Annotated in this window: 54 protein-coding genes and 1 pseudogene (2 of these 55 cut by a window edge); 36 read left to right on the top strand and 19 right to left on the bottom strand. The window is 67.5% G+C overall.

The features are described 5' to 3' along the window. Together AC1DCU_RS04410 and AC1DCU_RS04405 are read left to right on the top strand one after the other, a co-directional pair. Positions 1-741, top strand: the 3' portion of a protein-coding gene (locus AC1DCU_RS04410; RefSeq protein WP_032974658.1) for a membrane protein. 609 nt of this gene lie to the left of the window's left edge; only the last 741 of its 1,350 coding nucleotides appear in the window; its start codon lies off the left edge, out of view; the stop codon is at positions 739-741. Further along, positions 738-998 (top strand): hypothetical protein, encoded by a 261-nt coding sequence (locus AC1DCU_RS04405; RefSeq protein ID WP_025874461.1) that lies wholly within the window; start codon positions 738-740, stop codon positions 996-998. The genes AC1DCU_RS04410 and AC1DCU_RS04405 overlap by 4 nt, the downstream gene beginning before the upstream one ends. Before the next feature lie 91 nt (positions 999-1,089). Here the strand turns inward: AC1DCU_RS04405 and AC1DCU_RS04400 are convergent, their stop codons facing one another. Further along, positions 1,090-1,872: a CHAD domain-containing protein gene (locus AC1DCU_RS04400; RefSeq protein ID WP_442251070.1), complete on the bottom strand. Its 783-nt coding sequence runs from the start codon at positions 1,870-1,872 to the stop codon at positions 1,090-1,092. 158 nt (positions 1,873-2,030) lie between these two features. Here AC1DCU_RS04400 and AC1DCU_RS04395 point away from each other — a divergent pair, with 158 nt between their 5' ends. The 10 genes from AC1DCU_RS04395 to AC1DCU_RS04350 all read left to right on the top strand — a co-directional run bounded on the left by AC1DCU_RS04395 (position 2,031) and on the right by AC1DCU_RS04350 (position 14,102). Further along, positions 2,031-4,826 (top strand): PAS domain-containing hybrid sensor histidine kinase/response regulator, encoded by a 2,796-nt coding sequence (locus AC1DCU_RS04395; protein ID WP_442251069.1) that lies wholly within the window; start codon positions 2,031-2,033, stop codon positions 4,824-4,826. 144 nt (positions 4,827-4,970) lie between these two features. Next, positions 4,971-5,615, top strand: a complete 645-nt coding sequence (gene paoA, locus AC1DCU_RS04390; protein ID WP_442251068.1) for an aldehyde dehydrogenase iron-sulfur subunit PaoA — start codon at positions 4,971-4,973, stop codon at positions 5,613-5,615. Beyond that, positions 5,612-6,568 (top strand): FAD binding domain-containing protein, encoded by a 957-nt coding sequence (locus AC1DCU_RS04385; RefSeq protein WP_442251067.1) that lies wholly within the window; start codon positions 5,612-5,614, stop codon positions 6,566-6,568. Before paoA ends, AC1DCU_RS04385 begins: the two co-directional genes overlap by 4 nt. Next, positions 6,565-8,766 (top strand): aldehyde oxidoreductase molybdenum-binding subunit PaoC, encoded by a 2,202-nt coding sequence (paoC, locus tag AC1DCU_RS04380; protein WP_442251066.1) that lies wholly within the window; start codon positions 6,565-6,567, stop codon positions 8,764-8,766. The genes AC1DCU_RS04385 and paoC overlap by 4 nt, the downstream gene beginning before the upstream one ends. After that, the gene (locus AC1DCU_RS04375) at positions 8,763-9,755 is read left to right on the top strand and encodes an XdhC family protein (RefSeq protein ID WP_442251065.1); all 993 of its coding nucleotides are present in this window, start codon (positions 8,763-8,765) and stop codon (positions 9,753-9,755) included. The genes paoC and AC1DCU_RS04375 overlap by 4 nt, the downstream gene beginning before the upstream one ends. Further along, on the top strand, positions 9,752-10,348 hold the full coding sequence (locus tag AC1DCU_RS04370; protein WP_442251064.1) for a nucleotidyltransferase family protein: 597 nt from the start codon (positions 9,752-9,754) through the stop codon (positions 10,346-10,348). Before AC1DCU_RS04375 ends, AC1DCU_RS04370 begins: the two co-directional genes overlap by 4 nt. Positions 10,349-10,465: 117 nt before the next feature. Then, positions 10,466-11,416 (top strand): cation diffusion facilitator family transporter, encoded by a 951-nt coding sequence (locus AC1DCU_RS04365; RefSeq protein WP_025874453.1) that lies wholly within the window; start codon positions 10,466-10,468, stop codon positions 11,414-11,416. Positions 11,417-11,486: 70 nt separating this feature from the next. Then, positions 11,487-12,122: a DNA-3-methyladenine glycosylase gene (locus AC1DCU_RS04360; protein WP_033831185.1), complete on the top strand. Its 636-nt coding sequence runs from the start codon at positions 11,487-11,489 to the stop codon at positions 12,120-12,122. Beyond that, positions 12,119-12,313, top strand: coding sequence for a hypothetical protein (locus AC1DCU_RS04355; protein ID WP_025874451.1), 195 nt, complete (start codon positions 12,119-12,121; stop codon positions 12,311-12,313). Before AC1DCU_RS04360 ends, AC1DCU_RS04355 begins: the two co-directional genes overlap by 4 nt. A 70-nt stretch (positions 12,314-12,383) precedes the next feature. Further along, positions 12,384-14,102 carry a sensor domain-containing diguanylate cyclase gene (locus AC1DCU_RS04350; RefSeq protein WP_442251063.1) on the top strand — a complete coding sequence of 573 codons (1,719 nt, stop codon included), beginning with the start codon at positions 12,384-12,386 and terminating at the stop codon, positions 14,100-14,102. On the opposite strand, the gene xth is transcribed toward AC1DCU_RS04350, so the two are convergent. Continuing rightward, positions 14,099-14,890 (bottom strand): exodeoxyribonuclease III, encoded by a 792-nt coding sequence (xth, locus tag AC1DCU_RS04345; RefSeq protein ID WP_442251062.1) that lies wholly within the window; start codon positions 14,888-14,890, stop codon positions 14,099-14,101. The genes AC1DCU_RS04350 and xth overlap by 4 nt on opposite strands. A gap of 78 nt (positions 14,891-14,968) precedes the next feature. Continuing rightward, positions 14,969-16,081 (bottom strand): DNA glycosylase AlkZ-like family protein, encoded by a 1,113-nt coding sequence (locus tag AC1DCU_RS04340; RefSeq protein ID WP_282279813.1) that lies wholly within the window; start codon positions 16,079-16,081, stop codon positions 14,969-14,971. Positions 16,082-16,198: 117 nt separating this feature from the next. Here AC1DCU_RS04340 and AC1DCU_RS04335 point away from each other — a divergent pair, with 117 nt between their 5' ends. The 5 genes from AC1DCU_RS04335 to AC1DCU_RS04315 all read left to right on the top strand — a co-directional run bounded on the left by AC1DCU_RS04335 (position 16,199) and on the right by AC1DCU_RS04315 (position 22,567). Then, a complete protein-coding gene (locus AC1DCU_RS04335) occupies positions 16,199-17,779 on the top strand; it encodes an AAA family ATPase (protein WP_025874445.1) in 1,581 nt (526 codons plus the stop codon). A gap of 2 nt (positions 17,780-17,781) precedes the next feature. Next, entirely contained in the window at positions 17,782-18,759 is a 978-nt protein-coding gene (locus AC1DCU_RS04330) for a hypothetical protein (RefSeq protein WP_282279811.1), read from the top strand. Further along, the gene (locus AC1DCU_RS04325; protein ID WP_442251061.1) at positions 18,756-20,555 is read left to right on the top strand and encodes a hypothetical protein; all 1,800 of its coding nucleotides are present in this window, start codon (positions 18,756-18,758) and stop codon (positions 20,553-20,555) included. The genes AC1DCU_RS04330 and AC1DCU_RS04325 overlap by 4 nt, the downstream gene beginning before the upstream one ends. A gap of 78 nt (positions 20,556-20,633) precedes the next feature. Next, a complete protein-coding gene (locus tag AC1DCU_RS04320) occupies positions 20,634-21,215 on the top strand; it encodes a hypothetical protein (protein WP_442251060.1) in 582 nt (193 codons plus the stop codon). After that, positions 21,212-22,567, top strand: coding sequence for an AMP-binding protein (locus tag AC1DCU_RS04315; RefSeq protein WP_478013500.1), 1,356 nt, complete (start codon positions 21,212-21,214; stop codon positions 22,565-22,567). Before AC1DCU_RS04320 ends, AC1DCU_RS04315 begins: the two co-directional genes overlap by 4 nt. Positions 22,568-22,577: 10 nt before the next feature. Here AC1DCU_RS04315 and AC1DCU_RS04310 read toward each other — a convergent pair whose 3' ends face one another. Then, entirely contained in the window at positions 22,578-23,249 is a 672-nt protein-coding gene (locus tag AC1DCU_RS04310) for a TraX family protein (RefSeq protein ID WP_223495199.1), read from the bottom strand. A 147-nt stretch (positions 23,250-23,396) separates the two neighbouring features. Here AC1DCU_RS04310 and pip point away from each other — a divergent pair, with 147 nt between their 5' ends. The 7 genes and pseudogenes from pip to AC1DCU_RS04275 all read left to right on the top strand — a co-directional run bounded on the left by pip (position 23,397) and on the right by AC1DCU_RS04275 (position 30,830). Next, a complete protein-coding gene (gene pip, locus AC1DCU_RS04305) occupies positions 23,397-24,344 on the top strand; it encodes a prolyl aminopeptidase (protein ID WP_032974631.1) in 948 nt (315 codons plus the stop codon). 265 nt (positions 24,345-24,609) lie between these two features. Then, positions 24,610-24,909 (top strand): hypothetical protein, encoded by a 300-nt coding sequence (locus tag AC1DCU_RS04300; RefSeq protein WP_025874438.1) that lies wholly within the window; start codon positions 24,610-24,612, stop codon positions 24,907-24,909. A 60-nt stretch (positions 24,910-24,969) separates the two neighbouring features. Beyond that, positions 24,970-27,729, top strand: coding sequence for a magnesium-translocating P-type ATPase (mgtA, locus tag AC1DCU_RS04295; protein ID WP_313443892.1), 2,760 nt, complete (start codon positions 24,970-24,972; stop codon positions 27,727-27,729). Positions 27,730-27,754: 25 nt separating this feature from the next. After that, positions 27,755-28,483: pseudogene (locus AC1DCU_RS04290) on the top strand (MgtC/SapB family protein); the annotation flags it as partial. Positions 28,484-28,625: 142 nt separating this feature from the next. Beyond that, positions 28,626-29,684, top strand: a complete 1,059-nt coding sequence (locus AC1DCU_RS04285) for a sensor histidine kinase (RefSeq protein WP_442251796.1) — start codon at positions 28,626-28,628, stop codon at positions 29,682-29,684. Further along, the gene (locus tag AC1DCU_RS04280; RefSeq protein ID WP_282279800.1) at positions 29,677-30,318 is read left to right on the top strand and encodes a response regulator transcription factor; all 642 of its coding nucleotides are present in this window, start codon (positions 29,677-29,679) and stop codon (positions 30,316-30,318) included. The genes AC1DCU_RS04285 and AC1DCU_RS04280 overlap by 8 nt, the downstream gene beginning before the upstream one ends. Next, on the top strand, positions 30,315-30,830 hold the full coding sequence (locus tag AC1DCU_RS04275) for a DUF1697 domain-containing protein (protein WP_282279799.1): 516 nt from the start codon (positions 30,315-30,317) through the stop codon (positions 30,828-30,830). The genes AC1DCU_RS04280 and AC1DCU_RS04275 overlap by 4 nt, the downstream gene beginning before the upstream one ends. Positions 30,831-30,853: 23 nt before the next feature. Here the strand turns inward: AC1DCU_RS04275 and AC1DCU_RS04270 are convergent, their stop codons facing one another. Beyond that, positions 30,854-32,032 carry a low temperature requirement protein A gene (locus tag AC1DCU_RS04270; RefSeq protein ID WP_282279798.1) on the bottom strand — a complete coding sequence of 393 codons (1,179 nt, stop codon included), beginning with the start codon at positions 32,030-32,032 and terminating at the stop codon, positions 30,854-30,856. Between the two features lie 14 nt (positions 32,033-32,046). After that, positions 32,047-32,313: a hypothetical protein gene (locus AC1DCU_RS04265; protein ID WP_282279797.1), complete on the bottom strand. Its 267-nt coding sequence runs from the start codon at positions 32,311-32,313 to the stop codon at positions 32,047-32,049. A gap of 206 nt (positions 32,314-32,519) precedes the next feature. On the opposite strand from AC1DCU_RS04265, the gene AC1DCU_RS04260 reads away from it, so the two are divergent. The 4 genes from AC1DCU_RS04260 to blaL1 all read left to right on the top strand — a co-directional run bounded on the left by AC1DCU_RS04260 (position 32,520) and on the right by blaL1 (position 37,376). After that, entirely contained in the window at positions 32,520-33,053 is a 534-nt protein-coding gene (locus tag AC1DCU_RS04260) for an RNA polymerase sigma factor (protein ID WP_180831086.1), read from the top strand. After that, a complete protein-coding gene (locus AC1DCU_RS04255; RefSeq protein WP_282279796.1) occupies positions 33,050-33,916 on the top strand; it encodes a FecR family protein in 867 nt (288 codons plus the stop codon). Before AC1DCU_RS04260 ends, AC1DCU_RS04255 begins: the two co-directional genes overlap by 4 nt. Positions 33,917-33,986: 70 nt before the next feature. Next, a complete protein-coding gene (locus tag AC1DCU_RS04250; RefSeq protein ID WP_313115095.1) occupies positions 33,987-36,413 on the top strand; it encodes a TonB-dependent receptor in 2,427 nt (808 codons plus the stop codon). A 93-nt stretch (positions 36,414-36,506) separates the two neighbouring features. Next, positions 36,507-37,376 (top strand): L1 family subclass B3 metallo-beta-lactamase, encoded by an 870-nt coding sequence (gene blaL1, locus AC1DCU_RS04245; RefSeq protein WP_442251795.1) that lies wholly within the window; start codon positions 36,507-36,509, stop codon positions 37,374-37,376. A gap of 42 nt (positions 37,377-37,418) precedes the next feature. On the opposite strand, the gene AC1DCU_RS04240 is transcribed toward blaL1, so the two are convergent. Then, the gene (locus tag AC1DCU_RS04240; protein WP_442251794.1) at positions 37,419-37,961 is read right to left on the bottom strand and encodes a DUF411 domain-containing protein; all 543 of its coding nucleotides are present in this window, start codon (positions 37,959-37,961) and stop codon (positions 37,419-37,421) included. A 117-nt stretch (positions 37,962-38,078) separates the two neighbouring features. Then, complete coding sequence (locus AC1DCU_RS04235) at positions 38,079-38,402, bottom strand: hypothetical protein (protein WP_144435761.1); 324 nt, start codon at positions 38,400-38,402, stop codon at positions 38,079-38,081. A 110-nt stretch (positions 38,403-38,512) separates the two neighbouring features. Between AC1DCU_RS04235 and AC1DCU_RS04230 the strand changes: the two genes are divergently transcribed. Then, the gene (locus AC1DCU_RS04230) at positions 38,513-38,947 is read left to right on the top strand and encodes a hypothetical protein (protein ID WP_442251793.1); all 435 of its coding nucleotides are present in this window, start codon (positions 38,513-38,515) and stop codon (positions 38,945-38,947) included. A 9-nt stretch (positions 38,948-38,956) separates the two neighbouring features. Here the strand turns inward: AC1DCU_RS04230 and AC1DCU_RS04225 are convergent, their stop codons facing one another. Next, complete coding sequence (locus AC1DCU_RS04225) at positions 38,957-41,242, bottom strand: FdhF/YdeP family oxidoreductase (RefSeq protein ID WP_478013499.1); 2,286 nt, start codon at positions 41,240-41,242, stop codon at positions 38,957-38,959. A 212-nt stretch (positions 41,243-41,454) separates the two neighbouring features. Between AC1DCU_RS04225 and fdhD the strand changes: the two genes are divergently transcribed. Further along, a complete protein-coding gene (fdhD, locus tag AC1DCU_RS04220) occupies positions 41,455-42,312 on the top strand; it encodes a formate dehydrogenase accessory sulfurtransferase FdhD (protein WP_312965027.1) in 858 nt (285 codons plus the stop codon). 28 nt (positions 42,313-42,340) lie between these two features. Here fdhD and AC1DCU_RS04215 read toward each other — a convergent pair whose 3' ends face one another. The 8 genes from AC1DCU_RS04215 to AC1DCU_RS04180 form a co-directional block, all read right to left on the bottom strand. Next, positions 42,341-42,901, bottom strand: a complete 561-nt coding sequence (locus tag AC1DCU_RS04215) for a TetR/AcrR family transcriptional regulator (RefSeq protein ID WP_025874422.1) — start codon at positions 42,899-42,901, stop codon at positions 42,341-42,343. A gap of 4 nt (positions 42,902-42,905) precedes the next feature. After that, a complete protein-coding gene (locus AC1DCU_RS04210; RefSeq protein ID WP_080148668.1) occupies positions 42,906-44,438 on the bottom strand; it encodes an MFS transporter in 1,533 nt (510 codons plus the stop codon). Between the two features lie 125 nt (positions 44,439-44,563). Further along, positions 44,564-45,322, bottom strand: a complete 759-nt coding sequence (locus AC1DCU_RS04205) for a hypothetical protein (RefSeq protein ID WP_442251791.1) — start codon at positions 45,320-45,322, stop codon at positions 44,564-44,566. Positions 45,323-45,332: 10 nt separating this feature from the next. Further along, positions 45,333-45,962, bottom strand: a complete 630-nt coding sequence (locus tag AC1DCU_RS04200; RefSeq protein ID WP_442251790.1) for a DUF3299 domain-containing protein — start codon at positions 45,960-45,962, stop codon at positions 45,333-45,335. Next, positions 45,952-46,467, bottom strand: a complete 516-nt coding sequence (locus tag AC1DCU_RS04195) for a DUF3299 domain-containing protein (protein WP_425602701.1) — start codon at positions 46,465-46,467, stop codon at positions 45,952-45,954. The genes AC1DCU_RS04200 and AC1DCU_RS04195 overlap by 11 nt, the downstream gene beginning before the upstream one ends. 35 nt (positions 46,468-46,502) lie before the next feature. Then, the gene (locus AC1DCU_RS04190) at positions 46,503-47,756 is read right to left on the bottom strand and encodes an ABC transporter permease (RefSeq protein ID WP_478013498.1); all 1,254 of its coding nucleotides are present in this window, start codon (positions 47,754-47,756) and stop codon (positions 46,503-46,505) included. Next, a complete protein-coding gene (locus tag AC1DCU_RS04185) occupies positions 47,749-48,444 on the bottom strand; it encodes an ATP-binding cassette domain-containing protein (RefSeq protein WP_025874416.1) in 696 nt (231 codons plus the stop codon). Before AC1DCU_RS04185 ends, AC1DCU_RS04190 begins: the two co-directional genes overlap by 8 nt. Beyond that, entirely contained in the window at positions 48,441-48,974 is a 534-nt protein-coding gene (locus tag AC1DCU_RS04180) for a ZrgA family zinc uptake protein (RefSeq protein ID WP_025874415.1), read from the bottom strand. The genes AC1DCU_RS04185 and AC1DCU_RS04180 overlap by 4 nt, the downstream gene beginning before the upstream one ends. Positions 48,975-49,006: 32 nt before the next feature. On the opposite strand from AC1DCU_RS04180, the gene AC1DCU_RS04175 reads away from it, so the two are divergent. Beyond that, positions 49,007-49,483 carry a MerC domain-containing protein gene (locus AC1DCU_RS04175; protein ID WP_105164158.1) on the top strand — a complete coding sequence of 159 codons (477 nt, stop codon included), beginning with the start codon at positions 49,007-49,009 and terminating at the stop codon, positions 49,481-49,483. 53 nt (positions 49,484-49,536) lie between these two features. On the opposite strand, the gene AC1DCU_RS04170 is transcribed toward AC1DCU_RS04175, so the two are convergent. Further along, the gene (locus tag AC1DCU_RS04170) at positions 49,537-50,439 is read right to left on the bottom strand and encodes a LysR substrate-binding domain-containing protein (RefSeq protein WP_032974599.1); all 903 of its coding nucleotides are present in this window, start codon (positions 50,437-50,439) and stop codon (positions 49,537-49,539) included. 112 nt (positions 50,440-50,551) lie between these two features. On the opposite strand from AC1DCU_RS04170, the gene dkgB reads away from it, so the two are divergent. Genes dkgB through AC1DCU_RS04145 form a run of 5 tightly spaced genes read left to right on the top strand, consistent with a single transcriptional unit; the run spans position 50,552 to position 54,608 of the window. Beyond that, positions 50,552-51,355 carry a 2,5-didehydrogluconate reductase DkgB gene (dkgB, locus tag AC1DCU_RS04165; protein ID WP_442251788.1) on the top strand — a complete coding sequence of 268 codons (804 nt, stop codon included), beginning with the start codon at positions 50,552-50,554 and terminating at the stop codon, positions 51,353-51,355. Positions 51,356-51,368: 13 nt separating this feature from the next. Then, a complete protein-coding gene (locus tag AC1DCU_RS04160; RefSeq protein ID WP_442251787.1) occupies positions 51,369-52,298 on the top strand; it encodes a TIGR03571 family LLM class oxidoreductase in 930 nt (309 codons plus the stop codon). A gap of 19 nt (positions 52,299-52,317) precedes the next feature. Next, positions 52,318-53,256 carry a cyclase family protein gene (locus AC1DCU_RS04155; protein WP_312963627.1) on the top strand — a complete coding sequence of 313 codons (939 nt, stop codon included), beginning with the start codon at positions 52,318-52,320 and terminating at the stop codon, positions 53,254-53,256. After that, positions 53,253-53,582, top strand: coding sequence for a MoaF-related domain-containing protein (locus tag AC1DCU_RS04150; RefSeq protein WP_248150006.1), 330 nt, complete (start codon positions 53,253-53,255; stop codon positions 53,580-53,582). Before AC1DCU_RS04155 ends, AC1DCU_RS04150 begins: the two co-directional genes overlap by 4 nt. 24 nt (positions 53,583-53,606) lie before the next feature. Further along, entirely contained in the window at positions 53,607-54,608 is a 1,002-nt protein-coding gene (locus tag AC1DCU_RS04145) for an aldo/keto reductase (protein ID WP_442251786.1), read from the top strand. Between the two features lie 14 nt (positions 54,609-54,622). On the opposite strand, the gene AC1DCU_RS04140 is transcribed toward AC1DCU_RS04145, so the two are convergent. Next, positions 54,623-55,327, bottom strand: partial view of a LysR family transcriptional regulator gene (locus tag AC1DCU_RS04140; RefSeq protein ID WP_312963620.1) — the 3' portion only. It continues 189 nt past the right edge of the window; the window shows 705 of its 894 coding nt (coding positions 190-894); the start codon falls outside the window, past its right edge; its stop codon occupies positions 54,623-54,625.

Below are 55,327 nucleotides of genomic sequence, written 5' to 3'. Positions count from 1 at the left end.
CAGTTCGTCGACAAGCGCCGGATGTTCGCGCTCAAGGCGTTCAAGGAACAGTTCACCCCGGAAAACGTGGTGGGCGTGTACCTGCCCTACATGATCGTCGACGGCAATGTCAGCGCAGCGGTGGCTGGCAAGGGTGAGATCAAGACCCGCGAGTACACCCGTGGCACCGAGAAGAACAAGCAGACCTACTACGACGCGGATATCTACCAGGTGGAACGCCAGGTCGATTTCACCGTGGACGACCTGCCGCTGGAATCCTCTGCCGAGCGCGGCAACCTGGACACGCGCGCCAACACCAACAACATCATCAACACGATTCTGCCGTTCGACACCAAGAACGCGGTGAAGTGGAACGCCTCGTACCTGGCCGGGTTCACTTCGGAAAAGCGCAACCTGGACGTCGAAAAGCTGCGGCCGCGCCTGGAAGACCAGCTGCTGTCGATCGCCCGCGCGCAGGTGGAAGGCACGGTGCGCCGTTACGACCGTGGCGTGCGCTGGGAACAGGAGCAACTGGAAGTGCACGGCACCCGCTGGGTGGCCATGTACCTGCCGGTGTGGCTGTATTCGTACCACCAGCCCGGCAGGAACGGCGGCATGCTGCACTACATCGCGGTGAACGGCCGGACCGGTGAAACCATGGGCAGCGTGCCGGTGCAGCAGTGGAAGATGCTGCTGGCGGCGCTGACCGCAGGTACGATCATCGAAGCCCTCGCAATTGCCTTCCTGGTGGCCAGCACATGAGTGATGACAGTGGTCTTTGGTTGTTGGCCGCAGGCCCGGCCGGCGCAACTGCGCTGTACTGGGCGCTGTACCGCTTCTACCGCAATACCGACAAATCGCATTCGTTCGAGCACGAGACCGAGATCGATGCCAAGCCGGTGACCGGCTCGGATCGCCGGGTCGATTCGATCTCGGGCACGCAGGAAAAGCGGATCCGCGGCGACAACGTGTATGAGTATCGAAAGCGGGTGGCGCGGGTGAGCAGCGGAGACGATTGAACGCTCCGCCAGCGCTTCGGGGGCTGGGGCCATCCCAGCCTTCGAAGCAAGCCGGAACGTCAGGTGGCCGTACGTCCCGATGCCCCTCGATTCAGTCCGGCGCCACCTCTCCGTTGATCTGCTGCATCACTGAGCGCTTGCCGTCACTGGCAGGCATCGCCCGCACCAGGTTGCGCAGCAGCCGCAGGTCCTGCTGCCGGCCAAGCTCGTCGCTGAGCCGATGCAGCGCCTTGTAACGATGCCCCGAGGCGTGCAGCGGCCTGCTGTGCGGCACGTGCAGCTGCAGGTCGCAGGCGATATCCAGCTGCATGCGCAGCCTGCGCACGCGTCGTCGCCAGCGGTGGTCCGCCGCGGCACCGCCGTCGCGTTTCGCCCGTGCGGCAGCCTTGTCCACGCGGCGCCGGCTACGCTCAAGATTCTGGCGCAGCGGGCCACGCCGCAGCTGATGCCAGGGTTGGACCGCCAACTGCTGCTGCACCGCTGCCAGGACACGCAGGCGGCGTGCAAACCCCGGGTCACGCTGCAGGGTCGCCTGCAGCAGGCCCTCACGACGCAGGACCAGCATCCGGATGACGCCTTTCCATCGCGGATCGGCAACCCGCTCCTGCAGTTGCCGGGCGACCTCGACCACCACATGCGCATCACGGAGGCGGGACAGGCCATCACCCAGGCGCTTCAATCTCAGGTCGGCAGCCTCGACGTCCAGCGCTGCGTGCTCCAGCAGCGCCAACAGGGACCGCAATCGGCGGATGGCCTTGCGCGCGGAATGGATGGCCGGGTGCGGGTCGGATGCCGACGACAACGCCGCAGCGATCGCGGCACACTCATGCAGCGCTCTCTGGCGAAAGGCCTCGCCGGCTTCTGCTGCGGACATCGATGTTCCCTGCCGGGATGGGAGCCGCAGTGTAGCCTGCTCCCCGTCGGGCACCGGCACCACGCAGCCGTGACGCGGCGCTGCCTAGACTTGCGCCCCTTCGCCCGTGCTGATCCCGCCACGCTGGCGCAGCACCCCTCCTCCCGCTCGAGATCAACGTGACGTCCCTGCCCTCATTTGCCACCCGCGACAGCCGGGCCACCGACAGCGTCAACATGGCACTGGCCGCCGGGGCCATCGTCGGCACCTGGTTCTGGGACGTCCAGGCCGACCAGCTCACGGTCGATGAAGCCCTGGCCCGCGCCTTCGGCCTGGACCCGGCAATGGCGCAGCGGAAACTGCACCTGCAGGACGTACTGGGCGCCGTGCATCCCGATGACCTGCCCGCACTGTCGGCGGCGATTGAGCAGACCGTGCAGACGGGCGGGCGCTTTGCCCACCAGTACCGCGCGCGCGCCACCGATGGCAGCTATCACTGGCTGGAAAGCATCGGCAGGGTCGATATGGACGCCCAGGGCCGCGCGCTGGGTTTCCCGGGCGTGCTGATCGACATCGATGAGCGCCTGCGCGTCGAGGCCGAGCGCGACCAGGCGCAGGCGCTGCTGCGCTCGTTCGTGGAGGCTGCACCGGGCGTGATGTATGCCAAGGATCGGCAAGGCCGGCTGCTGATCGGCAACCACGGCACCACCGAGCTGATCGGCCTGCCGCCGGGAGAATATATCGGGCGCACCGATGCCGAGCTGTTGGGCGACCCCGCCCAGGCGGCGTCGGTGATGGCGACCGACGAGCGCATCATGTCCAGCGGCAACAGCGAGCAGCTGGAGGAGGAAGTGAGCTTCCCCGATGGTCGCCGGGCCTGGTGGCTGTCGACCAAATCGCCGCTGCGCGACGCCGATGGCGCCGTGATCGGCCTGGTCGGTACGTCGCTGGACATCACCGACCGCAAGGCGGCCGAAGCCGAGCGTCGTGATATCGAAGAACGCTACCGGCTGGCCGCACAGGCCACCAACGATGCCATCTGGGATTGGCGCATCGCCGATGGCCAGGTGATCTGGAACGAAGCGCTGGCCAGCCTGTTCGGCCACACGGAGAAGAACACGACCGCGCAATGGTGGCTGCAGCACATCCACCCCGATGACCGCGCGCGCATCGATCACGGCATCCACGCCGTGATCGACGGGAACGGCAGCGGCTGGACGGACGAGTACCGTTTCCAGCGCGCGGATGGCAGTTATGCGTCGGTGCTGGATCGCGGAACGGTCCTGCGCGACGCCGATGGCACCCCGCTGCGGATGATCGGGGCCATGCTGGATCTCTCCGGGCGGAAGGCCGCCGAAGCGGCGCTGGCCGACAGCGAAGAGCGCCTGCGGCTGGCCACCGAAGCAGGCGAGCAAGGGTTCTGGGACGTGGACATGGTGCAGGACGTGCTGATCTGGCCGGCGCGCACCAAGGCCATGTTCGGCATCTCCGCCGGTGCGCTGGTGACCATGGACGACTTCCGTGCCGGGCTGCACCCGGACGACCGCGCGGCAACCCTGGCCGCGTTCGCCGCCGCCTGCGATCCCGAGCGGCGCGAGACCTATGACGTGGAGTACCGCACCGTCGGCAAGGAGGATGGCATCGTCCGCTGGGTCGCCGCCAAGGGCCGCGGCATCTTCGAGTTCGGCAGGTGCGTGCGCGTGCTGGGCGTGGCCATCGACATCACCGCGCGGAAGGCCGCCGACGCGCGCCTGCAGGAGCTGAACGGGCAGCTGGAGGCACGTGTTCGGGCCGAAGTCGCCGAGCGCCTGCGGGTGGAAGAGGCGCTTCGGCAGAGCCGCAAGATGGAGGCGGTGGGCCAGCTGACCGGAGGTATCGCCCACGACTTCAACAACATGCTGGCGACGGTGATCGGGCCGCTCGACCTGCTGGCGCTGCGCCTCGGCGACAGCGACGCGCGCGCCAGCCGGTACATTGAAATGGCCCTTGATGGCGCGCAGCGCGCCGCCCAGCTGACCCAGCGCCTGCTTGCGTTCTCGCGCCAGCAACCGCTGCAGCCGGTGGCGATGGATGCCAACCGCCTGGTGGCCGGCATGACCGACCTGCTGGTGCATTCCCTTGGCAGCAGCATCATCCTTGAAACCGCACTCGGCGCGGGCCTGTGGTGGACCCATGCCGACGCCAACCAGCTGGAGAACGTGGTCCTGAACCTGGCGGTCAACGCGCGCGATGCGATGCCCTCCGGCGGCCGATTGAAGATCGAGACCCGCAACCAGCGCGTCGACCTCGACACCGCATCGGCGCATGCGGGCGTGCCTGCAGGGGACTACGTCGTGATCGCGGTGACCGACGACGGCAACGGGATGACGCCGGAGGTGATGGCGCGCGCGTTCGATCCGTTCTTCACCACCAAGCAGGTCGGCCAGGGCACCGGGCTCGGGCTGTCGCAGGTGTATGGCTTCGTCCAGCAATCGGCCGGGCATGTGAAACTCGATTCCGCGCCCGGCAAAGGGACGCGGGTACAGGTCTACCTGCCGCGGCTGCTGGCCGACGTCGACATGCCCGCTGCCGCATCGGATGACGATGCGCCGGCCCTGCACGGCGGGCGCGAGCACATTCTCGTCGTGGACGATGATGCGGCCGTCCGCGCGTTCTCGGTCGATGCCCTCACTGAACTCGGCTATCGGGTACTGGCCGCAGATGGCGCCGCCAGCGCCTTGGCGCTGCTGCAGGCCCATCCAGAGGTCGCGCTGTTGTTTACCGACGTGGTGATGCCCGAGGTCAATGGACGGCAGCTGGCCGAGCAGGCACGTGCGCGCCATCCGCAGCTGAAGGTGCTGTTCGCCACCGGCAACAGCCGCAACGCGCTGGTCGACAACAACGTGCTGGATGCGCAGGTTCACTTGATCGGCAAACCGTTCACCATCGGCGAACTGGCCTCGCGGGTAAGGATCGCGCTGGCCGGCGATGGCTGAAGGCCGCCACGCAGGTTGCGCCGCAGCCGGCAGCGGATGAATGCGCGACCGGGTCATGCTTCACCGCATGCCTACCGCGGCACCGCCATGCTGTCCCGGCATTGAATCCGCCAGCCAGCCTGCCGCAGCCAGCGAGGAGCCACGATGAGCCCACCGTCACACCTTCCCCTTTCGCGCCGGGAACTGCTGAAGTTGAGCGCGGGATCGGCCACCACCATGGCCCTGCCTGCGGTGGTCGCTGCGGCGGAGTCGGACCGGACCGGTGCACGGGCACCGGAACTGATGCAGGTGGACTTCGAGGTCAACGGAACAGCGCGATCGCTGCGGCTGGACACCCGCGTCACCCTGCTCGACGCCCTGCGTGAGCACCTGCACCTGACCGGCAGCAAGAAGGGCTGCGACCACGGCCAGTGCGGTGCCTGCACCGTGCTGGTGGACGGCCGGCGCATCAATGCCTGCCTGACGCTGGCGGTGATGCACCAGGGCGCGAAGATCACCACCATCGAAGGCCTCGGCACGCCAGACCGGCTGCACGCGATGCAGGCGGCCTTCGTCAAGCATGACGGTTTCCAGTGCGGCTACTGCACCCCGGGGCAGATCTGCTCGGCCGTCGCCGTGCTGCAGGAAATCAAGGCCGGCATACCGAGCCACGTCAGCGCCGCGTTGGACGCGCCCAGTGCCTTCACTGCCGAAGAACTGCGCGAGCGTATGAGCGGCAACATCTGCCGGTGCGGTGCCTATTCCAACATCATCGAGGCCATCCAGGACGTCGGGGAGGCCAGCGCATGAGAGCTTTCAGCTACGAGCGCGCCCGGTCTCCCGCCGAGGCGGCAGCGGCAGCGGCGCGTACCCAGGGCGCTCGGTTCATTGCCGGCGGCACCAACCTGCTGGACCTGATGAAGCTGGAGATCGAGACGCCCGCCCACCTGATCGACGTAAACGGGCTGGATCTGGACACCATCGAGCCCACCAGCGAGGGAGGCCTGCGCGTCGGCGCGCTGGTACGCAATACCGATCTGGCGGCCGACCGGCGCATCCGGCGCGACTATGCGGTGCTGACCCGCGCACTGGTGTCCGGCGCATCGGGTCAACTGCGCAACAAGGCCACCACCGCCGGCAACCTGCTGCAACGCACACGCTGCCCCTATTTCTACGACACCGCACAGCCCTGCAACAAGCGGCTGCCCGGCAGTGGCTGCGGCGCGCGCGAAGGTTTCAGCCGGCAATTGGCCGTGATCGGTGCCAGCGAGCACTGCATCGCCACCCACCCCAGCGACATGGCGGTGGCGATGATGGCGCTGGATGCATCGGTGGAGACCGTCCGCGCCGACGGATCGCGCCGGAACATCGCGCTGGACGCCCTGTATCGCGCTCCTGGCCGTACGCCGCATATCGACACCATGCTGGACAAGGGCGAGCTGATCGCCGCCGTGATCCTGCCGCCGCCCCCGGGGGGCGTGCACGTGTACCGCAAGGTACGCGACCGCGCATCGTATGCGTTCGCCCTGGTGTCGGTGGCGGCGATCCTGCGGCCCGATAGCAGCGGCCGGATCGCCCTTGGCGGTGTCGCGCACAAGCCGTGGCACAGCGCTGCGGCCGATGCGGCCCTGCCGCAGGGCGCCGCCGCCGTGATGTCGGTGCTGCTGCAGGGTGCTGCGCCCACCGCACAGAACGCCTTCAAACTGGCGCTGGCCGAACGCACATTGGCTTCCATCCTGCAGGACGTGAGGGCCGAGGCATGAAATTCGACACCCCCGCAGGCCGCAATCCGATCGATGCGCAGACCGTTGTCGGCAAGCCGCACGATCGCATCGACGGCCCGTTGAAGGTCACCGGCAAGGCCACCTACGCACACGAATGGCATGACGCCACGCCTTCCGCCCCCGCCTATGGCGTGGTGGTCGGCGCGGGGATTGCCACCGGCACCGTGACCCGCATGGAGCTGGAGGCGGCACGGCGCTCGCCCGGCGTTCTGGCCATCGTCACTGCCGACACCGCCGGGCCGCTGCATCCGGTCAAGCGCAACGCGGCGCCGCTGCTGGGTGGTCCGAAGGTGCACCACTATCACCAGGCGCTGGCGGTGGTGGTGGCCGAAACGTTCGAACAGGCCCGGGCTGCGGCCGGACAGATCCGCATCCGCTATGCCCCGCAGCGTGGCCACTTCGATCTTGCGGACGCCAAGCAGGCAGGCGCTTCCCTGCAGACACCGGAGCCCGATGCGCGCGTCGGCGATTTCGAGAAGGCCTTCAGCCAGGCGGCGGTTACGCTCGATGCGATCTACCACACCCCGGACCAGTCGCACGCAATGATGGAGCCGCACGCGACGATGGCCGCCTGGGAAGGCGACCAGCTGACGGTGTGGACCTCCAACCAGATGATCGACTGGGGCCGCACCGATCTGGCCCGCACCCTGGGCATCGCCAAGGACAAGGTGCGGCTGGTGTCGCCCTACATCGGCGGCGGCTTTGGCGGAAAGCTGTTCCTGCGCTCCGATGCGCTGCTGGCCGCGCTCGCCGCACGCGCTGCCAAGCGGCCGGTGAAAGTGGCCCTGCAGCGGCCGCTGATCGCCAACAACACCACGCACCGCCCGGCCACGCTGCAGCGCATCCGGCTGGGCGCAACGCCGGAAGGAAGCCTGACCGCCATCGGTCACGAATCATGGTCGGGCAACCTGCCAGGGGGCTCGCCGGAGGAAGCGGTGCAGCAGACGCGCTTGCTGTATGCGGGGCCCAACCGCTTGGCCGCACTGCGCCTGGCCACCCTCGACCTGCCCGAAGGCAATGCCATGCGAGCGCCGGGCGAAACGCCGGGACTGATGGCGCTGGAAATCGCCATGGACGAAATGGCGATCAAGCTCGGCCTGGATCCGATCGAATTCCGTATCCGCAACGACACCCAGGTCGACCCGTCCAATCCCGAGCGCCCCTTTTCACAGCGGCAGCTGGTGCAGTGCCTGCGCACGGGCGCCGAACGATTCGGCTGGCAGCGGCGCAGCGCCACCCCGGGCGCCGTGCGCGATGGACGCTGGCTGGTCGGCATGGGCGTGGCAGCAGGCTTCCGCAACAACCTGGTGATGAAATCCGGCGCACGCGTGCGCCTGGCCGCTGATGGCCAGGTCACCGTGGAAACCGACATGACCGACATCGGCACCGGCAGCTACACCATCATCGGCCAGACGGCCGCGGAAATGCTCGGCGTTCCGTTGCAGCAGGTCACGGTCAAGCTGGGCGATTCCCGTTATCCCGTGGCTGCCGGGTCCGGTGGCCAGTGGGGCGCCAACAGCTCCACCGCAGGCGTCTACGCCGCATGCATGGCACTGCGTACGAAGGTCGCGCAGGCGCTGGGAATGGACCCGGCGGCAGCGCAGTTCGAAGCCGGCAAGGTGACCGCAGGGGGCCGTAGCCGCGCCCTTGCCGATGCCGCTCAGGCCGGCGAGCTGGTGGCCGAAGACAGCATCGAGTTCGACACGCTGCAGGAGAAGTACCAGCAGTCGACCTTCGCCGCGCATTTCGTCGAGGTGGGCGTGGATGTGGCCTCGGGCGAAAGCCGGATCCGCCGCATGCTGGCCGTGTGCGCAGCCGGCCGCATCCTCAACCCGAAGACCGCGCGCAGCCAGGTGATCGGCGCGATGACAATGGGCATCGGCGCAGCGCTGTCAGAGGAGCTGGTGGTGGATCGGCGGCTGGGGTTCTTCGTCAATCACGACCTGGCCGGCTACGAAGTACCCGTACATGCCGACGTGCCGCACCAGGAGGTGGTGTTCCTCGATGAAAGCGATGCGGTGTCGTCGCCGATGAAGGCCAAGGGCGTTGGCGAGCTGGGCCTGTGCGGCGTAAGCGCGGCAGTGGCCAACGCGGTGTACAACGCGACCGGAATCCGCGTGCGCGACTATCCACTGACCCTGGACAAGCTGCTCGCTGGCCTGCCGGACATCGCATGACCAGTGCGCTCCACCCTGCCCCGTTGGATCTGGACGGTGGCAACCCGCGCCCGGTGCTGCAGGCTGCCGCCGACGCGGCGCGAGCCCGTCGTCCGGCTGCGTTGGCAGTGGTGCTGCAGACGGAAGGGTCCAGCTACAGCCGCGCGGGCACCTGTGCGCTGTTCGAACCGGGTCGACAGGTGGGCTGGCTGAGTGGCGGCTGCCTGGAACCGGAGCTGGCGCGACAGGCCGCCAACGCGGTGGATGCCGGGCGCATCGCATGGATGGAGATCGACAACCGCGACGACGCTGCGCTGTTCTCCGGCAATGCCACCGGATGCCGGGGTCGCCAGTGGCTGGCACTGCTTCCATTGCCGCAGCTCGGCGGCATCGAACAGCTTCTCGATGCCTGGCTGCAAGGGCCGCATACGCTGCACCTGGCACTGCAGGCTGATGGACGGCTGGACGCCCGCTGCGCCGGCTTCACCTTCACCCGCACGGTGCCCCCGGCCGCCCCGCAGTCGCCGGACGGCAGCCACCGCTGGCGGCTGCAGTGGCACCGGTCGCCTATCGTGCACGTGCACGGAGCAGGCCCGGAGGCCGCGCTTCTGCTACCCCTGCTGGACCATCTGGGCTGGTGCGCGCATGTTGAGGAACCGCGACCCCGCTGGCGCGAGCACCTGCCCCTTGCCGCTGGTTCGTATTGTTCTTCCGCTGCCGCCGGCGCGGCCGATGCCGCACTCGTGATGCATCACAATTTCGAGCTCGACCGTGACGCGCTCGAACGGCTGGCAGGCTCGCGCGTGCCCTTCATCGGGCTGTTGGGGCCACGCCGTCGCAAGGACGACCTTTTCAGCGTGCTGGATACCCATACGCGCCGTGCGCTGGAACCGCGCCTGCGCTCACCGATCGGCCTGCCACTGGGCGGACGTGGTCCCGAAGCGATTGCCTTGAGCATTGCCGCGCAGCTGCAGGCATGGCGGCACGGAACGCCCCTGGCCACGCCATGACCGGGCATGCGGCCGTGGTGCTCGCAGCCGGGTGCAGCCAGCGCCTGGGGCAGCCCAAGCAGCTGCTGCGTGCGGGCGGAGAGACGCTGTTGCGACGCAGCGTGCGGCTGGCGCTGGAAACCTTGCCGGACACGCTGGTGGTGGTACTGCCCCAGCACCCACGCTTCGAAGAAGAACTCCACGGCCTGCCGGCACAGCGGCTGCACAATCCCAACCCTGGGCTCGGCATCGGCGGCAGCCTGGCGCTGGCCGCCACCCACGTGCACAGCGCCGCCAGGGTGCTGGTGATGATCTGCGATCAACCGACGCTGCGCGTGGAGCACCTGCGCGCGCTGCTGGGCGCGGCAGCCGCTGCACCGTCCGGCTGCGCGGCCACGGTACTGGGCGACACCATCGGCGTGCCGGCGGTGGTGCCGGGCAGCTGGTTTGCCGGAACAGGACTGCAACCTGCAGACGGGGGATTTGGCCGGCGGCTGCGGCAGACCGAGGGCATTGCGCGCTGCTCCGGCGCCGGGCTGGAATGCGATATCGATACGCCCGAGGACCTGCGCCGCGCGCGCGCGCTCGGCTGGCTGGATCCTGCGTCCGCCTGAGGGCGGCGGCGACAGTTGAACTGGCCAGACCGCGCTGCACGGGCGCTCGGCATACACGCTGCGCGGACGCTCCGCCGCGCAGGATGGTGCGCCCGCTACCTGCCAGCATTCCCGCACATGGCCGCACCCTCAGGCTCCCGCCTTGTCATCTACGCCGCGCTGGCCGGCAACCTCGCGATCGCCGTTGCCAAGTTCATCGCCGCCGGCCTGTCCGGCAGCTCCGCGATGCTCAGCGAAGGCGTGCATTCGCTGGTCGATACCCTCAACGAGGTGCTGCTGCTGTACGGTCTGCGCCGTGCCGAAAAGGCCCCCGACACCCTGCACCCGTTCGGCTACGGTCGCGAGCTGTACTTCTGGAGCTTCATCGTCGCCTTGCTGGTCTTTGCCGCCGGCGCCGGTGTGTCGGCCTATGAGGGCATCCAGCACATCCGCCAGCCGGAACCGGCCACCAACCACGCCATCAGCTACAGCGTGCTGGGTATTTCCATCCTGTTCGAAGGCGCCTCCTGGTGGGTTGCACTGCGCGAGTTCCGGCGCAGCAAGGGCACGCTGGGCTATTTCGAGGCGTTCCGCCGCAGCAAGGACCCCTCCACCTTCACCGTGTTGCTGGAGGACAGTGCCGCCCTGCTCGGCCTCGGCTTTGCCCTGGTCGGGTTGCTGGCCGCGCAGCTGCTGGAAATGCCGGTACTGGATGGGGTCGCCTCGTTGTGCATTGCCGGCGTGCTGGCGCTGACCGCATTCCTGCTGGCGCGGGAAACCAAGGGCCTGCTGGTGGGCGAGCCTGCGCACCCGGCCGTTGCCCAGCGCATCATGGCGGTGGCCGTGACCGATCCGGACCTGCGCCGTGCCAATGGCGTGACCACCATGCAGATGGGCCCGGAGCAGGTGGTGGCCATGCTCAGTGCCGAATTCGAGGACGACCGCACCACCCCGCAGATCGAAGCATGCATCACCCGCATCGAGGGTGCGGTGAAGCAGGAGTTCCCGGAACTGGTGGCGCTGTTCGTGAAACCGCAGACGCCGGAAGTCTTCGCCAGGCGGCGCGCGGCGCTGGCTGACCCGGAGTGAATCGATGGCGGCGGCTTCACCCGCTGCACGCCACACTGGAGCAGGATTGGGAAGCGAGCACTGCCGCAACATGATGGATTGGCTGCCGGATACCTGGATACCGATACCCCGCACCTTCTACCGGCGCCCGTCGACGGTGGTTGCACCGGACCTGCTCAACAAGCTGCTGGTGCGCAGCGACGGCCGTGCAGCGCGTATCGTCGAAGTCGAAGCCTACGCCGGCAGTGAGGATCCGGCTGCCCATTCGTATCGTGGCAGGACCGCACGCAACGCCAGCATGTTTGGCGAGGCCGGGCACCTGTATGTGTATTTCACCTACGGCATGCACTGGGGCAGCAATGTGGTCTGCGGCGAGGTCGGCGAGGGTGTTGCGGTACTGCTGCGCGCGGCAGAGCCGGTGGCCGGACAGGAACGGATGTACCCACTGCGGCCAGCTGCCCGCCACGATCACGACCTCGCCAGCGGTCCCGGCAAACTGTCGCAGGCGTTCGGCCTGGACCGGCGCGTTGATGGCGCCGATCTGGTCACCGCCAGCCACGGCATCACCCTCGTGGATGACGGCACGCGGCCCCCCGACGATCCGGTGGTAGGCCCACGCATCGGCATCACCCGGGCAGTGGATTTTCCTTGGCGCTGGCATGTTCGCGATCATCGTCACGTTTCAGTGCGCCCTGCCCGCGCCTCAACGCGAAGGAGCCCCCGATGACACCTCTCGACAAACCGCTGCGCCGTGAACTGACCATCGCCGGCCAGGCCTATACGCTGACCCTGGACCCGAGCGGACTGAAGCTGGTCGAGAAGGGACGGCGGAAGGGCCTGGAACTGCGCTGGGAAGACCTCGTCTCCGGTGACGCCGCGTTGGCCAGCGCCCTGCAGGCGTCCCTGCAACAGCCATGAGCAGGCGCATCACGACGGCATCACTGCCGTACGCAGGGCGCTAACAGACCGGGTACTAGCGTGGACAGCCATGGATGAGGCCACCCGACTTCGCGAAATCGAACGGCTGGGCGTGCTCGATACGCCGCCCGAGCCGGTGTTCGATGCCATCGTCGCCGCCGCGCGCGCCGCCACCGGCATGCCCATCGGCCTGGTCTCCATCGTTGCCGAACAACGGCAATGGTTCAAATCCAGCATCGGCCTGGGCGATGTCAGCGAAACGCCGCGCTCCATCTCGTTCTGTACCTACGCCATCGAACAGGACGCGCTGCTGGAGATTCCGGATGCGCGGCAGGATCCGCGCTTCGCCCACAACCCGTTGGTCACCGCCGGGCCCAGGGTGCGCCACTATGCCGGCATCCCTCTGGCCACTGCCCATGGCGCGCGCATCGGCACGCTGTGCCTGCTCGACACCCTGCCTGGCGTGCTGTCGCCGTCGCAGCGTGAGCTGATGGTCCATCTTGGCCGGGTTACCACCCAGGTGCTGGAGCAGCGCAGTGCGCTGTTGCGGCAGATCGACCAGGCACAGGCGCTGCATCGCGATCTCAAGCGCAGCGAGGACTTCCTGGAACGTACCAACACCGCCGCCAAGGTCGGCGGCTGGGAGCTGGAGCTGGCCACCCGCGAAGTGCGCTGGACACGCGAGACCAAGCAGATCCACGGCGTGCGTTCCAGCTACCAGCCAACATTCGAATCGGCCCTGTCGTTCTATCGTCCGGACAGCCGCAGCATCATCCAGGCGGCAGTGCAGCGCTGCACCGAACAGGGCACGCCCTGGGAAGTGCAGCTGCCGATGACCACCGCCGATGGCCGCAGCATCTGGACCCGCGTGGTGGGCACGCGGCAACAGGTGGAGGGCCTGCCACGGCTGGTCGGTGCCATCCAGGACATCACCGAAGAACGCGCGGTGGTGGACGCGCTGGAAGCCAGCGAGGTGCGTTATCGCCGCCTCTTCCACTACAGCCTGGGCCTGATCTGCACGCACACGCTGGACGGCACCGTGACATCGGTGAATCCGGCAGCCGTGCAGTCGCTGGGCTACCCGGAAAGCGAGATGGTTGGCCGCAGCCTGTGCGACCTGATGCCGCCGGAAAAGCGCGAGGCGTTCAAGGCCTACCTGCGGCGCATCGAAGCCAACCATACCGACGCAGGCGTGATCGAGCTGCTCGCCGCCGATGGCACCCGCCGCTACTGGGCCTACAACAACGTACTGGACACCGAGACCCATCCCCCGTTCGTGCTCGGCCACGCCCAGGACGTGACCGCGCTGCGCCTGCAGGAAGAGCGCTTGCGCGAACTGTCGCTGAAGGATCCGCTGACCCAGTGCCACAACCGCCGGTACCTGCATCGGCTCGACGACGTCGCCTCACGGTCGTGGGCCTGCCTGGTGTTCGACCTGGATCACTTCAAACAGGTCAACGACACCCTGGGGCACCGTCGTGGCGACACGGTGCTGGTCGAGTTCGCCGACTTCCTGCGCGCGCCGCTGCGGGCCAATGAGGCGGCAGTGCGGTTGGGCGGCGACGAGTTCCTGGTGGCGCTGATCGAACCGGCGGCCGGGCGGCTGGCTGCGCTGGAAGCCTGGTATGCGGGCAACGCCGCGCGTGCTCCCACCGCGTTCTCGATGGGCGCCGCCGTCAACGTCCCCGGCGAACCCGTGGCCGACACCATCCACAAGGCCGACAGCCGGCTGTATCGCACGCGGGCCAGGGTACGTCGCGAGATGCGTCCGCCGGGCAGCGCCGACTAGCGGGTAACGGTGACCCACGCAGGCGCATGATCGCTGGCCTTTTCCTGCAGCCGCACCCAACGATCGACACCCGCATCCTCAAGCCCTTTGGCCAGTACCGGGTTCAGCAGCAGATGATCGATGCGCAGGCCGCGATCGCGTCCGGCGTGCTGACGGAAATAGTCCCAGAAGGTGTAGATGCGCTGGTCGCCATGCACCGTGCGCAGGGCGTCGGTCCACCCCTGCGCCAGCAGCTGCTGGAAGGCATCGCGGACCTCCGGCTGCATGAGCGCATCACGCCGCCACGAGGCCGGGTCGTACACATCCTCGTCGTCTGGAATGACATTGAAATCCCCCAGCAGCAGTGCCGGGTGCGGAAGATCGACCAGGGTGCGCGCATGGCGGATCAACCGCTGCATCCATCGCAGCTTGTAGTCGAACTTCGGCCCCGGCTGCGGATTACCGTTGGGCAGGTACAGTGCCGCAACCACAACGCCATGCACGGCAGCTTCCAGGTACCGGCTCTGCGTATCGGCCGGTTCGCCGGGCAGGCGGCGCCGGCTTTCGATAGGCATGGCATCGCGGGCCAGTATCGCCACCCCGTTCCAGCGCGCCTCACCCAGCCACAGTGCGCCATACCCTGCCCGCTCCAGCGCGTCGACCGGAAAAGCGGCATCGACCGCCTTCAGCTCCTGCAGTGCCACCACGTCGGGCGCTTCACGCTGCAACCAGGACAGCAGATGCGGCAAGCGCGTGCCGATGCCATTGACGTTGAACGTGGCAATGCGCAATGTCTTGCGGCGAGCCATTGCGGAAGTACCCGAGCGGCGGGCCTGCAGTATTGGCGAGGCGGCATGCAGGCAGCGTGGAGGACGCCGCACGCAGGATCACGGCGTTGCCGCGCCCGACCCTGGCAGGAAGTTCGCCATCCGCTCCAGCTCGTCCTCCAGCGCATTGCTGAATGCCACGTCCCTTGGTGCGCTGCCATCGACGTAACCGAAGCTGGGCTGCAGCTGCCCATCCTTCACCGCGACATTGGCCCAGCCGATCACCTGGTCGCGCCACAACAGCGGCAGCGCGTAGTAGCCGAAGCGACGCTTGGCCGCCGGGGTGTAGGCCTCGAACCGGTACACCCAGCCCCAGAACAGTTCGAACCGTCGCCGATCCCAGGCCACCGGATCGAACGGCGCGAGCAGCCGCACCTGTTCATCGGTCTGGTAGCGCCGCGAACGCGGGTTCTCGTCGGCCGGCCAGTACCAGGTGGTTCCATCGATGCTGCAGCCCGCCAGCTGCTCGCGCGCCAACCGCAGTGCCTGCTGGATCTCCTCCGCCAGATGCGGTGCGCCATAGCCCAGAAGCCGCGCCAGATAGGTGAGGCTCGCCGAAGGCAGCGGCGCATACTTGCGCACCACCAGATCGATCAGTGCCGTGGCGCGCTGCAGGCGTGCGGCCTTGCCGCCATCGGCCGGGGCATGTGCCGCAACGGCATAGATGCGGGTACCGCTGTCACGACGATGGATGCGCAGCATGCCGCGATAGTGCATGCCGTCCAGCAGGTGGGTGCTGGCGTTGCTGGTGCCGCCCCAGTAGTTGGTCACCCGGCCATGCGCGAACGCCTGGTCGACTTCGCGCGGATGCACCGCCCCCCGCTCCTGGACGAACGCCAGCACGTCGGCTGCCTTGCGCCGCGTGCTCGCGTCCCATGGCCTGCGGGACACCCGGGGATGCATCAGGGACAGGTGTTCACGCGGCAGGAAGCCGTAGTTGACGAGGAAGTCTTCCTCGATCGGCAGGCGGCTGTAGCGGCGCTCCAGATCGCCGGCCTGGTAGCCCTTCACCCGGTGCCGCAGGGTCAGGTCCTGGGCGCGTGCGGGCGCACGGATGGGGTCGGCCTGCACGAAGCCCAGCCGACGGATCGCTGTCAGCAACGTGGTAGGCGTGAACAGCGTGCGGGCTACGGCGTAGCGGCGCAGATCATCGAGGGTCGGCGAGGTCGGCATGGGCCGATTGTAGGACTGCCGGCCGCCCCGCTGCAGGACGTCATCCGCGCAAGGCGCGCCGGATCCGCTGGCCCGCCGCTTACAATCTCCCCAGCAGGCCACAGCCAAGGGAATCGCGTGCCACCGTTCAACCTGTTCCAGCGCCTGTCGCAGGCGCCGACCAACCCGCGCACCGACACTGCACCGCGCACATTCGATGTGGCCGAGCTGTACGAAGGGCCGGTGCGCCTGCAGGATGATGCAGCCGCCGCGCCGCTGCGGCTGGACGAGAAACTGCGCCAGGCCTACTTCTGGATCGTCAACAACGCGATCATCAGCCCGCACTACGACATCGAGTACCACGAAGGCCCCTCCGCCTCGTTCGCGGTGGGTGACACACGGCGGCCGCTGACCCTGCCATCGGCGCAGAGCTATTCCAGTTACGTGCTGCTGCCGCTGCTGACCTTCGCCACCCGCCGCAAGTGCCTGTTCGTGGGTGGGCCAGGGCGCGGCAAGACCGCCAGCGCGATCCTGATGGGCGTCCTGGCCGGCTATCCGGTCCGCGAGGTGCGCCGGGCGATGCAGCACGGGCACCCGCAGATGACCATCGCCGATCTGCTCGGCAACCCCCTGCCCGCCGACCTGGTGGCCGCGCAGGACATGGCGGACATACGCATTGCCTGGCGGTCGTGGCTGGGCATGCGGGTGAAGATCATCGACGAATACAACCGCATTCCCACCCGCACGCAGAGCGCGCTGCTGACGGTGATGGGCGACAACTACGCCGAGATCCTCAACCACGTCTACGAATGCCCGGAATCGGCGTGGTACCTGACCGCCAACGATGATCGCGGCGGCGGTACCTACCAGGTGATCGAAGCCCTGCGCGACCGCATCGACGTGGTGGTGCAGGCACTGGCATTCAACCCGCGGTTCCTGGAAGAGATGCTGCTGCGCATCGAGCAGGACATCCGCCCGGAAGAGGTCGTGCCGCGTGACATCATCTTCAGCGAGGCCGAGGGCGACCAGCTGCTGCAGGAGATCCGCGCGGTCGACGTACCGCAGGACGTGCGCCGCCGCATCGAATTCTTCAGCAGCCAGTTCGAGCTGATGGAAACCGCCGGCGCCCAGTTCGAGTACCTGACCAAGGACACCGTGCGCCTGGCCGGCACCGAATGGGCGCAGGCAACCGCTGCCGACAGCGGCCGCGATCGCATGAAGGACCTGGGTTGCCAGACCCGCAACGGCCTGTCGGTGCGCAACCTGATGACCCTGCTGATGTTCGCCAAGGCCATGGCGTACTTCCGCGGCAGCCCTGCCGTTGCCCTGGAGGATGTGCGCCAGGTACTGCCCTTCGTGCTGAACGACAAGCTGCAACCGGATCTTGATGCTCCCTTCTTCGCCCTGCCGGAGAATGCGCCCTATCGCAGCGATCGGCTCAGCTGGCTGCGCTGGCTGCTCGATGCCTCCAATGCCGAATATGACCGGCTGGATCTGGATCGCGACGATCCGGTGGGCGAGCTGTCGGCACAGTTCCAGCGGGGCCTGGATGGGATGACCGAGACGGAAACGCGCAAGCGCCTGACCCGCATCGAGCGTCTGGTGGAGGAACGGGTGAAGGGACGCAAGCTGTACGGCCATCTGTACGACGACCTGCTGAAGCTGAAGTACCTGCACCAGCGCTACACCAACTACCTGCATTGGCTGCGGGCACGCTGATCGTGGTTTCCGCCGTTCTCGCCGAGCTGCTGGCCGCGCGCCGTTCCGTGCTGAACCAGGCCGTGGCCGATGCCCGCCACCGCTGGCCCGGCCTGGACATGGCCGCCTTCAGCGCGTTCGTCACCCAGACCATCGACCCCCTCTGCCAGGCCATCCAGCGCCACCACCCGTCGGCAACGCAGAGCACGTGCGAGGCCGCCTTCGAGATCGGTCTGGAGCTGGTGGCGCAGGGCCATGCCGGCCCGAAGGCGCGTCTCCCGTGGGTCGAGCAGGCCTGGCGCTCGCTGGCCCCGGCCCTCGCCCCGTTGCTGGCCGACGCTCCGCGCGAGACCCTCGGCACCATCAGCAATGCGGTGGTGCGGCTGGGCGCCAGTCCGGACATTCGCGTCGCGCAATGGATCGATGCGATGGCCGCGCATGCAGGCGGGTGCACATCCTTGCCGGTACTGCGCGACATCGGAGCGCTCTGTGCCTGGCAGGCGGGGATGGTGCAGCTGCGCCGCCCTGCCCTTGCCCGTATCGATGCCCTGCCCGCGAATACGGTGGCCGCCGTGCTGGGCATCGATGCGGGTGATCTGGCCTCGGTCCGGGTCCAGCTTGAGCAGGACCGCTGGTGGAATCCGCGGCAGGGCAGCGTTGACCTGCGCGGGCATCGTGTCGGCAGCTTCAGCGGCCTGGACGGCGCGTTTCCGGCACCGCCACAGGTTCGTGCAGCGACCGAGGGCTTCGTGGTCGAAAGTGCAGGCGGGTACTTCCTGCTGCTCGCCGATGCCTTCGGTGCTGTCCTGCTGCCTGCCAGCGCCGCCGAGTACGCAGCGGGCAGCAGCAGTGGGCCGGCGCCGGATGTGACCGCCCGGTTGGGCGTGCAGTGGATGGCGCCGGCGTTGTCCAAGGACGACCTGTGTGCGGTCTCCGGCGCGTCGGGCATCGCCCTGTTCTCGCCGTGGTCGCACCATGTGCATGTGTTGCCACCCCAATGAGTGCCACGGTCGCTGATCCGCTGCAGCCCTGGCGCGAGGCCTGGCCACAGGCACTGGCCACATGGAGCCGTTTCACCCGGCTGCAGGACCCGAAGCTGTGCCATTCGCGCATGCAGGCGGCCGCCGAGGGCCTGACCGGCAGCTTCGCGGCCATCCGCCTCGCCGACCAGCGCATCGTCATCGACCTGGAAGAAGTACAGCGCCTGCAGCTGCAACCCTACGCGCTGGAGATCCTCGCCCACGAGATCGGTCACCACGTGCTGGCGCCTGCCACCGCCAGCGACCATGCACGGCTGCTGGCGCGCATCCGCCGTGCGCTGCCGACGCTGGAAGCGCATGCACCGATGGTCGCCAACCTCTACACCGACCTGCTCATCAACGATCGCCTGCAGCGCCAGAGCGGGCTGCGCATGGATGCGATCTATCGACGCCTGGCTGGACAACCGGCGCAGGCCAGCTCTCCGGTCTGGCAGCTGTACATGGGCATCTACGAGGAACTGTGGCAGCAGCCGCGCGGCACGCTGGGGGGCTCGGCCGACGACAGCGCATTGCAGGGCGATGCCTGGCTCGGTGCACGCGTCGTGCGCGTCTACGCCAGCGACTGGATGATCGGCGCTGGTCGCTTCGCCACGCTGCTGCTGCCCTGGCTGCTGGAATCACAGCAGGATGCGCGGGTGGATGCCTTGATGGATACCCGGCACGCCGGCCAAGGAAGCCAACCGGTCGGCCTTGGGCAACTGGAGGACGACGAGCTGGCGCCGGCGCCGCACCCCGCATCCGATCCACGCATCACCGGCGATGAGCGCGGCGGAGACGCACCGCAGAAGAGCGATCTGCCTGCGGATGCGCTCGCTGGGGACCCTGCGCACTCGCCAGGACAGATGCGCGAGCCGTTCGAGTACGGGCAGATCCTGCGCGCGGCCGGCCTGGACCTGGATGACCATCAGATCGCCGTGCGTTATTACCGCGAGCGCGCGCTGCCACACCTGATCCGCTACCCGTCGGGGCCGCAGCCGCAGGCCCTGGAGCCGCTGCCGGAGGGGCTGCAGCCCTGGGAAGCCGGCGATGCACTGGACGCAGTGGACTGGCTGCAATCGGTACTGCAGTCACCCCATGTGATTCCCGGGCTGACGACGGTACAGCGTGTGCACGGGCTGGCACCCGGCCGTGAACCCGCTGCCGAACCGGTGGACCTGGATCTGTACGTGGACAGTTCCGGTTCGATGCCCAACCCGCAGGCATGGACCTCGTTCCTGACCCTGGCCGGCGCCATCATCGCGCTGTCGGCGCTGCGCGTGGGTGCACGCGTACAGGCCACGCTGTGGAGCGGCACCGGGCAGCACCTGCACACCGACGGCTTCGTGCGTTCGGAAGACGACATCCTCAAGGTGCTTACCGGCTATTTCGGTGGCGCCACCGCGTTTCCGATCCACCGGTTGCGTGACACCTATGCCGAGCGTCCGCCGCATGCACGGGCGGTGCATATCCTGCACATCTCCGACGACGGCATCACCACGATGTTCGACAAGGATGAGCGCGGCAACAGCGGCTGGGACGTGGCCGCCAGAGCGCTGCGTGTGGCCGGCGGTGGCGGCACCATGGCACTGAACCTGTTCAGCCCGCTGCCATCCCGCATCGCCGATGCCGGCAACGCGGGATGGACCGGCGATCTGCTGCGCGCACGCGACGCGGGATGGAACATCCATGTGGTGCGCGACATGGCCGACCTGCTGCAGTTCGCGCGCGCCTTCAGCCAGCAGCACTACGGCCCTGGCGACATGCGGGTGCAGCGATGATCGTGGACCGCGCTGCGCCCGCAGCACCTCTGACGATTGCCCTTCCACCCAGGTATTTGCCAAGTCTGGAACCTGACCATGCTCTCCGGCCCCTCCCTTGACGTTCTGCTGCGGCGCCTGCTGGACATGCCGCCCGATTTCCTCGAGCCACCGCGCCGCGCCGGCAGCGGTCGGCTGCACGTCGCGGCGGTGGTGGGCGATGTGTTTGCCGCACGCTCGCTGCACCTGCCCCCTGCACTGCGGGCAACGCTGTCGGGTGATCTGGCCGGCGTGGATGCAAACCAGCTCTCGCTTTCAGCGGTGACCGCATGGCTGATGGCAGATGCGTACTGGAATGCACTGGCTATCGCCCCGGAGGCGTGGATGCCCCTGTTCGCCGAAGCAGTGCCCGCGCTGGCGGCCAGTACCAGCGCAGACCGGTTCGTGTTCGATCCAGAGCGCCGCGAAGAACTGGTGCGTACCGTGGTGGCCCGGCTGGGCCTGCTGCCGCAGGGTGAAACAGCGGCCCAGGCGACCGATCGCCTGGCCCGGGTCAGCGTCGTGGAACGGCAGCGCCTGCTCGATGCCAGCCGCGCCGCTGAAGCGCGCGCGCGTGCCATCCGCGAGGCCTTGGCGCGCAAGGCGGCCGAAGAGTCTGCGGACAAGTGGACCCGCGAGTGAGCCGCGAGCCGACCGATGCCGATCGCTATCCCACGCTGAGCGCGGCGGGCCTGGCGATGCTGCAGCAGATGCGCGAGCACCCGGCGGCGCCGATCTTCCGCAATGCCAGCGGCAACCGCCTGCTTGCCGATGAGGTGACGGCATTGCGTGGCTACGAACGGGAGATCACCTGCGCGCGCTTCGAGTGGACGCCAGACCAACCGCCACCGTGGCTGCAGGCGCATGTGACCGAGGTGTTTGCGCAGGTGCCGTATTACCGCGCGCAGGCGATGCCAGCTTCCTTCACCGACATTGCACCGGTCCACCGTGGCGACCTCGCAGCGGACATCGCCCGTTTCGTGCCGGACCCGGTACCGCTGGAGCGGATGATCAATTTCCGCACCACCGGCACCACCGGCCATCCACTGGTACTGCCATCGCATCCGGTGGTGGCGGCACGCTATCTGGCCCATCACAAGCGCGCCTTGCAGCGCTTCGGCATCACCCTGACGCACGGCCGCGGCCAGATGGGGGTGATGTTGCTGGGCATGCAGCAGCGGTGCTTCACCTATGTTTCGGTGACACCGACGATGGACGAATCCGGCCTGGCCAAGATCAACCTGCATCCCGATGACTGGCGCCATCCTGAGGACCGCGCACGCTACATCGACCAGATGCAGCCGGAAGTGATCGCCGGCGATCCGATTTCCTTCGCAGCGCTGCTGGAATTGCCCGTGCGACACCGGCCGCAGGCGCTGCTGTCGGTATCGATGGCGCTGTCTCCGGGCCTGCGCCAGGCCCTGGCCGCGCGCTTTGGCTGCGCGGTGCTCGATCTGTATTCAATGAACGAAGCGGGCCCGCTGGCCGTGTATGACGATGCAGCCGGCGGCCACGTACTGCTGCAGCCGCGCATGTATGTGGAAATTCTCGGTGCTGACGGGGCGCCGTTGCCGCCCGGGGAGATCGGTGAGATCACGCTCAGCGGCGGATTCAACTTCTGCCTGCCGCTGCTGCGCTACCGCACCGGCGACCGCGGTGCGCTGGCCATGGCCGGCGATACGCCGATGATCGTCGGCCTGCAGGGGCGACGTCCGGTACGCTATCTGACCGCCGACCAGCAGTGGATCAACAACATCGACCTGACCCATGCGCTGGCGGCGCTGCCGTTGTCACGATACGTGGTGCATCAGCACAGCGATGGCCGCGTTGCATTGTCGTTGCCACCTGCAGAGCTGGGCTACTCCGCCGAGGCGATCCGCTGCTTGCGCGCGGTGTTGCGAGGACAGCCGGTGGATGTCATTGCGCTGCAGCGCGAAGACAAGGTTCTGCAGTACTCCAGCGACGTAGCCGGGAGCAGTTCGCCGCCGCGATGAGTGCCCTGCGTCAGCGCAGCCAGTGCGCATAGGCGGCCAGCACCGCCAGGTGCGCCACGTAGTAGACGTAGAACGCCCAGCGCCATCGTGGCAGCCGCCACTGCACGCGCGCGGCCGCCAGCGCCAGCGGGATGGCCAGCAATGCCCATCCATTGCCATTGACCCAGCACAGCCCACCGAATCCGAAGGCCAGCAGCCAGTAGGCCCGGTGGCGGAATGCGATCCAGCCCAGCATCACGAATGCCACGCCCACCCATTGGTAATCCACGAAGAACGGCAGCAGCCCACCCGCCACCAGCAGCAACAGCTGCCGGTTATTGGCCAGCGCGTGCACCGCTACAGCGGCCAGGCCGAAGGTCAACAGGATGTTCAGCGGCAACCAGTGGCCGAAGGCCAGCATATGCAGGGGTTGCGCAACCAGGCCCCATGCGGACAGGCGCCGTATCGACTTGCCCAGATCCGCCCCTGGCTGTGCCAGGTTGCAGGCCATCACCAGTGCGAACAGCGGGAAGGCGATGCGCCCCAGCTCGCTGACCACCGGTACATAGCCGCCGAAAACCACTTTGGCGACATGATCGCCGGTCATCGACAGCAGCGCGAGCCACTTCAGCAGCTCGCGGGCGCCGCTGCCGAGGGCGCTGCGCGCCGGGGAGTATCGTGCAGCGACGTCCTGCGCGCTCATGCCACCATCCTCTGCGTCCTGCAGGGTCGATATCGCCAGGAATCGGCGGCCTTACCCCTTGAACGCAAAGAATACTTGAACCTGGGGCGGATGACGCTGGTCGATGTGCCCCGCTATCCTTGTATTCCCTGCTTGTGAGGCACCGCCATGCGCACGCTGTACCCGCCGATTACCCCGTACCGCGAACACACGCTGCCCGTGGATGCACTGCACACCCTGCATGTCGAGGAGTGCGGCACGCCCGATGGCATTCCGGTGGTGTACCTGCATGGCGGTCCGGGCGCTGGCATCTCGCCCACCCATCGCCGCTTCTTCGACCCTAGGCGCTACCGCATCGTGCTGATCGATCAGCGCGGCAGCGGCCGCTCCACGCCCTTCGGCGAGCTTCGCGACAACACCACGCAGCATCTGGTGGCCGACATCGAGAAGGTCCGCCAACACCTGGGCATCGAGCGCTGGCTGGTCTACGGCGGCTCCTGGGGTTCGACCCTGTCGCTGGCCTATGCACAGGCGCATCCCGACCGCGCCACCGGGCTGATCGTGCGCGGCGTGTTCCTGGGGCGCGAGGAAGAGAACCGCTGGTTCGCCGAGCTCAACGGCGGTGCGCGCTGGATCTTCCCGGAGCGCTGGGATCGCTACCAGGCGCACATTCCGGAAAGCGAGCGCGGCAACATGCTCGACGCGTATTGGAAACGCCTGGACCACGCCGACGAAGCCATCCGCATCGCCGCGGCACAGGCGTGGCTGGGCTGGGAAGACAATGCCGCCACGCTGCTGCACGACGTCGACGCGGTGTCCGCTACCGATCCGCTCGATACGCTGGCCAAGGCACGCATCGAGGCCCACTACTTCCGCCACAACACTTTCCTCGAGCACGGCCAGCTGCTGCGCGACATTGATCGCATCCGCCATCTGCCGGGTGTCATCGTGCAGGGGCGCTACGACATCATCTGTCCGCCGCGCAGTGCCTGGGACCTGGCACAGGCGTGGCCGGAAGCCCGGCTGGAGATGGTCATCGCCGGCCACAGTGCCAACGAAGCGGCCACGACCGATGCCCTGGTGCGGGCCACCGACGCTTTCGCGGACCGCAGCTGAACAAAAGGGGCCAACGGCCCCTTTTTCTATACCAAGGTATAGCCGGGCTAACCCACGGACCTCTAGGCCTGCTGAATACGAGCGCGGACAATAGCGCCACTGGCCAGCGACTGGCCGCCCCACGCGGAGACGCAGATGGATCCCGACCCTGCCGGGCGCAACGCGCGCCCCTGCCTGCCTACTTGTTCACTGCTGGCGACTGACGGCCGGTTCCTGTCCGTGTAAGCGATGGGAGCCCCGGGCAGCGCCTGCCCGGAGGAATCCCATGTCCTACAAGATTCTCTACATCACCGTGCGCCGCCTGATCGGCGAGCGCGATGTTTCCGCCCTGCGCAGCCTGCTGCTGCAGCACGGCCCTGTCCTGTTCGCCCGTTCGCTGGCCCTCGGCTCGCCACGGGTGGTGGCCGACGCACTGTCGCTGCTGCCGATCAGCGAGCGCATCAACGTGCTGCGCCACCTGCCCTACCCGCTGCGCGATGCGATGAAGCCGCTGTGCATCGGCGGCAGCCAACGCTTGCGCATGCAGCCCTGGTCGCCGTCGGTGCTGGCCATGCGCCACGCCTGATACCCCCCCTTCCGCTCCACGCGCCGGCTGCGCCCGGCGCCGCTCCAAGAGGACCTTCCCATGAGCCTGCTCAACGCCTGGTTCAACGCCTTCCTGCGCAGCCGTCGCGCGGGCAACCTGTTCGGTCGTCGCGCGATGCCCGAAGCCGGGTACGGCCGTGGCAGCACGCAGGCCGCGCCCACCGCGCTCACTGCTGGACTGCTCGCGCTTGCACAGGGCAGCGAAGCCGATGCGCTGGCCACCCTGCAGTCACATGTCGATGGTCTCAGCCCGCACGAGGCCGAAGAGCGCCTGCTGCGCTTCGGCCCCAACGAGGTCGATCACGAGAAGCCACTGCCGTGGTGGCGCCATCTGTGGCAGTGCTATCGCAACCCGTTCAACCTGCTGCTGACGGTGCTGGCGGCCGTGTCCTGGCTGACCGAAGACGCCAAGGCGACGGTGGTGATCGGTGCGATGGTGGTGCTGTCCACCCTGATCCGCTTCGTGCAGGAGGGGCGTTCCAACCGCGCTGCCGAACGGCTGAAGGCGCTGGTAGGCAACACCGCCCGCGTGCTGCGCCGTGCTGCGGGCACCGAGGCGGCGGAGGTGGCCGACCAGTATTTCGGCGCGCAGCTGCACAGCCGTCGGCCGGCACGGCTGCTGGACCTGCCGATCCGCGCTCTGGTACCGGGTGACCATATCGTGCTGTCGGCAGGCGACATGATCCCGGCCGACTGCCGCGTGCTCGCCGCCAAGGATCTGTTTGTCGCACAGGCGGCGATGACCGGCGAATCGCTGCCGGTGGAGAAGTTCGTGCAGCCGGGCAACGCCGACGCCGGCCTGATGGAACAGGCCAACCTGTTGTTCATGGGTACCAATGTGGTGTCCGGCACGGCAACAGCACTGGTGCTGGCCACCGGCAACACCAGCTACTTCGGCACCCTCGCCCAGCGCAGCAGTGCCAGCGATCGCGCGCCGACAGCGTTCCAGGCCGGGGTCAACAGTGTCAGCTGGCTGCTGATCCGCTTTGCCCTGGTGATGGTGCCGTTCGTGCTGCTGGTCAATGGCTGGACCAAGGGCGACTGGACCGAAGCATTCCTGTTCGCGCTGTCGGTGGCGGTCGGCCTGACCCCGGAAATGCTGCCGATGATCGTCACCTCCACCCTGGCCAAGGGCGCGGTGCTGCTGTCGCGGCGCAAGGTGATCGTCAAGCGCCTGGACGCGATCCAGAACTTCGGTGCGATGGAAGTGCTGTGCACCGACAAGACCGGCACCCTCACCCAGGACAAGATCGCGCTGGAGCGGCACACCGATGTGTTCGGGCAGGATTCGGAGGAGGTGCTGACCTTCGCCTACCTCAACAGCCACTTCCAGACCGGCCTGATCAACCTGCTGGATCGTGCAGTGCTGGAGCATGTGGAGTTGCAGAGCTCGCTGCGCCTGTCGCAGGACTACCGCAAGGTCGATGAGATTCCGTTCGACTTCGAGCGCCGTCGCATGTCGGTGGTGGTCTCCGAGCGCGAGGACCATCACGAATTGATCTGCAAGGGTGCGGTGGAGGAGATGCTGGCGGTGTGCAGCACCGTGCGCGAGAACGGCCGGGACATGCCGCTGGACGCGCAGCGCCTGGCCCGGGTGCGGCAGACCACCGAGGAACTGAACGAACAGGGCCTGCGCGTGGTGGCGGTGGCGATGAAAGAAACCGCCGCCAGCCAGACGGTCTACTCGCAGGCCGACGAGCGGGATCTGACCCTGGTGGGTTATGTGGCCTTCCTCGATCCGCCGAAGGAATCCGCTGCTCACGCACTGCAGGCGCTGGCCGCGCATGGTGTGGAAGTGAAGGTGTTCACCGGCGACAACGAACTGGTCACCGCCCGGATCTGCGCCCAGGTCGGCCTGGACGTCGACACGATCGTGACCGGCCCGCAGATCGAGCGCATGGACGACGCTGCCGTGGCGCGTGCACTGCAGGAGCATCGCGTGTTCGCCCGCCTCACGCCCCTGCACAAGGAACGGCTGGTGCGCGAGCTGCGCGCGCAGGGCAAAGTGGTCGGCTTTCTCGGCGATGGCATCAACGATGCTCCCGCACTGCGCGCCGCCGATATTGGCATCAGCGTGGACAGTGCGGTCGACATCGCCAAGGAGGCCGCCGACATCATCCTGCTGGAAAAGAACCTGATGGTGCTGGAGGAAGGTGTCATCCAGGGGCGGCGCACCTTCAGCAACATGCTCAAGTACATCCGCATGACCGCCAGCTCCAATTTCGGCAACGTGTTCTCGGTGCTGGTGGCCTCGGCGTTCCTGCCCTTCCTGCCGATGTTGCCGCTGCAGCTGCTGGTGCAGAACCTGCTGTATGACATCTCGCAGATCGCCATTCCCTTCGACAACGTGGATGAGGAGCTGGTGCGCAGGCCGCTGAAGTGGAACCCGGCGGACATCGGCCGCTTCATGGTGTTCTTCGGCCCGATCAGCTCGATCTTCGACCTCAGCTGCTTCGCCCTGATGTGGTACGTGTTCGATGCACGCACGCCGGCCGACCAGGGCCTGTTCCAGTCGGGCTGGTTCGTGGTCGGGCTGCTGACCCAGACGCTGATCGTGCACATGATCCGCACGCCCAAGGTACCGTTCCTGCAGAGCATCGCTGCGCCGCCGCTGCTGCTGATGACCGGGGCGATCATGGCCATCGGCGTGATCCTGCCGATGAGCCCGTTGGCTGGCTACTTCAAGCTGCAGGCATTGCCGGCCGGTTACTGGCCGTTCCTGGTGGCGATCCTGTTCGGCTATGCGGTGCTGACCACCGCGCTGAAGAAGCTCTACATCCGCCGCTACGGCTGGCAGTAAGCGCGCCGGCGCAGGGAGACGCATCATGGACTTCAACCCCCACCTGCCCGCGTTCAACGCGGGCGCCACCCTCAGCTCGCTGATCAGCCTGTCCGTTGCTTTCGTGCTGGGTGCGCTGATCGGCCTGGAGCGGCAGTTCCGCCAGCGCACCGCCGGCCTGCGCACCAATACGCTGGTAGCGGTGGGTGCAGCGGTGTTCGTCGACCTGGCCGTGCGCTTCCACGACCTGTACGGCGGGCCGCCGTCGCCACTGCATGTGGTGGCCTACGTGATCTCCGGCGTCGGCTTCCTCGGTGCCGGCGCGATCATGAAGGATGGCGCCCAGGTGTCGGGCCTGAACACCGCCGCCACCCTGTGGGGTTCGGCTGCGGTCGGCGCCTGTGCCGGCATCAAGCTGCTGCCTGAAGCGGTACTGGCTGCGGTGTTCGTGCTGGCTGCCAATACCCTGCTGCGGCCGGTGGTGAACCGCATCCAGCGGCAGCCGCTGCCGGAAGCGTTCAGCGAGGCCACCTATGCCATCAACGTGGTCTGCCAGCGTGAGCAGCAGGCCGAGGTGCTGGACCGGCTGCTGCTGTTGCTGGAGCAGGCGCAGTACCCGGTACGCGCGGTCGACCAGCGGCCGTTCGGCGAGCGCGATGTCGAGATCGAAGCGGTGCTGTACGCCACCACGGTCGATGGCGCTGAACTGGATGCAGTGCTGGCAACGCTGGCCGCCACGCCGGGCGTGCTGCAGGGATTCTGGAACGCCAGCCTGCCTCATGAACTGCGGGAACACCCTGCAGATGCCGGCCAGCGGCCGGCACTACCCTGCATCTCTCTGGGGCATGCCGACCAAGGTCGACATCTACTGAACAGCGCTTTGCTATCCTTTCCACCCACGCCAGGGAGCTATCCCGATGCCATCGCTGTCGCCCCGCCGCCCACTGGTCGTGCTGGCCCTGATCATCGTGATGGCGGCCATCTTCCTGGTCGATACGGTTACCGACTACGCCGTTGCTGCCGCCTGCTTCTACGCGGCGGTGATCCTGGCAGCGTCGCGGCGGCTTCCCGCCCGCGGGCTCATCGCCCTTGCGGCAGTCTGCATCGCATTGACCGGCCTTAGCTTCTTCCTCACCCGCTTCGGCACCTACCGCATCGGCCTGGTCAATTCAGCGATCGGCATGCTGGTGATCGGCATCACCACCTACCTGGCATTGAAGATGGAAGCGGCCAAGGCCGCGGTGCAGGATACACAGGCGCGCCTGCTGCGGGTGGCCCGCGCCTCCACCGTCGGCGAGCTGACCACCTCCATCGCACATGAAGTGAACCAGCCGTTGGCGGCCATCGCCAGCAGCGCCGAAGCCAGCCAGCGCTGGTTGGCCCAGGAGCCGCCGAACCTGGACAAGGCGCGCCAGACCATCGCCCGCATCGTCGCCGACGCCCATCGCGCCAGTAACGTGATTGCCCGCATCCGTGGCCTGACCCAAGGCGCCGCGCCAGAGCGCCAGGCCTTCGACCTCAACCTGGCCGTGGAGGAAATGCTGGCACTCTCGCGCAGCGAACTGGAACAGCATGGTGTGACCGTGGCGCTGGTGCTGGGCAATGAACTCCCCCCTGCCCATGCCGATCGCGTACAGGTGCAGCAGGTGATCGGCAACCTCATCCTCAACGCCGTCGATGCGATGTCGGACACGCGCGTAAGCGAGCGCAGGCTGTCCATGCTGACGGCGTACGATGGTCGCGGCCACGTCAGCCTGAGCGTGCGCGATCGCGGTGTCGGCCTGCCCGCTGAGCAGACTGACCGCGTGTTCGATGCATTCTGGACCACCAAGGCGAACGGCCTCGGCCTGGGCCTCAGCCTTAGCCGCTCGATGATCGAAGCCAACGGCGGCCATATCCGCGCCGAACGACCGGCCGGTGGCGGCGCCTGCTTCATCTTCGAGCTGCCAACGGCCACGGAGGCTGCGCATGCGTAAACCCACCACAGCACCTATTGAACCGTCACCGATCGTCTACGTGGTCGACGACGACGCCTCGGTGCGCGCCGCGCTGGAGGACCTGCTGGCCTCGATGGGCCTGCAGGTGCGGGCCTTCGCCTCGACCGGCGAATTTCTTGCCCATGCGATGGAGGATGCTCCGGCTTGCCTTGTGCTGGACGTGCGCATGCCCGGGCAGAGCGGACTGGATTTCCATCGCAGCATGGCCAGCCACGATCTGCACCTGCCGGTGGTGTTCATCACCGGCCACGGCGACATCGCCATGGGCGTCAATGCGATCAAGGACGGCGCCATCGAATTCCTGACCAAGCCGTTCCGCGACCAGGAACTGCTGGACGCGATCCACAGGGGCATCGGGATCGATCGCCAGCGGCGCCGCGAGGGTGATGCGCTGGGCGCGTTGCAGCTGCGCTGGGGCACCTTGAACGCCGGCGAGCGCGAGGTGGTTGCCGGCGTGGTGCGCGGTCGCCTGAACAAGCAGATCGCCGCCGACCTGGGGGTCAGCGAGATCACCGTGAAGGTGCGTCGCGCGCAGGTCATGCGCAAGATGGAAGCACGCACGCTGGTCGATCTGGTCCGCATGTACGACCGGCTGCAGGCCGCTGCGCCATGACCGCCTACGTGGCCCTGCTGCGCGCGGTCAATGTCGGCGGCACCGGCAAGCTACCGATGACCGAGCTGGTGCGGATGTGCGAGAACGCCGGATTCCGGGACGTCCGCACCTATATCGCCAGCGGCAATGCCGTGTTCAGCAGTACGCTCGACGAGGCGGGTGTGCGCGGCAGTTTGGCGAAAAGCCTGCATGCTTATGCGGGCAAGCCGGTCGGCGTGCTGCTGCGTACCGCTGCTGAGATGGCCGAAGTGGTCGCCCGCAACCCGTTCAAGGACGCCGCCGGCAACCGTGTCGTCGCCCTGTTCATCGATGCGGAGCTGCCGAAGGATCCGCTGCAGGGCGTGACGGGTATTGGCGAAGAACAGCTCGCTCTCGGCAAGCGCGAGCTGTTCATCCACTACGGCGATGGCATGGCCGGTTCGCGCCTGCGCGTCCCCTTCGCAGCAAACGGAACCGGCCGCAACATCAACACCGTGAGCCGACTGGCGGCGATGGCTGCGGAGCTGCGCTGAGCTCAGGCCTGCCGGGCAGCCCCCTAACGGCGCGTCGCTGCAATGCTTCGCTTCAACCGTGTATCGGCCAGCCCCACCGCCAGCAGCACGATGCTGGTCAGCCACCCTGCCGCCAGCAGGTGCATCCATGGCAGCACGAAGCCGAGCACGACCAGAACCCCTGCCCCCACCAGGTGCGAGCGCGGCACGCGGCCGTAGACCGCCCGCTTGTACAGTGCGCTGCCCAGCAGGTAGATCAACGGCCCCGCTGCCAGCATCGCGGCATACGGCAGGGTCACCCTCGCCTCCGGTTCGTCCATCACCAGGTCGTTGCCGACGGCGGTGGCGATGATGCCGGCGATCAGCAGCGCGTGCACGTAGTGGAAGTAGGCGCCGATGCGGCCCGGGTCGTCGGAACGGGTGATGGTGTCGGTGGCGTCGCGGCTGGAGATGCCGAAGTACAGCCACCACATCGCGATCGTACCGGCAAAGGTCGCCAGCACTGCCGACACCACCGCGCCACTCCAGCGCTCCACCTCGCTCAGCACGCCGCCGGTTGCCAGCAACGTCTCACCCAATGCGACTATCACGAACAACTGGCAGCGCTCGGCCAGGTGCCCACCTTCGATGGTCCACTCGCGGGTACGCGAACGGCCAAGGCCCGGAAACGCGAAGCCGAACATCGGCGAGATGTACTCGCAGGCGACAGCCACCGCCCACAATGCCAGCCGCGCATTGCCCTCGACCGATGCACCGGCCAGCCAGAAGCAGGCCGAAACGCTGACCCAGGCCAGCATGCGCCTGAAGTTGGCGGCCAGCGGGTGCGAGCGCCCTACTTCCAGCAGCACAAACAGCGTCCGCCCTACCTGCATCGTGGCGTAGGCACCGGCGAACATCCAGGCGCGACCGGCAAAGGCTTCCGGGATGGACGAAGACATCAGCAACGCCAGCAGCATCGTGACGAACAACAGGCCACGGATACGCGGCGCCTCCGGGTCGAACCAGTTGCTGACCCAGCACGCGTACTGCCAGCCAAGCCAGACCGCAAACCACAACACCAGCGTCTGCAGCACGCCCAGCAGGCCCAGGTGGTGCAGCAGGTGGTGGCTGAGCTGGGTGACCGCGAACACATAGACCAGGTCGAAGAACAGTTCTTCGTAGGTCACCCGTGCATGATGGCCGTCGCGACGACGCAGGGCAGGAAGACGGGGCGTTGCCGGCATCACGGATCCTCGGTTCAGCGGCCCAGCCGCCAGAAGATGACACCGGCCACCAGCGCCGGCACGGCAAACACCAGCAGCAGGATCGGCAACTCCTCGCGCACCGTATAGCCTGCCCGGCTGACCCCCACCCACATGTTGGCCACCGATACCAGCAGCCAGGTGCCGATGAAGGCCAGCAGCCCCGTTGGCAGCTGAGGGCTGCTTGTGCTCCAGAGCCTGCCGAACAGCGCGAAGACGGCCAGCAGCAGGAACCCGCCGACGATCACCAGAAGCACGTGCATGGTCACTCTCCCCGATGGCTGCCATGCAGCCTATCTGCGGCCGAGTGTGCGCTGCAGAGGGTGATCATGGATTCACTTTCCGGGCACCGCGAACAATCCCGTCGTCGCTCATCCGATAGCAAATGCGAACAGTTCCCATTACTATCGTGACACCGCGCAGGGCTGGCCCTGCCTGGCACCCCTTCCTGCCTGCGCCGCTTTCCCGGATGTCCACGCCACCGCACCCCCCGCCACCTGTGCTGCCGTTGGTGTCCTCGCTGGTGCGCCACTACGAGGATCTGGTGGATTACCTGCGCCGTCGCTTCGCCTCACCCGGGCTGGCCCGCGAGGTGGTGCACGACGTCTGCGTACGCCTGCTGGAGCGCCCCGAACCGGCCGGCGTGCGCCAGCCGATGGCGCTGCTGCGACGGATGGCGCATGACGCTGCGGTTGATCGTTGCCGTGCTGAAGACCTGCGTCGCCAGTGGGTGGAACCGCGTGCCGAACTGCCCGATGCGGCCTGCGAAGGTGCCGGCCCGGCCAGACAGGCCGTTGCCGCGCAGGAACTGGCACGGCTTGTCGACGTCATCCGTGCGATGCCCTGTCGACGCCGCCAGGTCTTCATCCTGCACAAGATCCATGACGTTCCGCAGGCTGCGGTTGCCCGCCGCATGGGGATCGGCCTGAAGGCGGTCGAGCGGCATCTGCGGTTGGCGATGGTCGATTGCCGGCAGGCGCTGCCGGTGAGGGCGCTGACGTGACAGCGCCCCCTCGCCCGCGCCCTCCACTCCCGGACAAGGCCGGCACGCCTTCGCCTGATCGTCTGCTGGAGCAACATCGGGACACCCTCAAGGCACTGTTCCCGGTACCCGATCCGGCGCAACTGTATCGCCCCCACCGCAGCCGGCAGATCGGCGGGGCTGCGCTCGGCCTGCTGCTGGTGGCTGGACTGGGCGGGCTTTACGCTGTCGATCCCGGCTGGCAACAGCACGATTACCGGACGGCCATCGGCCAACGTCGCAACGTGCTGCTGGCCGATGGCAGCCGTATCCAGCTGGATGCGGGCAGCCATCTGCAGGTGCGCAGCCATCTGCGTTCGCGCCGCGCGGTGCTGGTCTCCGGACGCGCCCGCTTCGACGTGGCGCCCTCGCGCTGGCGCCGGTTCCAGGTCGATGCCGGGCCCGTGCAGGTGCGCAACTACGGCACGGTGTTCGACGTGGAGCGACGCGGTGACCGCAGTGAAGTCCGCCTGTGGCGAGGCGAGGTCGGCGTGCGCGTTGCTGGCCGTGACGGCGAGCAGCACCTGCAGCCTGGCCAGCAGCTGCTGGCAGGGACAGGGACAGGGCCGGTGCAGCCGCCGCAGCCGATCGCCACTGGCAGCGGGGAATGGACGCAGGGCCGACTGCAGTTCGCGCAGGCCCCGCTGGGCGAGGTGGTACGCAGCCTGCAGCGCTATCACCACGGCGCAATCGTACTGGACGAACCCGGACTGGCCACGCTGCAGGTATCGGGCGTGTTCGATGGCGACCATGCCGCCACCGCGCTGGCGCTGCTGCCGGAGATCCTGCCCGTCGCCGTCCACGTCCGCGGCGACGGCAGCGTGCACATCTCCGCACGCCACTGAATTCGGCACCGAGGGTGGGTTATGGCCCTGCTCATACGGCTGCTGCATGAACCCCTCTGAAGGACCCCGCATGACCCGCATTGCCCTGCCCGCCGCCCTGCGCCGCCTGACGCCTGCCCTGCTGGCCGTCAGCCTGTGCGCCGCCCTTCCGGCGGCGGCGCAGTCCACCCCCACGGCGGTGGACGTCCATCTTCCGGCCGCCCCGCTGCAACAGTCACTCAATGCGGTGGCCAGGCAGAGCGGCATCCAGCTGCTGTTCGCTGCAGACAGCGTTGCCGGCCGCCAGGCGCCAGCGCTGGACGGCCGCTATGCCCCGCGCGAAGCACTGCAACGGCTGATTGCCGGCCAGGGACTGAGCGTCGAGGAACGCTCGCCGGGCGTGTTCGTGATCCGCAGCGCGCTCGCTACGGCAGCTGCGGCGGCAAACACGGACCGCCCGCGCACTGCGCCAGCGCCGGCAGCCGCAACCTCGCTTGGCAGAGTGACTGTGTCGGCGTCCACCGCGCGCATGCCGCAGGGCGAGACCGCCATGCCAAACACCATCACCGTGCTCACCCGTGAGGACGTCCAGCAGCAGCTGGCATTGGGCTCGGATGTGTCACGCGTGCTGTCCTCGCAGATCCCGGCCTTCGCTCCGGCACGCGAGAAGATGTCCAACTATGGCGAAAGCATGCGCGGGCGCGGCATCCTGTACATGGTCGACGGCGTGCCGCAGTCAACCCCGTTGCGCGACGGCTCGCGTGATTCGCATACCATCGATCCGGCGATGATCGAACGCATCGAAGTGATCCACGGTGCCAACGCGCTGCAGGGCATCGGCGGCACCGGCGGCATCGTCAACATCATCACCCGCAGTGCGCCGAGCGAACCGGGTGCTTTCCTGCTGGACAGCAGCCTTTCGCTCACCGCCGCCTCGCCGCGCCGGCGCGATGATGACGGCCAGCGCGCTTCGGCACTGGTGGGCATCCGCGGCGAACAGTTCGACCTCGTGGCTGGCCTCGCCCATGAACGGCAGGGCCTGTACTACGACGGCGACGGCCGTGCGATCGGCACCAACGCGCAGGGCGAACTGATGGATTCGACCTCGACCAACATCTTCGCCAAGCTTGGCTGGAACATCGCCGAAGGCCAGCGCGTGCAGTTGATGGCCAATCGCTACGAACTGCGTGGCCTGGACAATTACCTGCCTGTGGATGGCAACTTCCGCACCGGTCGCCCGGCCACGTCGGTGCCCGGCGATACGCCGCTCGATCCGCCGATGAACCGCTCACGCTCGCTGACCCTGGACTACGGCAATGCCGATCTGTTCGGCGGCCAGTTCCTGGCACAGGCCTTCGCGGTCGATTTCGAAGGGCGTTACGGCGCCAGCCAGTGGGACCCTTGGGGCAACACGGGTGCCAACGCCGCCTGGGACCAGACCCAGAATGAATCAGACAAACGCGGCTTCAAGCTGACCCAGAGCTGGCGTCGCATCGGCGACACCTCGCTGGACGTGACCCTCGGGCTGGATGGCCTGCGCGACCGCACCCATCAGGTGCTGCTGGCCAGCGGCCTGAACTGGGTGCCGCTGACCACCTATCAGAGCCTGTCGCCGCTGTTGCAGCTGCAGTGGTGGCCCACCGACCACGTCATGCTGTCCGCAGGACTGCGTTACGAAAAGGGCGAGCTGGAGGTGGGCGACTACACCACCCTGCCCCGCTACGGCGCACGCAAGGTGGCCGGCGGCAAACCGACGATGAGCGAGACGCTGCCGAACTTCGGCGCGGTCTGGTACATCAATGACCGTCTCAATGCCTACGCGTCGTATTCGGAAGGCTACACCGTGGCCGATGTTGGCCGCGTGCTGCGCGCGATCAATCGCGATGGCCAGCGCGTGGACAACCTGGTGGACCTGTCGCCGGTGGTGTCGGACAACCGCGAGATCGGGCTGGAGTATGACGACGGCCGCTTCAGCGGCGATATCGCGTACTACACCTCCGAATCCAAGCTGGGTTCGGTACTGGTCTATGACGCCGGCATCGATGCCTACAACGTGCAGCGCCAGGCCACGCGGGTGGAAGGCTTCGAGACCAACCTGCGCCTGCGCCTGGGTGACAGCCACCTCGGCATGGGCTATGCCCGCGCCAATGGCCGCTACGACGCCGACCTGGATGGTCGTCTGGAAAGCGACCTGGCAGGCGTCAACATCGCCCCGAACCGTCTGACCGCGTTCTGGGAACAGGGCTGGACCTCGCAACTCAGCACCCGTCTGCAAGCCAGCCATGCCTTCGATCGCGACTTCGACCTGCGCGGCGTGCCGGTGGCCAGCTTCAAGGGCTACACCACGGTCGACCTGGTCGCCCGCTATGCGCTGGGCAAGAGCAGTTTCACCCTGGGCGTGCAGAACCTCGCCAACAAGCAGTACATCACCTACTACTCGCAGACCACGCCATCCAACCCGAGCTACTTCGCCGGGCGTGGGCGAGTGCTTACGCTGGGGTGGCAGTATCGCTACTGAGACATGGCGCCTTATGGGTGCCATGAATTCTATGCGTGACGCGATGAAGGAGGCCCATGCTAGTTTCTGGGCCTCCTACATCGGTGCCCTCCCATGCGCTTGCAGACCCTCGCCATCACGCTCGCTGCCCTGCTTCCCGCTGCGGCCTCTGCCGCCGAACCGACGCTGCCGCAACTGCGTGCCTACACCGTTGATGCCTCCTGGCTGCAGCCGATGGCGCCGCTGCAGATTGCCGATCACACCTGGCAGATCGGCACCGAAGACCTGACCGCGCTGCTGGTGCAGACGCCGCAGGGCGCGGTGCTGCTCGATGGCGGCATGCCGCAGATGGCCGACCACCTGCTGCGCAACATGAAAGCGCGCGGCGTTGCGCCGCAGGATCTGCGCCTGATCCTGCTCAGTCATGCCCACGCCGATCACGCCGGCCCGGTTGCTGCGCTCAAGCGCAGTACCGCTGCGCAGATCGTCGCAAATGCCGAATCTGCGGTGCTGCTGGCACGTGGCGGCAGCAACGACCTGCACTTCGGCGACGACATCACCTATCCGCCGGCAACGGCGGACAGGATCATCATGGATGGCGAGGTGGTCTCGCTCGGTGGCGTCGACTTCACCGCGCACTTCGTGCCCGGCCATACCCCGGGCAGCACCGCCTGGACCTGGACCGACACCCGGGGCGGCAAGCCGGTGCGCATGGTCTACGCCGACAGTTTGAGTGCGCCGGGCTATCAGCTGCAGGCCAACCCGCGCTACCCGCACCTGATCGAGGACTATCGCCGCAGCTTCGCCACGGTGCGCGCCCTGCCCTGCGATGTCCTGCTGACCCCGCATCCCGGCGCCAGCGGCTGGAACTACGCCGCCGGTGCATCAGCGGGTGCCAAGGCAATGACCTGCCAGGACTACGCCGACACGGCCGAACGCAATTTCGACGCGCAGTTGAAGAAGCAACGCGAAAAGCAGCGTTGACCAGGCGCGGCGGCGATCCGCCGCCGCGCCCGCCACACCTTGTCAGCCACCCTGCCCGTGCTGTGCGAAGGGCTGGGTGCTGCCATCGGCCAGCACCAGCTCCACGGTATACGGCTGCACATGGCCATCAGGCATTTCCATGCCCGGAGATCCCGCCGGCATCCCCGGCAGCACCAGGCCACGTGCCGTCGGCCTTTCCTTCAGCAGGCGCTTGATGTCGCTGGCCGGAATATGGCCTTCCACCACGTAGCCACCGATCTCGGCGGTATGGCAGGACGCCTTGCCGGCCGGTACGCCGAGCCGTTGCTTGACCGGATGCATGTCATCGGTATCGCGTATCTCAACCGCGAAGCCGGCAGCCTTCAGGTGGTCGGCCCACACGCCACAGCAACCGCAACTGGCCGTCTTGTGCACGATGGCCAACGGAAGCTCCCGGTCGATCTTCGCTCCGGCCGTCGCCTCGACCGCCGAGGCGGTTGCGGTTGCGGTTGCGGGCGAGGACACGGCCTCTTCGGAGGCACGCACGCAGGCGGTGGCCAGCAGAACGGGGGTGAGTAACAGGCTCAGGGAAAGAATGCGGTTCATGGATCAGGTTTTCCTTTGCAATCGCAGGCGCGAGCGCCTGCCATCCACGCGACGGATGCGCGTGGGTCAAGTAGATGAGGGGTACTGCAGGACGGCAGGTACGCAACCTGCGCGCGATCAGGCGATCGGCGGGCGAATCAGGTGAGGTAGCGCAGGCGCGGGATGAGCCGGCGGCAGCGCGTCACCGGGCACTGCACGCAGCGGCCATGCAGCAAGGCTTGCCGCCGACGGCAGCATGGCCACACTCGCCGGCACGCACTCGCAATCCTCGCTGCTGCACGCGGCTGCGTTCCGTTCATCGCAGCAGGCGGGCGTGACAGAGATCGCAGCGTCGGCGATCTCGTGGGGGCCATCGCAATGACCGCCGCCGGACTGACCGTTGATGCCGCCCGAGGCAAGCGCCAGCGCCGGTGCATTCAGCACCAGGGTCAGGAGCAGCATCAGTCGCAGCAGCAGGCCGGATATATCCACGGGCTGATGATAGCCGACGCACGATGCGCCCGTCGCCGCTGCCTGCTGTCATCATGCATGACGTTCATTGGAGCCTTTCCATGCCTGCCCGCTTCCCCTCTGCTGCCCTCCTGCTGTCCGCGTTGCTGAGCCTTCCGGTCATGGCAGGCGAACGCCAATGGACCGTGCTGTCCAGCGGCGATGGTGACCACACCCATGAGCGCTGGCAGGTAAGCGGGACGCGGTTGCGAACGCTTCCCGCGTTCGACCCGGCACGCGCCGAGCCGCCGCTGTCGGTGCATCAAGCTGCGGCGGCAGCACTGGCCCACGCGCGCCTGCGTTATCCCGGCGATGACTTCGTGGTCTCCGAGGTAAGCCTGCAGCGGTTCACCGCCGGCGCTGCGCCGCAGAGCGAGGACGCAGCGCGCGGCTGGGTGTACCTGGTCAGCCTCGACTACAACGCCAAGGGCTGGACCCAGATGGTGCCGGTGCTGCTGGATGGCAGCATCGTGCTGAGCGACAACGAGCAATTGTAGGATCGGCGCCTACGCGGGCACGTCGACCTGCGCGCGCATCCGTACCGGAATGGATTTCGCCGCTGGCGTACCGCTGATCCGATCGTAGTAGTCCAGCGGCAGCAGGGGGTTGAGCTCCGGGTAGTAGCCCGCCAGCGCCCCGCGCGGCATCGGGTAGTCAAGCACGGTCAGGCCTTCGATTCGCCGCGTCACGCCGTCGTCGCTGATCGTTTCCAGGCTCACCAGGGCTTCCTTGTCGAGCCCGCGCGCCAGACGGTCCTCGATGTTCATGAACACCACCATGCGGTCGTTGTACACGCCCCGGTAGCGGTCGTTGTAGCTGTAGATGGTGGTGTTGTACTGGTCGTGCGAGCGCACCGTGGCCAGCCGCAGCATCTCCGGGTCATCGACTACCGTGTTCACTTCCAGGCCCGGCATGACGAGGATGTTGGCCTTGCCGTTCGGGGTCGGCCACACGCGCCTGCGCGGCGGAATATCCAGATGGAAGCCGTGCAGTGCCTGGATGCGCTCGTTGAAGCCGGCATAGATGGCCGGGTAGACGGCGGCGATCAAGTCGCGGATCGGGCCGTAATCGTGCATGTACGCGGCCCAGTCCACCTTGCTGCCCGGCAACGTTGCCATCGCCATCCGGCAGACGATCTCCACCTCCGGCAGCACCTGGTCGCTGGCCGGCTCCAGCACGCCGCGCGACGCCGTCACGTTGGACATCGCATCTTCGATGGTGACGAACTGCTCGCCCTTCGGCGTGCGGATCCACTCCGAGCGCGCCACCACCGGCAGGATCAGCGCGTCGCGACCGTGCACAAGATGCCCCCGGTTGAGCTTGGTGGCGATGCCCACGGTCAGTTCCAGTCTGCGCATGGCCTGGTAGGCGCGCTCGGTATCGGGCACGGCATGGATGAAGTTGCCGCCCATGCCGATGAACACCTTGGCACTGCCATCGAGCATCGCCGCGATCGACTCGACCACATGGTGGCCGTGCTCGCGCGGCGGATCGAAACCAAACACCTGCTGCACGCGATCCAGGTAGCGCGCCGTGGGCTTCTCGTCGATGCCGACGGTGCGGTCGCCCTGCACGTTGGAATGGCCACGGATCGGACCGATACCCGCGCCCGGCTTGCCGAAATTACCGCGCAGCAACAACAGGTTGGCCACCTGCTGCAGCAGCCGCGACCCCTGCTGGTGCTGGGTCAGGCCCATGCCATAGCAGATGACCGTCGCCTGCGAACGGATGTAGATCTCCGCGCAGCGCCGGATCTGTTCCTGTGCGATGCCCGACACCCGCACGATCTCATCCCAGTCCTGCGCCAGCACGTCCTCGCGCAGCGCCTCCAGGCCAACGGTGTGTTCGGCCAGGAACGCATGATCCAGCACTGACTCACCCTGGGCTTCGCGCTCGAACATCACCTTCATCATGCCCTTGATCAGCGCAAGGTCGCCGCCGATGCGGACGTGCACGAACTCGCTGGTGATCTCGGTGGAACCGAACGTGGCCATCTGCACCACGTCCTGTGGTTCGGTGAAGCGGATCAGGGCACGCTCCGGCATCGGGTTGACCGCCACGATCGGCACACCGCGCTTGCGCGCTTCCACCAGGTTGCTCATCATCCGCGGCGAGTTGGTGCCGGTGTTCTGGCCCATCACGAAGATCGCCTCGGCGTGTTCGAAGTCGTCCAGCACGATGGTGCCCTTGCCCACGCCTATCGCTGGTGGCAGGCCACGGCTGGTCGGCTCGTGGCACATGTTCGAGCAGTCCGGGAAGTTGTTGGTACCGAACTCGCGCACGAAGATCGAATACAGGAACGCCGCCTCGTTGGGCGTGCGGCCGGAGGTGTAGAACTCGGCCTGGTCGGGGTTGTCCAGCGCCTGCAGATGGCGACCGATGAGTGCAAACGCCTCGTCCCATTCGCAGGGCACGTAGTGATCGGTGGCGGCGTCGTAGCGCATCGGCTCGGTCAGCCGGCCCTGCTGCTCCAACCAGTAATCGGTCTGCGCCATCAACTCGGTGACGGTGTGCTGGGCGAACAGTTCACGGGTCACCCGGTGCTGGGTCGCTTCCCAGGCCAGGGCCTTGGCACCGTTCTCGCAGAATTCCAGCTTCTTGCGGTGGTCGGCATCGGGGAAGGCGCAGCTGGGGCATTTGAATCCGCCCGGCTGGTTCATCGCCAGCAGCGCCTTGGATCCTTTGCCGATCACGCTCTGCTGCAGCAGCACCTTGGCGGTCGCACCGGCGGCCCCCCAGCCGCCTGCCGGTTGGTTGTAAGGCTTGTAACGCGGCGGCTTCTGTTCGGACATGGTCGGGAACCTGCGTTGGTGGTGTGCCTGCCAGCAGAGCCGGGCTCGCGCCCGGCTGCCGTGGCCAGTCAAGCACACCGGCAACCCCAGCGCCATGGCCCGGCCCGGGTACAGCAGGCTGCCATGGCAACGGTTACCGCCGCGTCTTCACTGGATGGCTGCGCTATCCTCCGGGCGTAGCCTGCCCTTCTGCTTTACCCAGGATGTGCCGCATGCCCGGATCGACGTTGCCTTCGCCCCCGCCCGCCGGCACGGCCCTGCGCACGCTGCAGCGCTGGCGCAGCACGGGGCAGGAGCAACGGGTCGATACGATCGCCGAAGAAGTACCGGTGGCGATGCGTTATAACGGCGCGGCCTTCGCGGTGATGATGGCCACGCCATGCGACCTGGAGGATTTCGCGCTGGGCTTCTCGCTCAGCGAAGGGTTGATCGAGCGTCCTGACCAGTTGCTGTCCATCCAGGTGCAGCCACAACTGGAGGGCATCGAGCTGAATATGAGCGTGTCCGCCGACGCCCCCGGCGCCGCACTGGATCCTGACAACGGGCGCCTGCTGCCGGGTCGCGGCGGCTGTGGGTTGTGCGGTGCGCGCCAGCTGGAGGACGTGCTGCGTCCGCTGCCTCCGGTAAAGGACCGCCGCACGTATCAGACGGCTGCACTGCAGCGGGCATTGGCTGGGCTGGCCCTACGCCAGCCGATGAATGCTGCCAGTGGTTCGACCCATGCAGCGGCCTGGGCCGATGCCAGTGGCCGCATCGGCTGGGTGCGCGAAGACGTCGGCCGCCACAATGCGCTGGACAAGCTGATCGGTGCACTGCACCACAACGAACACAGCATCGATGGCGGCCTGCTGGTGGTATCCAGCCGTGCCAGCTACGAAATGGTCAGCAAGGCCGCGCGCGCCGGTGCCAGCGTACTGGCCGCCGTCTCGGCCCCCACTGCGCTGGCCATCGATCTGGCCCGCAGTGCCGGCCTGTGCCTGGTGGGCTTCGCCCGCGAAGAAGGCTTCAACGTGTATACCCACCCGGAGCGGCTGCAGGGGGATGGCCTGCACGGGCATCCACCTGCCTGACGGGCGCCCTCAGCGGATGGACTGGCTGCTACGCCTTGCGGGACCGTTCGGGAGAGAGCAGCCCGCCGATCCGTTCGGTCACCTGCGCGCGCACGTTCTCGTCCAGCTGGCCTTCGTACATGGCCTCGTAGATCCACAGGCCATCGGCGGCCAGCCGCGCCACGAAATTATCCAGCGCCGCCGGATCGTCGCTGCCGGCGGCCGGTGGCGAAGGCGCCCAGCGCTGCACCACCGGTGCCCACGGCCGCTCGCTGGGGAATTCGGGGTCCACCGAGTCCAGCATGAACATCAGCTCGGCCCGGGTGGCACTCTGCGCCGACACACGCACGAAGGTCTGGTAGCGCTCCAGCGCAGTGGCCTCGCCGGCCGACTTGCCCAGCAGCGCCTCCATCGATGCTTCCCAGCTCTGCACCAGGTGCTCGTCGATGCCGCGCAGCAACGCTTCGCGCGAAGGAAAGTGGTACAGCAGGCCGCCACGGGTCAACTGCGCCTCGGCCGCCACCGATTCAAAGGTGACCGCACGCACCCCGTCGCGGTTGATCACGCTGACGGCGGCGTCGAGGATGCGCTCGCGCTTGCTGGTTCTCATGCCGTTATTTTACGCGATCGGCGGCGCCGTCGCGGCCACCGGCGCGTCCACGCAGCAGGCGCGCGATGATCACCGCGCCGGCCGCCAGCACCGCACTGATCACCAGCAGCACGATCTGGTAACCGCGATCGTAGGCCGCGGTGGCCAGCGCGAACCACTCGCCCTGCCCCACCTCACGCGCCACGTGCAGCGCCTGGGTGAAGCCCTCGCGCGCGGCGGCGGGAATACCCGCCGACTCCGGCAGGAAAGCGCCGTACATCGCAGCGCTCAGGCTGCCCAGCAGTGCGACGGCCAGCAGACCGCCGAACTCGTAGGACACTTCCTCCACCGACGAGGCCATGCCCGCACGATGCGGCGGCACGTTGTTGAGGATGGCGGTGGACGCCACCGAGATGGCAGCACCCATGCCGAAGCCGGTGATCGCCATGCCGGCCACCACCCAGCCCAGCCCATGCGGGAAGCCCAGCGCCACCACGCCCACACCTACCGCACCGGCCGCAAGACCGCCGCAGATCAGCGGACGCAGGCCGACGCGATGCAGCACGCTGCCGCCCAGCAACGCGCTGGGCAGGCTGCCCAGCGCCGCCACCGATACCAGCAGGCCCGCCTGCAACGGGCTGAGGCCGGCCACCAGCTGGAAACGCTGGGTGGTGAGCAGCTGCAGCCCGGCCATCGCAAACAGGGTGAACACCGCCGACAGGGTGCCGGCAAGGAAGGCCGGATTGCGGAAGATGGCGAAATCCAGCAGCGGATAAGGCAGCTGCTGCTGGCGGCGGCTGAAGGCGATGCCGGAGATGATCGCCAGCAGCAGCGAGACCGCGCCCACGCTGTACGAGGGCGGCGTGGCGATCAGCGACTTGATCGCCAGTACCAGGCCCGACAGCGCGGCCAATGCCAGCAGCGAGGACAGCAGGTCCCATGGGCGGGTGCTGTCGCGCTGCCCTTCCGGCGCCAGCAGCAGGGTCGCGATGAAAGCGACCACTACCACCGGCACATTGATGAGGAACACCGAGCCCCACCAGAAGTGCTGCAGCAGCAAGCCACCGATGATCGGCCCCAGCGCCGCACCGACGATGGCCACCGAACCCCAGATCGCGATGGCGATGTTGCGCTCGCGTTCTTCATGGAAGCTGAGCCCGATCAAGGCCAGCGTGGCCGGCATCATCGCCGCCGCACCCACGGCGAGGAAGGCACGCGCGGCGATCAGCTGCCCTGCGGTTGCAGAGAACGCCGCTGCCAACGAGGCGATGCCGAACACCACCAGCCCGACCAGGAACATCCGGCGGTGGCCGATGCGGTCACCCAGGGTGCCAGCGCCCAGCAGCAGACCGGCCATCACCAGCGGGTAGGCGTTGATGATCCACAGCGCCTGCCCGGCACTGGCCGACAGCTCCTCGGTCAGGGTCGGCAGCGCGGTATACAGCACCGAGTTGTCCAGCGTGACCAGCAGCAGGCCGGCGGCAACGGTGAACAGCAGCGACCAGCGTCGGGCGCGCGACAGGGACGGAGCACCGTCCAAGGGCTGGGAGAGAGCCATGGGAACCTGGATGGGGAAGGAGTACATCCATAACTATACAGGACATCCTGTATAGTTATGGGGCTACCAGTCAGATCCATTCAGCTGCCGGGAGGTGCAATGCTCCCTGCCTCATGACCCGGGGCCTACCTGCACTCCGCAGGCAAGGCAGCGACCGCCTGCACGATCGGATCCTGCATGGCGCGTCCCACTGCGGCATCCAGCTCTCCCCGCAGATGGCCGTGCTGCCGTTGCATCTGGTCTTCGCACAGCACACGCACCCGCGCGCGGGCGTTGCTGCGCAGCGTGCTGCAGCGCCAATCGCCCCCTCCCAGCGGCAGCACCGAATAGACCACGCTGTTGCAGGCGTTGCCGGCGCGTTCCGCCAGCGGACGCGCGCCGAAGTCACGCGGCACACTGCTGCGCTGCGGATCGAAGTAGCTGTCCGGGAAGGTGCGCGCGTACTGTTCGATGTCCACCTCGATAGTGCCGCCTTCGCCTGCCGGCACGCGCAGTGGCTGACCGCAGCCGGTGGCGTCGGCGCGGTGTTGGATGTACTGGTAGATCGGTCGGTCCAGGCTCGCATCCTGCGCGGTCACGGCGCTGACCGCCGCCAGCACCGGCAGCGACGCACGGTTGGCCATGCGCGCCAGCACTCCCGCCTGCGCTGGTTCGCAGCGGTCGCGCAGCGTCGCCACCAGCAGGAACAGCAGGTCATCACGAAAGGCCTTGTCGGCCGCCAGGTGATGTTCGATGCGTGCCTGCGCTTCCGCCACTGGTGCGGGAAATGCAACGGCCGGTGGCGAGGGCGCGTGCGTTGCGTTCCACAGCAGCGCCACCCCGGTGCCTGCCAGCAGCAACACCACGATCAGCAGCGCGACGGTGCGTGCGCGGCGCCTCGTCATCGGGTGCTCGTCATCGGCTGATCGCGGAAAGCGTCGCTGCGGCAGCGTCATAGGACGCGCTGGCGATATCCGCCTCGAAGTGCTTCACCTGCAGGCGCCCTGACAGCCGGTAGGGATCCCACAGCGCGCCCATCGTGATGGGGGTGGCCAGGGTCACATGGATGATCTGGTTCGGCGGTGGCGGCGGCACGTGGATGCACGCGCCATAGAACGGCACGAACAGCAGTTCGTCCACCTGCCCGGCGTCGTTCATCGCCAGCGGCACCACATAGCCATCCAGGTCCAGCGCACGTCCGTCCACGCCATCGACCACCGCCGACGAGCCGAACTGCTGCGCGCGTAGCGGGCTGGAGTGATCGATGGCCTGCCCAGGCAGCGAGCCCGAACCCGTATCGTCGATCAAGCCCCCCACCCCGTCCATGCCATTGCCACGTGACAGCCCGATCTGCGGCGGTGGACGCTGGAAGCTGTCCTCCTCGGGCATCAGCGCGTCCCAGCGGTCGATCACTGCAGACGCCGCCACCGGCGACGCAGCAGCATTGTTGGCCTGTGGCGGTAAGGCGTCCACGACGGGCCGGCCACAACTGGCCAGCAGTACAGCGGCAAGAGCACCGGCAAGCAGCTTCGCGCTACGGTTCATAAGGCCTCAGTTCGGCGTCGGCCATGCTGTAGGCCGAGCCGGCAAGATCATCGTCCACCCGCTCGGCGCGCAGCACGCCTGCCAGGAAGAACGGCGAGTACATGTCGGGCATGGCGATCGGCCGCGGCAGCACCACATGCACGATCTGGTTCGGTGGCGGCGGTGGTACGTGGATGCACGCGCCGTAGTACGGCACGAACAGGAATTCGACCAGTCGGCCATCTGCCGCGTTGGCCAAAGGCACCACGTAGCCCGGCAACCGCACTGCGCGATCCAGTACCGCGTCCACCGTACGGAACGTACCGAACTGGGCCATGCGCCGGTTGCCGTTGTGCTGCACCTCCGGCCCCTCACCGCGCTCGAGTGCTGCCAGTTCGTCGCTGGGCAGCATCTGCAGCCAGTCCAGTTCCTGCTCGCTTTGCGTGCCAGCATTGCTCTGTACCGGCGACGGCGGCAGTGCCTGCACACCGGTATCGGTCGGCCGCGTGCAGGCGGCCAGCAGCATTGCCGCAACCAGCAGCAACCAGCGCACGCCCGCGCTCACGACGCAGGCGCCAGGCCATCGGCCAGGGTGCGCCGGTAGGCCAGCAGCGCAGGCAGCAGGCCGGCAACCGCGCTGATCAGCAGCACGCCGCCCACCCAGGCCAGTTCGCGCGCGTCCGGCCAGACGTGGGTGATCGACAGACCGAAATTGGCCAGCGCCCAGCTGCGCCCGGCCGCGCTGGCACAGGTCAGCACCGCCAGCGCCAACGCGCAGGCCATTGCTGCAGTGGCCACGGCCTCAACGACCAGCAGGCAGGCCACATAGGCCGGACGCGCACCGGTGGCGCGCAGCACCGCCATCTCACGGCGGCGTTCCTGCAGCGTCGATACCAGCAGCGCCATCAGTGACACCATGCCCAGCAGCACCACCATCGCACTGATCAGCTGCAGCGCGCGCTCGGCAGTGCCCAGCGACTGCCACAGCTGCTGCAACGTCACGCCGGGCAGGATCGCCTGCAGTGCTTCGTCCGGATACTCGTTGATGCTGCGCTGCACGCCGAAGGTGGCGATGCGCGAGTTCAGCCCGAGCATGAAGGCGGTGATGCTGGTCGGGGTCAGGTCAAGCTGCCGTGCCTGTTCTGCGCTGACATGCTGGCTGCGCAACTGCACGCCGGAGCGCCAATCGACATGGATCGCTTCGATCGCCGGCAATGACACCAGCACGGACGAATCCACCGGCGTGCCGGTACGCTGCAGGATGCCGACCACGCGGAACGGCTTGTCGGCATGCGTGGCCAGCGTTACCGCACCGGTGCCATGGGCCAGCACGATCTCAGTGCCCAGGCCGATGTGCGCGGCCTGCGCGACTTCAGCGCCGACCACCGCGTCATACAGGTCGTCGAACGGCTGGCCCTGCGCGAATGCCAGCGCATGCCCTGCGCCATGCCGGTAATGTTCGAAATAGCCGGCGGTGGTGCCGATCACCCGATAGCCACGCCAGGAATCGCCCAGCGACAGCGGCACCGCCCATATCACCTGCGGCAGCGTGGACAGTTCCTGGTAGGACTGCCAGGACACGTTGTTGGTCGGGTCGCCGATGTGGAAGACCGAGTACAGCAGCAGGTTCACCGGCCCCGAGCGTGCGCCCACGATCAGGTCCGTACCCGAGACGGTGCTGGCAAAGCCTTCGTGGGCCTGCGTGCGGATACGTTCCACGCCCAGCAGCAGGACCACGCTCAGGGTGATGACCAGCACGGTCAGGCTCACGCTCAAGGCGCGGCTGCGCAGGCTGGCCCAGGCCAACTCAAACATGTGCACCCCCTGCCCGGTTCAGATCACCCAGCGACAACACCTGGTCGAACAACGGCTGCAGGCGGTCATCGTGGCTGACCACCAGCGCGGTGGTGCCAGCGGCGCGGCACTGCGCGGACATCAGCTGCACGAACGCCGTGGCCGCTTCGGGATCCAGCGCCGAGGTCGGTTCGTCGGCCAGCAGTACCGCCGGGCGACCGATCAGGGCACGGGCAGCGGCAACGCGCTGCTGCTGGCCGACGCTGAGCGTGCCTGCCGCGCGCGGCATCAGTGCCGGATCGAGCTGCAGCGCACGCAGCAGACGCGCGATTTCCGCGTCCAGCCCACCTTCAATGCGCGCGTTGCGCAATGGCGAAAAGCGCACGCCCAGGGCGATGTTGTTGCGCACGCTCAGGAACGGCAGCAGGTTGAACTGCTGGAAGATCACGCCCAGCTGGTCGGCACGGAAACGATCGCGCGCGGCGGCACCGAGCGTGTTCACCCGATGGCCGGCAACCCGGATGCTGCCGCTCGCCGGCAGCAGAATGCCCGCCAGCAGGCCCAGCAGCGTGCTCTTGCCCGAGCCGCTGGTCCCGCGCAGCAGCACGCTGCTGCCTGCGCGCACCTGCAGCTGTGCGATGTCCAGCACTGCACGGCCTGAGTAGCCGAACTGCACGCCCTGCAGGTCGATGATGGCATCGTCATTCATGGCGCCAGCGGCACCCGCAGGCTGTCAGCAGTAACCACGCTTCGGCCTTGCCCGGTCGATGTTGCGGTGTTGACGATCACCTCGTGCAGCCCCGGAAACAGCGTAGGCAGCGGCAATGCCAGCCCGCGCAGTGCTGCCGGGTTGGCGCAGTGGTAGCGCAGTGCGGCGGTGAATCCAGCGTGCGTGTGCTGGCCTGGCTGTGCTGCCACAGCCACTGGCGCAAAGCCCTCCGCCGTCGCCTCGGCATGGTCCAACCGGCACTGCGCAGCGGTCGGCAACGTGACCCAGCTGCCGCTCTGCAGGATCGATCGCGCCCGCGCCAATGCGGCCTGTTCGCGGCTGTCGGCCGGCGGTCGCTCGAAATCGAGGATGCCGATGCCGGGCGCACGCAGTGCCAGTTCCAGCGTTCCTTGGTCCACGGCCAGATCGACATCGGCCTGGCCATGGACATGAGCACCGTGATGGCGCACGTCGTGGGCGTTCGCAGAATGGGCAGCAAGCAGCAGCAGAAGGGCGGCAGAACGTTTCATCGGGCGGCTCCATATTGTTACTATGTAACATTATGGACCACATCCCGATCTCGCCCGCAAGGGCCCGCACCCAACCGCCAGCTTCGGCACGCTGGCATCCCCGTTTCGATCTGGCAGGCGCATGGCTGTCGCTGGCCTGTGCCGCGCATTGCGTGGCCCTGCCCCTGCTGCTGGCCTTCACGCCGGCGGCGATGATGGCGCTGCGCTCGTTCCAGCACCCTGGCCATGGCGCGATGACCGCACTGCTGGTGATGTCGCGCTGGGAATGGCTGTTCGCGCTGCTGGCCTCGTCGATCGCCCTGCTCAGCACCGCCGCCGGCCAGCGCCGCCATCGACGCGCCCTGCCGCTGTGCGTGGCCCTGGCAGGCGCGATCCTGTTGCTGTCCGCCTCGCTGTACCTGCCGTTGAAGGAATCGCTGCTCTGGCACGGCGCTGCCACCGCCTGTGGTGGGGTGATGCTGGCCACCGCACATCTGCGCAACCGGCGGGCCCTGCGGCCCGCCGGCTGATGCCCGCTCACAAGCGGCGGCCTAGCGCGGGCTGTCCGCCGGCCACCAGGACGCTATTCGTCGAACGGGCGTTGACCCAGCGTCTGCGTCACGTGGTCGACGAAACAGGTGATGCGCGCGGCCAGCGCGGTGTTGCGGTAGTACACCGCGTTGATCGGCTGGCGGACCTCCTGGGTCTGCTTGGCGAACAGCTGTACCAGGCGCCCTTCGCGCCGGTCCTGGCGGGTCAGGAAATCGGACAGGCAGGCGATGCCCAGCCCGTTCACCGCCATCTGCCGCAGCGTTTCTCCGCTGGAAGATGCAATGGCCGGCTGGATCACCAATGGACCGCCATCGGCGTCGGGCAGCGGCCACTCGTTGAGTGAACCCGGATGGGTGAAACCCAGCAGCGCGTGCGCGCGCAGCTGCGCAATGCGGGTGGGCGTACCGTACTGCCGCAGGTACTCCGGGCTGGCGACCACGCGGATGCGGCTGTGGCCGATCGGCCGCGCATGCAGGGTGGAATCGCGCAGCACGCCGATGCGGAACGCCACGTCGGTGCGCTTCTCGATCAGGTCGGTGATGCCCTCGTTGGAGTTCAGCTCCAACTGCACCTGTGGATAGCGCTCGCGGAAGCCGGCCAGCAGCGGCACGATCACGTGCAGCATGAACGGCGTGGCTGCATCCACCCGCAACCGCCCTACCGGTTGCTGCCGGCGCGCCGCCATCTGTTCCTCGGCTTCGTCCACCGTGGCCAGGATCGTACGCGCGTATTCCAGGAACGCCGCGCCCTCTTCGGTCAGCTCCAGCCGTCGCGTGGTCCGCCGCAGCAGCGTGGTCTGCAGCTTGTCCTCCAAGCGCGCCAGGGTGCGGCTGGTGGCCGAGATGGTCAGTCCCAGCACCTCGGCGGCGGCTGTGATCGAGCCGCTGTCGACCACGGCGACAAACGCCTTCAGCTCATCCAGGGTGGTTTTCATTCTTTACCTCGGCGCAAAAGCATTTCCCGTATACACGGCTTAATCTGCAAATGTAAAGCGACCAGACTGGCCCCCATCGGAGCACGCCGCTCCCTACCCAGCTGGAGTTCCCATGACCCTTCCTTCCTTTGGCGTCGGCACGTTCCGCCTTACCGGCCAGACCGTCATCGACTCAGTGCGCAACGCCCTCGAGCTCGGCTATCGCGCCATCGACACCGCGCAGATCTACGGCAATGAAGCCGAGGTCGGCCAGGCCATCGCCGAATCCGGTGTACCGCGCGACGAACTGTTCATCACCACCAAGATCTGGGTCGACAACCATGCCGCCGACAGACTGCTGCCGAGCCTGCGCGAGAGCCTGGCCAAGCTGCGCACCGACCATGTCGACCTGCTGCTGATCCACTGGCCGGCACCGGGCAGCGCGGTCGCGCTGCGCGAGTACATGACCGCACTGGCCGAAGCAAAGACGCTGGGCCTGACCCGGCAGATCGGCGTATCCAACTTCAACATCGAACTGACCCGCCAGGTCATCGCCGTAGTTGGCCAGGGCCAGATCGCCACCAACCAGATCGAGCTCAGCCCCTATCTGCAGAACCCGGCATTGACCGCTTTCCTGCAGGAACAGGGCATCGCGGTGACCTCCTACATGACCCTGGCCTACGGCAAGGTACTGAAGGACCCGGTGCTGGCCGCCATCGCCGACAAGCACCAGGCCACGGTGGCGCAGGTCGCACTGGCCTGGGCGCTGCAGCTGGGTTACGCCGTCATTCCTTCCTCGACCAAGCGCGAAAACCTGGCCAGCAACCTGCTTGCCCGCGAGCTGCAGCTGGATGCCGAAGACATGGCTGCGATCGCCGCACTTGAACGCAACGGCCGCGAAGTCGACCCGCCGGGCCTGGCGCCTGCCTGGGACTGAGGAGCACGCGCTGATGGCTACTGCGTTGACACGACTGCAGGCGGGCGGCTTCAGCATTGGCATTGAAGCGCCGCTGGACAACGACTGGACGCCGCTGGGCGAACAGGCACGACGCATTGCGCGCCGCCTGCCGGGCGAACCGGACCTGCAGCAGCACGCCGACCTTGCCAGGCTGGCCGACCGCCTCGGCTTCCGTGCGCTGTGGGTGCGCGACGTGCCGGTGTACGACCCGGCATTCGGCGATGCCGCGCAGGTGTTCGAAGTGTTCACCTATCTCGGCTACCTGGCCGGCATCACCGAAGAGATCCTGTTGGGGACCGGCGCGGTGGTGCTGCCGATCCGCGAACCTCTGCTGACGTTGAAGTCGGCACGCAGCGTACAGCAGCTCAGTGGCGATCGCCTGCTGCTGGGCGTTGCCAGCGGCGACCGGCCGGTGGAGTACCCGCTGTTCGGCCGCGACTTCGACACCCGTGGCACGCGCTTCCGCGAGCAGATCGGGCTGCTGCGCGAAGGCACCGCTGCACGGCTGCCGCAGGGGTTGGAAGTACTGCCTGCCGATGGTCGGGCGCTGCCGCTGCTGGTGGCCGGCCTGGCGCAGCAGCAGCCGGCCTGGATCGGCGCACATATGGACGGCTGCCTGGCTTACCCCGGCACGCCCCAGGAACATGCCCACCGCGTGGCGGCGTGGCGCGCGGTAGCCGGCAACAAACCCTATGCAAGCTTCATCCACCTGGATCTGCTGGAACGGGCCGACGCACCGCTGCAGCGTTGGCGCTTCGGCCTGCGCGGCGGCCGCAATGCGCTGCTGGCCGAACTGCAGGCGATGCAGGCCGCCGGCGTCGATCACATCGGCCTGCACTTCCGCCGCAACGAACGGCCTTTGGCCGACACCTTCCACGAAATCGCCGAGTACGTGCTGCCGCAGTTCGCGGCGCATGCGTGACCGGCACTGGAGCCCCGCAATGAACATCACCTCCCTGGCCCTGCTTGCACTGGCCTCGCTCCCGCTGCCCTCCGCCGCTCTCGCTGCGGACTGGTATCCCTCGGCATACGGCGCCAACGATGAGATCGGCGCGGCCAACCTGCTCACCGCCGATGTGGTCAAGCAGGCGGTGTCGCTGGTGAAGACCGGCAAGACGTATCCGCTGGCGGTACCGGTGGACAAGAACCTGCCCGCCTTTCGCCATCGCAGCTTCCGCCTGTACAACGTGCAGGTCGGGCAACAGGCCGGCAAGTCATTGGGCCCGAACAGATTCACCTTCAACGATGAACTGGTGAACGCCTGGACCGGTGTCGGCACCCAGCTCAACGGCATTGGTCACATCGGCATCGACAACGTCTACTACAACGGCAACAAGGCCGCCGACTTCGTCAGCGTCGATGGCGTGCGCAGGCTGGGCGTGGAGAAGGTGCCGCCGCTGGTCACACGCGGCGTGGTGCTGGACATGACCGCGTACTACGGCAAGGCCATCGTGCCCGGCGGCACCGAGTTCAGCGTCGCCGACATCCAGGCCGTGCTGAAGCAGCAGCACCTGACCCTGCGCAAGGGCGATGTGGTGCTGTTCAACACCGGCTGGCTGGAGCTGATCGGCAAGGACAACGCGCAGTTCCTGGAGGTCGAGCCGGGCATCGGCATGGACGCGGCGAAGTGGCTGGCCGACCAGGGCATCGTCGCCTTCGGCGGTGACACCTGGGCCTCGGAGGTCTACCCCAATCCGCACGGCGCCGACGAGTTCCCGGTGAACCAGTACATGCTGGCCAAGCGCGGCATCTACAACCTGGAACTGATCGACAGCCGCGCGCTGGTGCGCGACAAGGCGTGGGAATTCCTGTTCGTGCTCGGCCAGCCGCTGTACGTCGGCTCCACCCAGGTCAACATCAACCCGGTGGCGATCCGATGAGCGACGCCCCGCCGATGTTTGCCGGTCGCCGGTTCCGGGTCAGCTATGACGGCCTGGCCGCCGACAACCGCTACAGCGCTGATGGCCATCGCGTGCACTACGCCATCGTCTCCGGTATCTATGCCGGTGCCCACGGCGAAGCCAGCTGCGAGTGGCGGCAGGTTGCCGAGGGCATCTATGCCATTTCCTGGCAGGAAGCCGACGGTGCCACCGTGGTGCACGTCGATGACTTCCTGCACGGCCATTCGCTGGCGTGGTTCACCGCCACCGACGGCCGCTTCCACCGCATGCAGGGCACGCTGCAGGCGCTGCCCCCGCACGACTGAATGTCCCTTCCCCACGAGATTCCCATGCGACTTTCCATTCCCTCGCCCATCGGCTTCGGCACCGCACCGTTGGGCAACATGTACCGCAACATTCCCCAGCAGGAGGCGCTGGATACCGTCGAGGCAGCCTGGCAGCAGGGCATCCGCTACTTCGACGCCGCACCGATGTACGGCGCTGGCCTGGCCGAACTGCGCCTGGGCGAGGCCCTGCAGCATCACGACCGTGATGCCTATGTACTGAGCAGCAAGGTCGGCCGCCGTGTGCTGGACGAGGTGGAAGACACCACCCGGCGTGACCTTGGTGAGAAAGGTGGCCTGTTCGAGCATGGCCTGCCCAACCGCATCGTCTACGACTACAGCGCTGACGGCACCCTGCGCGCGATCGAGGAGAGCCTGCAGCGCCTGCGTACCGATCGCCTGGACATCGTCTGGATCCATGATCCGGCGCGTGACTTCCATGGCGATGCCTGGAAGGAGGTCTTCCAGCAGGCGATGGACGGCGCCGCCGTGGCGCTCACCCGCCTGCGTGAGGAAGGTGTCATCAGGGCCTGGGGCCTGGGCGTCAACCGCGTGCAGCCCTGCGAGATGGCGCTGCAGCAGGCCGACCCGGATGGCTTCCTGATTGCCGGGCGCTACACCCTGCTCGACCACGAAGAGGCCCTGCAGCGGTTGATGCCGGACAGCGTTGCACGTGGCGTCGGCATCGTGGTCGGCGGGCCGTACAACTCCGGCATCCTTGCCGGCGGCGCGCATTACGAATACCAGACCGCCACGCCAGAGGTGCTGGCCCGCGTGCAGGCATTGCGCGACGTTGCGGCAGAACACCAGGTGGACCTGCGCGCCGCCGCGCTGCAGTTCTCGCTGGCGCACCCGGCAGTGGCAGCGGCGATTCCCGGTGCAAGCCGTCCCGAGCGCATCGCCGAGAACCTGGCGTTGGCCGGGGCGACGATTCCCACCGCGTTCTGGCAGGCATTGCGCGACCGCCAGCTGGTGTCATCGCACGCGCCGCTGCCCGGCCTGGGTTGACCGATAGGTCGGCGTCAGCCTGCGTGCTCGAACACAGCCGCCACCCAGTCGATGAACACCCGCAGCCGCGGCGATGGCGTACGGTTGCGCGGATAGACCAGGCTGACCGGGCTCGGTGTGGGTGGCATCCCGGGCAACAGCTCCAGCAACTGCCCGCGCGCGATGTAAGGGTCCATCCGGTAGCGCGGTGCCTGGATGATGCCCAACCCGGCCAACGCGGCACCGAGGAAGGCGTCGGCACCGGACACCCGCACGCGTGCCGGCAGCGGCACGTGGCGAACCTGCCCGCCCTGCTGGAACTCCAGCGGAATGAGCTGGCCGGTGGCGCTGGAACGGTAGCCGACCATCTGGTGTCCCGCCGCCAGCGACGCGATGTTTTCCGGCCGCCCGTGTGACTTCACGTAGGCGGGCGACGCCACCGTGACCTCGCGCAGCAACGCCAGGCGCCGTGCGGCCAGATCGCTGTCGGCCAGGGTGCCCACGCGGATGGCCCCATCCACCCCCTCGCGCAGCAGGTCGACATAGCGGTCGCCCTCGCTGACCTCCAGTTCGATGTCCGGGTACCGCTGCAGGAAATCCGGCAGATGCGGAAACAACAGGTGGCGCCCCAGCGTACCGTGCACCTCGATGCGCAGCGGCCCGCGTGGCGGCACGTCACGGAACGCGGCTTCGGCATCGTCCATGTCCGCGATCAGGCGCAGACAGCGGCCGTAGAAGGC

This window comes from Stenotrophomonas sp. 10L48 (assembly GCF_056395105.1).
This window is presented reverse-complemented; position numbering and strand designations above follow the sequence as displayed.

Excerpts from the sequence above, each read along its gene's own strand:
- AC1DCU_RS04310 (WP_223495199.1), bottom strand. The coding sequence starts at position 23,249 with ATGAGCGCGCAGGACGTCGCTGCACGATACTCCCCGGCGCGCAGCGCC.
- AC1DCU_RS04400 (WP_442251070.1), bottom strand. The coding sequence starts at position 1,872 with ATGTCCGCAGCAGAAGCCGGCGAGGCCTTTCGCCAGAGAGCGCTGCAT.
- AC1DCU_RS04340 (WP_282279813.1), bottom strand. The coding sequence starts at position 16,081 with ATGCCGACCTCGCCGACCCTCGATGATCTGCGCCGCTACGCCGTAGCC.
- paoA (WP_442251068.1), top strand. The coding sequence starts at position 4,971 with ATGAGCCCACCGTCACACCTTCCCCTTTCGCGCCGGGAACTGCTGAAG.
- AC1DCU_RS04405 (WP_025874461.1), top strand. The coding sequence starts at position 738 with ATGAGTGATGACAGTGGTCTTTGGTTGTTGGCCGCAGGCCCGGCCGGC.
- xth (WP_442251062.1), bottom strand. The coding sequence starts at position 14,890 with ATGGCTCGCCGCAAGACATTGCGCATTGCCACGTTCAACGTCAATGGC.
- AC1DCU_RS04260 (WP_180831086.1), top strand. The coding sequence starts at position 32,520 with ATGTCCACGCCACCGCACCCCCCGCCACCTGTGCTGCCGTTGGTGTCC.
- AC1DCU_RS04190 (WP_478013498.1), bottom strand. The coding sequence starts at position 47,756 with ATGTTTGAGTTGGCCTGGGCCAGCCTGCGCAGCCGCGCCTTGAGCGTG.
- AC1DCU_RS04170 (WP_032974599.1), bottom strand. The coding sequence starts at position 50,439 with ATGAAAACCACCCTGGATGAGCTGAAGGCGTTTGTCGCCGTGGTCGAC.
- AC1DCU_RS04200 (WP_442251790.1), bottom strand. The coding sequence starts at position 45,962 with ATGAACCGTAGCGCGAAGCTGCTTGCCGGTGCTCTTGCCGCTGTACTG.
- AC1DCU_RS04160 (WP_442251787.1), top strand. The coding sequence starts at position 51,369 with ATGGCTACTGCGTTGACACGACTGCAGGCGGGCGGCTTCAGCATTGGC.
- AC1DCU_RS04215 (WP_025874422.1), bottom strand. The coding sequence starts at position 42,901 with ATGAGAACCAGCAAGCGCGAGCGCATCCTCGACGCCGCCGTCAGCGTG.
- AC1DCU_RS04145 (WP_442251786.1), top strand. The coding sequence starts at position 53,607 with ATGCGACTTTCCATTCCCTCGCCCATCGGCTTCGGCACCGCACCGTTG.
- blaL1 (WP_442251795.1), top strand. The coding sequence starts at position 36,507 with ATGCGCTTGCAGACCCTCGCCATCACGCTCGCTGCCCTGCTTCCCGCT.
- AC1DCU_RS04175 (WP_105164158.1), top strand. The coding sequence starts at position 49,007 with ATGGACCACATCCCGATCTCGCCCGCAAGGGCCCGCACCCAACCGCCA.
- AC1DCU_RS04365 (WP_025874453.1), top strand. The coding sequence starts at position 10,466 with ATGGCCGCACCCTCAGGCTCCCGCCTTGTCATCTACGCCGCGCTGGCC.
- AC1DCU_RS04270 (WP_282279798.1), bottom strand. The coding sequence starts at position 32,032 with ATGCCGGCAACGCCCCGTCTTCCTGCCCTGCGTCGTCGCGACGGCCAT.
- AC1DCU_RS04205 (WP_442251791.1), bottom strand. The coding sequence starts at position 45,322 with ATGACGAGGCGCCGCGCACGCACCGTCGCGCTGCTGATCGTGGTGTTG.
- AC1DCU_RS04320 (WP_442251060.1), top strand. The coding sequence starts at position 20,634 with ATGCTCTCCGGCCCCTCCCTTGACGTTCTGCTGCGGCGCCTGCTGGAC.
- AC1DCU_RS04300 (WP_025874438.1), top strand. The coding sequence starts at position 24,610 with ATGTCCTACAAGATTCTCTACATCACCGTGCGCCGCCTGATCGGCGAG.
- AC1DCU_RS04250 (WP_313115095.1), top strand. The coding sequence starts at position 33,987 with ATGACCCGCATTGCCCTGCCCGCCGCCCTGCGCCGCCTGACGCCTGCC.
- AC1DCU_RS04155 (WP_312963627.1), top strand. The coding sequence starts at position 52,318 with ATGAACATCACCTCCCTGGCCCTGCTTGCACTGGCCTCGCTCCCGCTG.
- AC1DCU_RS04235 (WP_144435761.1), bottom strand. The coding sequence starts at position 38,402 with ATGCTGCTCCTGACCCTGGTGCTGAATGCACCGGCGCTGGCGCTTGCC.
- AC1DCU_RS04360 (WP_033831185.1), top strand. The coding sequence starts at position 11,487 with ATGATGGATTGGCTGCCGGATACCTGGATACCGATACCCCGCACCTTC.
- AC1DCU_RS04265 (WP_282279797.1), bottom strand. The coding sequence starts at position 32,313 with ATGCACGTGCTTCTGGTGATCGTCGGCGGGTTCCTGCTGCTGGCCGTC.
- AC1DCU_RS04325 (WP_442251061.1), top strand. The coding sequence starts at position 18,756 with ATGAGTGCCACGGTCGCTGATCCGCTGCAGCCCTGGCGCGAGGCCTGG.
- AC1DCU_RS04185 (WP_025874416.1), bottom strand. The coding sequence starts at position 48,444 with ATGAATGACGATGCCATCATCGACCTGCAGGGCGTGCAGTTCGGCTAC.
- AC1DCU_RS04150 (WP_248150006.1), top strand. The coding sequence starts at position 53,253 with ATGAGCGACGCCCCGCCGATGTTTGCCGGTCGCCGGTTCCGGGTCAGC.
- fdhD (WP_312965027.1), top strand. The coding sequence starts at position 41,455 with ATGCCCGGATCGACGTTGCCTTCGCCCCCGCCCGCCGGCACGGCCCTG.
- pip (WP_032974631.1), top strand. The coding sequence starts at position 23,397 with ATGCGCACGCTGTACCCGCCGATTACCCCGTACCGCGAACACACGCTG.
- AC1DCU_RS04350 (WP_442251063.1), top strand. The coding sequence starts at position 12,384 with ATGGATGAGGCCACCCGACTTCGCGAAATCGAACGGCTGGGCGTGCTC.
- AC1DCU_RS04355 (WP_025874451.1), top strand. The coding sequence starts at position 12,119 with ATGACACCTCTCGACAAACCGCTGCGCCGTGAACTGACCATCGCCGGC.
- dkgB (WP_442251788.1), top strand. The coding sequence starts at position 50,552 with ATGACCCTTCCTTCCTTTGGCGTCGGCACGTTCCGCCTTACCGGCCAG.
- AC1DCU_RS04240 (WP_442251794.1), bottom strand. The coding sequence starts at position 37,961 with ATGAACCGCATTCTTTCCCTGAGCCTGTTACTCACCCCCGTTCTGCTG.
- paoC (WP_442251066.1), top strand. The coding sequence starts at position 6,565 with ATGAAATTCGACACCCCCGCAGGCCGCAATCCGATCGATGCGCAGACC.
- AC1DCU_RS04230 (WP_442251793.1), top strand. The coding sequence starts at position 38,513 with ATGCCTGCCCGCTTCCCCTCTGCTGCCCTCCTGCTGTCCGCGTTGCTG.
- AC1DCU_RS04370 (WP_442251064.1), top strand. The coding sequence starts at position 9,752 with ATGACCGGGCATGCGGCCGTGGTGCTCGCAGCCGGGTGCAGCCAGCGC.
- AC1DCU_RS04195 (WP_425602701.1), bottom strand. The coding sequence starts at position 46,467 with ATGCTGCTGGCCGCCTGCACGCGGCCGACCGATACCGGTGTGCAGGCA.
- AC1DCU_RS04280 (WP_282279800.1), top strand. The coding sequence starts at position 29,677 with ATGCGTAAACCCACCACAGCACCTATTGAACCGTCACCGATCGTCTAC.
- AC1DCU_RS04285 (WP_442251796.1), top strand. The coding sequence starts at position 28,626 with ATGCCATCGCTGTCGCCCCGCCGCCCACTGGTCGTGCTGGCCCTGATC.
- AC1DCU_RS04385 (WP_442251067.1), top strand. The coding sequence starts at position 5,612 with ATGAGAGCTTTCAGCTACGAGCGCGCCCGGTCTCCCGCCGAGGCGGCA.
- AC1DCU_RS04375 (WP_442251065.1), top strand. The coding sequence starts at position 8,763 with ATGACCAGTGCGCTCCACCCTGCCCCGTTGGATCTGGACGGTGGCAAC.
- AC1DCU_RS04225 (WP_478013499.1), bottom strand. The coding sequence starts at position 41,242 with ATGTCCGAACAGAAGCCGCCGCGTTACAAGCCTTACAACCAACCGGCA.
- AC1DCU_RS04275 (WP_282279799.1), top strand. The coding sequence starts at position 30,315 with ATGACCGCCTACGTGGCCCTGCTGCGCGCGGTCAATGTCGGCGGCACC.
- AC1DCU_RS04180 (WP_025874415.1), bottom strand. The coding sequence starts at position 48,974 with ATGAAACGTTCTGCCGCCCTTCTGCTGCTGCTTGCTGCCCATTCTGCG.
- mgtA (WP_313443892.1), top strand. The coding sequence starts at position 24,970 with ATGAGCCTGCTCAACGCCTGGTTCAACGCCTTCCTGCGCAGCCGTCGC.
- AC1DCU_RS04210 (WP_080148668.1), bottom strand. The coding sequence starts at position 44,438 with ATGGCTCTCTCCCAGCCCTTGGACGGTGCTCCGTCCCTGTCGCGCGCC.